The organism is Streptomyces sp. SP18CS02, assembly GCF_036322365.1.
Lineage (GTDB): Bacteria > Actinomycetota > Actinomycetes > Streptomycetales > Streptomycetaceae > Streptomyces.
Genome location: NZ_JAQYXC010000276.1, coordinates 168,469 through 224,451, shown reverse-complemented (window position 1 = coordinate 224,451; position 55,983 = coordinate 168,469). Strand labels below are relative to the sequence as shown.

The window sequence follows — 55,983 nt, the reverse complement described above, 5'->3', positions numbered from 1 at the left end:
GGCAGGCACCGGCGCTGGACGCCGCAGGACGTGGCGCTGCTGGAGCACATGTGCCGCCTCACCGCCGACGGCGTCCCCCCGGCCGACGCGGCCAGAGCGGCCCGCGACACGGTCATCGCCTCCACGGTGGCGGCCCGTACGCCGCCCCCGCCGCCGGAGACGTACCGCCCCGCCGCCCCGGCCGCCGCTCCCGCGAGGGACGTCGCCCCCACGCCCCCGGCCGCTCGCGTACCGGACGGTGACGACACCCGCCGTACCGTGCGCGGGCTCGGGCGGGCCGCCGAGCGGCTGGACGCCCCACGGGTGGAGAGGCTGCTCGCCCGCGCGCTCGCCGTCCATGGGCCCGCCACCGCCTGGGACAGCGTGATGACGCCCACGCTGCGGGCCATCGGCCGCCGCTGGGCCGCCTCGGGGGACACCGCCGCCGAACGCTACGTGGAGGCCGAGCACCTGCTCTCCTGGCATGTGTCCACCGCCCTGCGCCGGGCCTGCGCCACGACGGCGGACGGCGAGGGGCGGCCGGTCCTGCTGGCGTGCGCCCCCGGCGAGATGCACACCCTGGCGCTGGAGGCACTGGCGGCGGCCCTGGCCGGCCGGGGGGTGCCGGTGCGGATGTTCGGCGCCGCCGTGCCGCCCGGAGCGCTCACCGAGGCGGTCCGCAGATCGGGGCCGCGCGCGGTCGTCCTGTGGTCCCAGAGCCGGCACACCGCCGACCGCGCGGTCGCCGGCCTGGTCCGCACGGTGACCTGGGGCGTACGCGGCGCCCGGGTCAGCCCCGCGCTGCTGACCGCGGGCCCGGGCTGGGCGCGCGGCCCCCGGGTTCCCGGCGCCCGGCGCCCGGCCGGCCTGTGCGAGGCGCTGGCCCTGCTCGACGTCCTGCCCGGCCGGCCCGGCTGACCGCGCGGACGCCCGGCCGGGCCCGCGTCGCCCTCCGCCCCTCAGCGCGCCCCGCCCGAGGGCCGGGCCAGGCGGTAGGAGTGCCGACGCGCGGGGGACGGCACCGGGAACTCCGCGACCGGCTGTTCCGGCGCGCCGATCTGCGGGACCAGACCCGTCGCCGTACCGGTCGTGGCGGCGACCACCGCCGCCGGGGCCCCGCCGCGGCGCCGGACGGCACCCGGCACCAGCGGACGGCCCGAGGTGTGCAGGGCCACGGCCGTCATGGGGACCGCGATGAGGAGCAGGAGGCCGCCCAGCACCAGACCCATGCCCGGGTAGCCCGCCGCCTCCGACAGGACGCTGCCGGTGACCGGGCCGCACGCCACACCCAGCGAGGACGCCGAACCCACCAGGACCGCCCAGCGGCCGCGCGGGTCCAGCGAGGCGGCCAGGCCGATCAGATACGAGAGGACCACCGGGTAGCAGGCGTTCCACAGGATCTCGCCGCTCGCGAAGGACACCAGGTCGTCGGCGGCCGAACTCACCGCGATGCAGCCCGCGATCACCACCGTACCGACGCCGATCGGCACCGCGCGGCCCAGTCGGGCGCCCAGGGCCCCCGCCGCCGTGACGCCCAGCAGCCCGGCGCCCAGCGCCGCCGCGAAGACCGCGCCGACCGTGACCTCGCCCAGGCCCGCCTGGGTCAGGCCGATCCGGCCGCTGACCCCCCACAGCGCGTTCTGCGCCATGGACCAGCACAGGATCGTTCCCGCGAGGACCGCGCCGCTGCGGCGCCGGGGCAGCGGCGCTCCCGTTCCGCGGACCGATCCGGTGTCGTGGCCCGTCTCCAGCCGGGCGGTCGCGGGCCACACCACCGCCGCGACCAGCGCGAGCGACGCGAACGGCAGTGTGTGCCCGCCGCCCAGGTGCGGGATCGTCAGATACAGCGCGCCCGCCGTCGCCGAAACGCTCAGCAGGCCCAGCGTCGAGGCACGGTGGGGGTCGCGCCGGCCCGCGATGCCGGCCGCGGCGACCGCCGTGGCCGTGCCCGAGCCGAGGCCGCCGACCGAGGCGCCCGCCACGACGAGCGGCACGGACGTGGCGAGGGCGGCGAGGCCGTAGCCGCCCACGGCCAGCAGCAGGCCGGCCCGGGCCGTCCGCCGCTGCCCGTACCGCTCCACCCGCGAGGCGAGCGTGAAGCCCGCGGCGGCCGAGCACAGCAGCAGGGCCGAGCCCACCAGACCCGCCTGGGCGGGGGCGAGGCCGAGACCGGCGGAGAGACGTCCGACGACGGTCGGCAGGAGGTACGCGGCGAGGTACCCGGCCGTGAAGACGGCGACGAGCGGCCACGGGGCGCGCGGGCGCGAGGGCATGGGCGTTCCTGGGAACAGAAAGGGCGAAGGAGGGGTGGAGCGCCCGGTGTTGCACGGGAACGCGGGCCAATTTGTATCAAGCCGGCCGGGCGGGCGAGAAGGCGGGAAGGTGTGATCCGGGACACAATGTGTTTGCCGGTCTTCCGGGCGGGTAAGCAAGGCGACTTCCCACGCGCCGACGACCGTTGGGCGCGGCGGGAATCGGGCAGACTGTCCTGATCGGAACCGCGACCCGGGAGCCCGTCGTGATCACATCCAGAGGAGAACAGCAGCAGCGGCAACACACCGCGGGCGTCGACCCCTTGGGTGCGCTGCGGGCCCCGGGCGACCCGGAGTACGACGTCTTCCTCACCGGTCCGGTCTTCCTCGACATCATCTTCACCGGCCTCGACAACGCTCCCGTGCGCGGCACCGAGACCTGGGCGCGCGGCATGGGCTCCAGCCCCGGCGGCGTCGCCAACATGGCCACCGCCCTGGCCCGCCTCGGTCTGCGCACCTCGCTCGCCGCCGCCTTCGGGGACGACCACTACGGCGAGTACTGCTGGGACGCGCTGGAGCAGGGCGAGGGCGTCGACCTGTCCCGGTCGCGCACCGTGTCCGGCTGGCACTCCCCGGTCACCGTCTCCATGGCGTACGAGGGCGAACGGACCATGGTCTCGCACGGCCACGAGGCCCCGCCCCCGGACGGCGCGCTGCCCGGACCCCGGCCGCGCGCGCGGGCCGCCGTCGCCTCGCTCGTGCCCGGCCGCCCCGAGGAGTGGGTCGGTCAGGCGGCCGGACACGCCACCCGGATCTTCGCCGACGTCGGCTGGGACGAGAGCGGCCGCTGGGACCTGGCGGGCCTGCCGGACCTGGAGCACTGCGAGGCGTTCCTGCCGAACGCGGAGGAGGCGATGCGCTACACCCGTACCGACTGTCCGCGCCGGGCCGCCCGCGCGCTGGCCGAGAAGGTGCCCCTCGCCGTCGTCACGCTCGGCCCGCAGGGCGCGTACGCGGTGGACGCGGCGACCGGCGAGACCGCCGAGGTCCCCGCCATCGAGGTGGCCGCGCTGGACCCGACCGGTGCCGGTGACGTCTTCGTGGCCGGGTTCGTGACCGGCACCCTCGCCGGGTGGCCGCTGGCCGACCGGCTGGCCTTCGCCGGGCTGACCGCCGCGCTGTCGGTGCAGGAGTTCGGCGGGTCGCTGTCCGCCCCGGGATGGGTGGAGGTGGCCGCCTGGTGGCAGTCCGTCCAGGGCGCCGCCGGGCAGGACCCGGAGGCGCTCACCCGCTACGCCTTCCTGGAGTCCCTGCTGCCCGCCCCCGTCAGGCCCTGGCCGCTGCGCCGGGCCGTCCCCACGATCGGTTTCCGCCGTTCGGCGTAGGGCCGCGGCCGCGGGCTCCCGGCCGAAAAGCCTTCGGCCTTGTCCGTGGCACGTCGTACGCTGGACAGTCCAGAGGTTGTCGAGCAGCGAGAACCCTGCAACGGGAGGTATGTGCAGGCCTCAGAGCCGGCCCATGACTCACACAACCACAGCCCAGACACCGACCCCGCAGCCGCCCGTGCCGGGTCAGGCGCGAGCCCACTTCACCGTACCGGCCAAGCACCCGATGGTGACCGTGCTGGGCTCGGGCGACACCCTGCTGCGCGTGATCGAGAAGGCGTTCCCGGCCGCCGACATACATGTCCGGGGCAATCAGGTCAGCGCGATCGGCGACGCGGTGGAAGTCGCCCTGATCCAGCGCCTGTTCGACGAGATGATGCTGGTGCTCCGCACCGGGCAGCCGATGACGGAGGACGCAGTGGAACGCTCGATCGCCATGCTGAGGGCGAGCGGGAGCGGCTCGGCCGAGGCGGGCCAGGAGACCCCGGCCGAGGTGCTCACGCAGAACATCCTCTCCAGCCGCGGACGCACCATCCGTCCCAAGACCCTCAACCAGAAGCGGTACGTCGACGCGATCGACAAGCACACGATCGTCTTCGGCATCGGCCCCGCCGGAACGGGCAAGACGTACCTGGCCATGGCCAAGGCGGTCCAGGCCCTGCAGTCCAAGCAGGTCAACAGGATCATCCTGACCAGGCCGGCCGTCGAGGCGGGCGAGCGGCTGGGATTCCTGCCCGGCACGCTCTACGAGAAGATCGACCCCTATCTGCGGCCGCTCTACGACGCGCTGCACGACATGCTCGACCCCGACTCGATCCCACGGCTCATGGCGGCGGGCACCATCGAGGTCGCGCCGCTGGCGTACATGCGCGGCCGGACCCTCAACGACGCGTTCATCATCCTGGACGAGGCGCAGAACACCAGCGCCGAGCAGATGAAGATGTTCCTGACCCGGCTCGGCTTCGACTCGAAGATCGTCATCACCGGTGACGTCACCCAGGTCGACCTGCCGAACGGTACCAAGAGCGGTCTGCGCCAGGTCCAGGACATCCTGGAGGGCGTCGAGGACGTCCACTTCTCACGGCTCACCTCGCACGACGTCGTCCGGCACAAGCTCGTCGGCCGTATCGTCGACGCGTACGAGAAGTACGACAACACAAACGGGCTGTGACTTTTACCGAATGAGCGAGCAGAGCACCATGTCGATCGACGTCAACAACGAGTCCGGCATCGAGGTCGACGAGCAGGCGATCCTCGACGTCGCCCGCTACGCGCTGGCGCGTATGCGGATCCACCCGCTCTCCGAGCTCTCGGTGATCGTGGTGGACGAGGACGCGATGGAGCAGCTCCACATCCAGTGGATGGACCTGCCGGGTCCGACGGACGTCATGTCCTTCCCGATGGACGAGCTGCGCCCGCCGAGCCGGGACGACGACGCCGCGGAGCCCCCACAGGGACTCCTCGGTGACATCGTGCTCTGCCCCGAGGTCGCCACCAAGCAGGGCCAGGAGGCCCCGACGCGGCACTCCATGGACGAGGAGCTCCAGCTCCTCACCGTCCACGGGGTGCTGCACCTCCTCGGTTACGACCACGAGGAGCCCGACGAGAAGGCCGAGATGTTCGGCCTCCAGGCGGCGATCATCGACGGCTGGCGCGCGGAGAAGGGCATGACCGGCCCTTCCCCGGCGCCGACCGTCTCATGACCACCCAGCTGATCCTCGGCGCGGTCGCCCTCGTCGTCGTCGCGTGGCTGGCGGCGTGCGCGGAGGCGGGCCTCGCCCGGGTCTCCACCTTCCGGGCCGCCGAGGCGGTCCGCACCGGGCGCCGGGGCGCCGCCGGACTCGCCCAGGTCGCCTCCGACCCCACCCGCTACCTCAATGTGGCGCTGCTCGTGCGCGTCGCCTGCGAGATGGCCGCCGGGGTCCTCGTCACCTACGTCTGCCTGGAGGAGTTCGACGAGACCTGGTCGGCGCTGCTCGTCGCCATGGGGGTGATGGTGCTCGTCAGCTATGTCGCCGTCGGCGTCTCGCCCCGCACCATCGGCCGCCAGCACCCGCTGAACACCGCGACGGCCGCCGCCTATGTGCTGCTGCCGCTGGCCCGTGTGATGGGACCCGTGCCCCAGCTGCTGATCCTCATCGGCAACGCGCTCACACCCGGCAAGGGGTTCCGCAAGGGCCCGTTCGCCTCCGAGGCGGAGCTGCGCGCGATGGTCGACCTCGCCGAGCAGGAGTCCCTGATCGAGGACGACGAGCGCCGCATGGTGCACTCCGTCTTCGAGCTCGGGGACACCCTCGTGCGCGAGGTGATGGTCCCGCGCACCGACCTGGTCTCCATCGAGCGCTACAAGACGATCCGTCAGGCCCTGACCCTGGCGCTGCGCTCCGGCTTCTCCCGCATCCCGGTGACCGGCGAGAACGAGGACGACATCGTCGGCATCGTGTACCTGAAGGACCTCGTCAGGAAGACCCACATCAGCCGGGACGCGGAGAGCGACCTGGTCTCCACCGCGATGCGGGCCGCCGCCTTCGTCCCCGACACCAAGAACGCCGGCGATCTGCTGCGCGAGATGCAGCGCGAGCGCAACCACTGCGCCGTCGTCATCGACGAGTACGGCGGCACGGCGGGCATCGTCACCATCGAGGACATCCTGGAGGAGATCGTCGGCGAGATCACCGACGAGTACGACCGGGAGCTGCCGCCGGTGCAGGAGCTGGGCGAGGGCCGCTACCGCGTCACCGCCCGGCTGGACATCGGGGACCTCGGTGAGCTCCTCGGCCTCGACGAGTACGACGACGAGGACGTCGAGACGGTCGGCGGCCTGCTCGCCAAGGCGCTGGGCCGGGTGCCGATCGCGGGCGCCAGCGCGCTGGTCGACCTGCCCGACGGACGGGTGCTGCGGCTGACGGCCGAGTCCCCGGCCGGCCGGCGCAACAAGATCGTCACCGTGCTGGCGGAGCCGGCCACCGAACGGAAGGACGAGGTGGCATGACACCCGAGCGGCTGCGGGTCCTCTGCCTGGGGTTCAACGACGTCACGGAGGAGTTCCCCTTCGGTCCGGAGACGTCCGTCTTCAAGGTCGCGGGGAAGATGTTCGCCCTGTCCGCGCTGGAGGCCCGGCCGCTCACCGTCAACCTCAAGTGCGAGCCGGAGAACGCGGTCCGGCTGCGCGCCGAGCACCCGGCGATCGTTCCCGGCTGGCACATGAACAAGCGCCACTGGAACACGGTCACCGTCGGCGAGCTGCCGGACCGACTCGTCCGGGAGCTCATCGAGGACTCCTACGACCTGGTCGTCGCGGGCCTGCCGAAGGCGACCCGCCTGCGCCTCGACAGGCCCTAGTCACCGCCGCTGTGCGACAGCACCGTGATCTTTCCGTGTTCCCGCTGTGTGTATCCTCAGCGCGGCCGATCATGGCGGGGAGGGGGGAACCACAGCTCCCCAGGAACATTCACAGTCAGGGGAGAACACACCCTCATGCGTACTCGCATACGTCGCGGCGCTGCCGTCGCGCTCACCACCTCCGCGCTCGTCCTCACCGCCGCCTGCGGCGGCTCGTCCGAGACGGACGCCAAGCCCGAGAAGAGCGGTTCGTCCGCCAAGGCCGGCGACCCGGCCAAGGGCGAGGACGCGGCCAAGGACGGGCAGTCCGCCACGCCGCTGACCGCCGCTCAGATGAAGGCCGGTGTCCTGGCGGTCGCCGACCTGCCCAAGGGCTGGACGGCCAGCAAGAACCCGGCGGACGACAGCGCCTACAAGGCGGACAAGGCCGAGTGCCAGCCGATCGCGACGCTGCTGCAGAACAAGGTCGCCGGCGCCACCATCGGCGCGAACGAGGACTTCGCCGGCGGTGACGGGGCCAACCAGCTCTCCCACCAGATCATGACCTTCCCCGGCACGGGCGCCGCGGACTTCGTGACGTCCATCGGCACCGCTGCGGAGAAGTGCACCGGCTTCAAGACGACCATGGAGGGCGTCCCGGCCGAGCTCAAGGTGGAGAAGCTGAACCCGCCGAAGGCCGGCGAGGAGTCGCACGGCGTGCGCGTGAGCATGGACCTCGGCGGTGAGATGGAGTTCGCGCTCCACTTCGCCGTCGCCCGTCAGGGCACGGGCGTGTCCCGTGTCGTGCTCGTCCCCGGCACCCCGGCGTCCGCCAAGGACTTCGACGACCTGGCCAAGCGCGCGGGCGACAAGTTCGCCAAGGGCGTCCAGGGCTGACGAGGACCCTGAGGGCGGCCGGGGTGGTCCCCGGCCACCCGCCTATGCTCGGGGCATGACGCAGAGCAACGACCTCGGCCCCGAGGACCGCAAGATCATCACGCTGGCGCGCAGCGCCCGTGCCCGTAACGGCGTGCCCGAGGGCGCGGCGGTACGCGACGAGACCGGGCGTACGTACGTCGCCGGGACCGTCGCTCTGGAGTCGCTCAAGCTGAGCGCGCTCCAGACGGCGGTCGCGATGGCCGTGGCCAGCGGCGCGACATCGCTGGAGGCCGCGGCGGTCGTCAGCGACGCCGAGGCCGCGTCGGACGCCGACCGCGCGGCGGTGCGCGACCTGGGCGGCGCGGGGACCCCGGTCCTGCTCGCGGGCCCGGACGGCGAGCTGCGTGCCACGGTGTCGGCCGGCTGATGGCCGCCACGGGGGAGGGCAGGGCGCCGGGCCATGCCCGGCTCGTCCTCGGCGTCGGCGCGATCGGCTTCGTCATCAACGTCGTCGACTGGTTCGTCGACGGCCAGGTGCGCCCGCACGACGCCTTTCCGCTGATGCTGATGTTCTGGGGGGCGGCCGACCTGCTCGAAGTGCGGCGCCCGTCCGTCGCCCGGGCTCTGCGCCGGTCGGCCGGCACCCTGCTGGTCGCCGCCGGGCTCGCGGCCGGCGTCCCCGCCGCCGTGGCGCTCGCCCGGGGCGGGGACCCCGACTGGATCGACCTGCTCCTGGGGGTCTTCGCGGTCCTGTACCTGGCCGTGTCGCTCGCGGCCCTCATCGCACGGCTCCGGGGGCGCCGGGCCCTCTCGTCGTGAGGGGGAGGGTCTCTGGCCCGGCGGCCGGGCCCCTGGCCCGGACCAGCCCGCGGCCCGGCCGTGGCAGACCTCCCGGAGCCTCGCGGGGAGCCTTCCCCGCCCTGCCGGGACCGGCGCCCGCGCCGGTTCCGGAGGCGGTTCCGGAGGCGGGCGCGGGGGCTTTCCCGCGCCTGCGGTACGTGAGGCGTGCGGGGATCGGGGACAATGGCCCCCATGAGCGCTCGTAACCATGAAACCGAAACCGCCCACCGGGCCGGTTTCGCCTGCTTCGTCGGCCGCCCCAACGCGGGCAAGTCCACCCTTACGAACGCTCTGGTCGGTCAGAAGGTGGCCATCACCTCCAACCGGCCGCAGACCACCCGCCACACCGTGCGCGGCATCGTGCACCGGCCGGACGCGCAGCTGATCCTGGTCGACACCCCCGGCCTGCACAAGCCGCGCACGCTCCTGGGCGAGCGGCTCAACGACATCGTCCGTACCACCTGGGCCGAGGTCGACGTGATCGGCTTCTGCCTCCCCGCCGACCAGAAGCTGGGCCCCGGCGACCGGTTCATCGCCAAGGAACTGGCGGAGATCCGCAAGACCCCGAAGGTCGCCATCGTCACCAAGACGGACCTCGTCGACTCCAAGACCCTCGCCGAGCAGCTCATCGCCATCGACCAGCTGGGCAAGGAGCTCGGCTTCGAGTGGCAGCAGATCGTCCCGGTCTCCGCCGTCGGCGGCAGCCAGGTCCAGCTCGTCGCCGACCTGCTGATCCCGCTGCTCCCCGAGAGCCCGCCGCTCTACCCGGAGGGCGACCTCACGGACGAGCCGGAGCAGGTCATGGTGGCCGAGCTGATCCGCGAGGCGGCGCTGGAGGGCGTGCGCGACGAGCTGCCGCACTCGATCGCGGTCGTCGTCGAGGAGATGCTGCCCCGGGAGAACCGGCCGGCCGACAAGCCTCTGCTGGACATCCACGCCAACGTCTACATCGAGCGCCCGAGCCAGAAGGGCATCATCATCGGCCCCAAGGGCCAGCGCCTGAAGGAGGTCGGCACCAAGTCCCGCAAGCACATCGAGGCGCTGCTGGGCACGCCGGTCTTCCTCGACCTGCATGTGAAGGTCGCGAAGGACTGGCAGCGCGACCCCAAGCAGCTGCGGAAGCTGGGCTTCTGACCCTCCGCGGGGACTCCTGACCCACCGCGCGGGCGCGCACGGCCCGGTCCGGGCCGTGCGGGCGGCCCCGCGGGGACGGGCGCCCCGCGACAGCCCGTCGCCGCGCCGCTCAGGCGCCTTCCTTCAGCACCCGGGAGATCAGCTCCCGCTGGGCCGGGGTGAGCCGTGGGTCGGCGCAGCACACCGTGCGGCCGTCGACCGTGATCTCGTACGAGAACCCGTCCGGCACACCCGTCCTCGCGCCGGCCGGTGATGTGCCCAGGCCGTCGGCGAGCGCCGCCTCGGCCAGGGCGTGCCACTCCTCGGCGTCCGGCCGCCCCGAGGTGTCCAGCTCGGCGCGGCGTTCGATCCCGGCGAATCCGCCCGTGCGCCTGATCCGAATACGCATGGACCCTGTCTACTCCGCCGGCACCTTCACCGTCGACCACGCCTTGGACACCGCGTCGTGCTCCGGGCCCTCACCGAACCGCTCGCGCGCCGCCGCGACCGTCAGCCGGGCGAAGTCGGTGAAGTCCGCGTCCTCCGCCAGTTCGCCGCCGGTGAGCACGTCGAACCAGATCTGGCCGGCCCGTTCCCAGGCGTTGCCGCCGAGCTCCGCGGCGGCCAGGTAGAACGCGTGGTTGGGGATGCCGGAGTTGATGTGCACGCCGCCGTTGTCGCTGCCCGTGCGGACGTAGTCGTCCATCGTGGCGGGCTGCGGGTCCTTGCCGAGCACATCGTCGTCGTACGCCGTGCCGGGGGCCTTCATCGAGCGCAGGGCCACGCCCTGTACGTCCGGTGCCAGCAGGCCCGCGCCGATCAGCCAGTCGGCCTCGTCCGCGGTCTGGCCCAGCGCGTGCTGCTTGACCAGTGAGCCGAAGACGTCCGACATGGACTCGTTGAGCGCCCCCGGCTGGCCGAAGTACGCCAGGTTGGCGGTGTACTGGGTGACGCCGTGGGCCAGCTCGTGACCGATGACGTCCACCGGGAGGGTGAAGTCGAGGAAGATCTCCCCGTCACCGTCTCCGAACACCATCTGCTCGCCGTTCCAGAAGGCGTTGCCGTAGTCCCGGTCGTAGTGGACGGTCGCGTCGAGCGGGAGTCCGGAACCGTCGATCGAGTCACGGCCGTAGACGTCCAGGAAGAGGTCGAAGGTCGCTCCCAGCCCGGCGTACGCCCGGTTGACGGTCGCGTCCTTGGTGGGCTCGGCGCCCTCGCCGCGGACCTTCTTGCCGGGCAGCGTGGTCCGGTGCCCCGCGTCGTACACCGTGCGGTGCGGCTTCCCCGCGACCGCGCCGTCCGGCGCGGACACCGCGCGGGCGCCGACGACCGTGGTGAGGCGGCGGCCGGTGCGGTTGGCGGCGTCCGCCACGAGGGTGCGGCGCGCGGCGGCGGCGACCAGGGGGTCCGACGAGCGGGCCAGCCGGTCCAGGAGGTGCGGGGGGACGATCGTGCAGAACACGGGATGAGTCGTCGCAGTCATGTTCCGCAATGTGGCACTGGGTAGTGCGACTGTCACTAGCTGCGACCAGGATTGAGGAAAAGGAGTGACAGATCACCGTTTGACGGACAAGGGGCCCCGGTCCCGCATACTGGAACGGCGCCTCCGCTCGCGGTGTCACTCGGTTAGGCTGCTGTGCATCATGCGTTTCGGGCTGCTTCTCCTTAGCTGCCGCGGCGAGGGCCTGTAGTCGTAGGCCGACCCCCTCCCCGCGGAGTCTGGTGCTGCTTCGACACAGTCGGCCGTCCCCCTGGTTGGACACCTGAGGAGCCCTACGCCATGTCTCAGCCCGTTGGCCGCCCCACGCCCGTCACCAACGCGACGCACGCCCAGAAGCCGTCCGGGATGCCGATCCACAAGTACGGCCGGTACGAGGCCGTGGACATCCCCGACCGCACCTGGCCCGACCGGCGCATCACCAAGGCCCCCCGCTGGCTGTCCACGGACCTGCGCGACGGGAACCAGGCCCTGATCGACCCCATGTCGCCCGCCCGCAAGCGCGAGATGTTCGACCTGCTGGTACGCATGGGCTACAAGGAGATCGAGGTCGGCTTCCCGTCCTCCGGCGAGACCGACTTCGCCTTCGTGCGCTCCATCATCGAAGAGGGCGCCATCCCCGAGGACGTGACGATCTCGGTCCTGACCCAGGCCCGCGAGGAGCTGATCGAGCGGACCGTGGAGTCCCTGGTCGGTGCCCGCAGGGCCACCGTGCACCTGTACAACGCGACCGCCCCGACCTTCCGCCGCGTGGTCTTCCGCGGCTCGAAGGAGCAGGTCAAGCAGATCGCCGTGGACGGCACGCGGCTGGTCATGGAGTACGCCGACAAGCTGCTGGGCGACGAGACGGTCTTCGGCTACCAGTACAGCCCGGAGATCTTCACCGACACCGAGCTGGACTTCGCCCTGGAGGTCTGCGAGGCCGTCTGCGACGTCTGGCAGCCCGAGGAGGGCCGCGAGATCATCCTGAACCTGCCGGCCACCGTGGAGCGCTCGACGCCCTCCACCCACGCCGACCGGTTCGAGTGGATGGCGCGCAACCTGTCCCGCCGGGAGCACGTCTGCCTCTCCGTCCACCCGCACAACGACCGCGGTACGGCCGTGGCGGCGGCCGAGCTGGCGATCATGGCCGGCGCCGACCGCGTCGAGGGCTGCCTGTTCGGCCAGGGCGAGCGCACCGGCAACGTCGACCTGGTCACCCTGGGCATGAACCTGTTCTCGCAGGGCGTCGACCCGCAGATCGACTTCTCGCAGATCGACGACATCCGCCGTACCAGCGAGTACTGCAACCAGATGGAGATCCACCCGCGCCACCCCTACGCGGGCGACCTGGTCTACACCGCCTTCTCCGGCTCCCACCAGGACGCCATCAAGAAGGGCTTCGACGCGATGGAGGCCGACGCGGCCGCCGCCGGCAGGAGCGTCGACGAGATCGAGTGGGCCGTGCCGTACCTGCCCATCGACCCCAAGGACGTCGGCCGCTCCTACGAGGCGGTCATCCGGGTCAACTCGCAGTCCGGCAAGGGCGGCATCGCGTACGTCCTGAAGAACGACCACAAGCTGGACCTGCCGCGCCGGATGCAGATCGAGTTCTCGAAGATCATCCAGCAGAAGACCGACGCCGAGGGCGGCGAGGTCACGCCGAAGGCCATCTGGTCCGTCTTCCAGGACGAGTACCTGCCCAACCGGGACGACGAGGCCGCCCGCTGGGGACGCATCCAGCTGCGGTCCGGCCAGACCACCACCGACACGGACGGCACGGACACGCTGACCGTGGAGGCGGTCGTCGACGGCGCGGACACCGTGCTGACCGGCTCCGGCAACGGCCCGATCTCCGCGTTCTTCGCGGCGCTGCAGGACATCGGCATCGACGCGCGACTGCTGGACTACCAGGAGCACACGATGAGTGAGGGCGCCTCCGCCCAGGCCGCCTCGTACATCGAATGCGCCATCGACGGAAAGGTGCTGTGGGGCATCGGTATCGACGCCAACACCACCCGCGCCTCGCTGAAGGCGGTCATCTCGGCGGTCAACCGCGCCGCGCGCTGACTTCCGGACCGGACTCCGCCCGCCCCGCGCGGGCGGAGTCCGGCCATCTCCGTGGCGTTCTCATGACGGGGTGCTGACGCCACATCATCGATGTGGCTAACATCACGCCAACGCGGCAACGCGGCCGTGGGAGTGCCTCCCGTGCCCGAAGGGACACGGGGGAGTTACGGAGGTGCGACGTGCTGCCAGCGCGAGGGTCACGCGGCCCGAGACTGCGCATCTGCTCCATTTCCACCTCTTGGAACACCGTGGGCGACGGGGAGTTCTTCTGCCCCGCCTGCGGGGGCGACCGCAACTACCGCCGCCGTATCGGCCGCCGTCGTTTAACCCTTTTCGGTGTTCCACTGCTGCCCCGCGGCCTCGCCGGCCCGGTCGTCGAATGCGCGGCCTGCCACGGCCACTTCGGCACCGACGCCCTCGACCACCCGACCACCGCGCGCTTCTCGGGGATGCTCCGCGACGCCGTGCACACCGTCGCCCTCGCCGTCCTCGCGGCCGGCGGCGTCTCCTCGCCCACGGTCCTGCGCACCGCCGTCTCCACGGTCAGGGCGGCGGGGTACGAGGAGTGCACCGCGGAGAGCCTCATCGCGCTGATCGAGGCGCTCGCCGCCGACACGGGCAGATTCCTCACCGACGGCGAAGGGCCGTGCGGCGCCGCGCTCGCCATCGAACTGCACGAGGCGCTGGAGCCGCTCTCCCCGCACCTGGCCCCGGCGGGACGTGAGTCGATCCTCTTCCAGGGTGCCCGCATCGCCCTCGCGGACGGGGCCTACAGCCAGGCCGAGCGCGATGTCCTGACCACCGTCGGCAACGCGCTCCAGCTGTGCGCCGACGACACCACGCGACTGATGGAAGCGGCCCGCACGCCGTTCTAGGCCGTGTCGTCACGTCCCGCCCGGCCGCGGCGCCCCGCACGCGCGCTCGCCGATGCGCCGCCGCCCGGAAGGCGGCGGCGCGGGGCGTCGGACTCCCCGGGGGCGGACTCCCCCGGGTGTCGGACTCCGGGTGCCGGACGTCAGTCCTGTGCGGCGCTGGCCTTCAGCATCGCCTCACGCTCGACGATCTTCACGCGCTCACGGCCCTCGGCGGCCCCCAGGGCGCGCTCGGCGGCGTCCAGGCGGTACCAGCCCTCCCAGGTCGTGTACGCGACGCCCCGGCCCTCCAGGAAGCCGACGACGGCGTCCTCGGCGGGGGTGGCGGGGGTGAGCAGCCGGCCCGCGCGATGGTCGTCGAGCAGGTTCGCGACCGTCTCGTTCGCGTCGCCCTTGGTGTGACCGATGAGCCCGACGGGGCCGCGACGGATCCAGCCGGTGACGTACGTCGACGCCATGGGCGCGCCGCTCTCCTCGATCACGCGGCCGCCCTCGTCCGGGACGGTGCCGGAGACGGTGTCCCAGGGCAGCTTCGGCAGCTCGTCGGAGAGGTAGCCGACGGCACGGTAGACGGCCTGGACGTCCCAGTCGGTGGTCCGGCCGGTGCCCGTGACGTTGCCGGTGCCGTCCAGCTCGGTGCGCTCGGTGCGCAGACCGACGACCTTGCCGTCCGCGCCGAGGATCTCGACGGGTGACTCGAAGAAGTGCAGGAAGAGCTTGTGCGGACGGTCGCCGACATCGCGGATCGCCCAGTTCTCCAGGGTCTTGGCGACCATGTCGGTCTGCTTGTTCTTGCGCCGGTCGGCGATCGAGCCCTCGTCGTAGTCGATGTCCTCGGGGTTGACGATGACCTCGATGGTGGGGGAGTGGTCCAGCTCGCGCAGCTCCATCGGGCTGAACTTCGCCTGTGCGGGGCCCCGGCGGCCGAAGACGTGGATCTCCTTGGCCCTGTTCGCCCTGAGGCCGTCGTGGACGTTGGGCGGGATCTCGGTCGGGAGGAGCTCCTCCGCGGTCTTGGCGAGGATGCGCGCGATGTCGAGGGCCACGTTGCCCACGCCCAGGACGGCGACCTTCTCGGCCTCCAGCGGCCAGGTGCGCGGAACGTCCGGGTGGCCGTCGTACCAGGAGGCGAAGTCGGCGGCGCCGTAGGAGCCGTCCAGGTCGACGCCCGGGATCCTCAGCTCGCGGTCGGCCATCGCGCCGGTCGAGAAGACGACGGCGTCGTAGAAGGCGCGGAGGTCGTCCAGGTGTATGTCGGTGCCGTACTCGACGTTGCCGAAGAGCCGGACCTGCGGCTTGTCGAGCACCTGGTGGAGGGCCGTGATGATGCCCTTGATGCGGGGGTGGTCCGGAGCGACGCCGTACCGGATGAGCCCGAACGGCGCCGGCATGCGCTCGAAGAGGTCGATCGAGACTCCGGGGTCGGCGGCGGCCTCGGACTTCAGAAGCGCGTCGGCGGCGTAGATCCCGGCGGGGCCGGCACCGACGATCGCGACCCGCAGGGGGCGGGGCATGACAGTTCCCTTCGAGCGAGGAGTGAGCGGTGATATCAACTGCTCCACCGAACCCTAAGTAAGGCACGCCTCACTTGGGTACCCGCCCCCCACCTATGACCCCATAAGTGCCCTTTATGAGGCGGTCGGACGGCGGGGTCCGGGCGATGGTGCCCCTGCCGTGCCGTGCCGTGCCGTGCCGTGCCGTGCCGCGCACCGGGCTCCGCCTCCCCGGCCGCCCCTGATTCGCGCCCGCCGTCGCCGCGGGCCACTCTGGAGGCAGCTGTCCGAAAGGGGTCCGGCCGTCATGTTCGCCTCCGCCACCGACGCAGCACCGGGCGGGCGGATCGCCAGGATGCTGGAGAGCCCGGTCGTCGGTATGTCCCCGTGGATCGCCTTCTCGGTCCTCGCCGGCCCCGGCCGCTTCGAGATCGCCGTCGTCGTGTCCCTCGCCCTCGCCGTCGCTCTGCTCGTCGGGGGCCGGGCCGTCCGCCGGGGTTCCTCGGTGAAACTCCTGGAGGTCGCGGACGTCGTGTTCTTCGCCGCGATGGCCATCGTCGGAATCGTCGCTTCCGAGGGCACCTACCGTTGGCTGGAGACCTATGCGGGCGAGCTGTCCAACATCGCGCTCGTCCTGATCGCGTTCGGGTCGATGGCCGTACGGATGCCATTCACCCTCCCGTACGCACGCGAACGGGCGGATCGCAAGCACGGGAAATCGCCCGAGTTCCTCCGGGCCAACTACGTGATCACGGGAGCTTGGGGGGTCGCGTTTCTCGTGGCGGCGATAGCCGGCGGCTTCGGGGATCTGGTCCTGCGCAATTCGAACAATCTTTGGACCGGCTGGATCATCCAGATCGTGGCGATCATCGCCGCCCTGCGCTTCACGGAGTGGTATCCGCAGGTGGTGCGCGCCCGGCTGGCCGGGGAGCCGGAGCCACCGGTGCGCTCCCTGCTCATCCCGTTCGTGGGCCTGCTCATCCCCATCGGCGTGGTCGTCCTGGTCTTCGACGCGGCGGCCTCGTGGTTCGGTGTCGGCCTGATGATCCTCGGCGTCATCCTGGCGCGGGCCCTCAGGAGCGACGCGGCCATCACGCACCACCACAGGCGTCGGCTGAAGTAGCGTTTCCGCGACCGGTAAATCCTGCGGATCGGACGCATTCGAGGAATCCGTCCCGCCGCATCGATTCTGCGGATTCCGCTGCCCTGTCCGGGCTCCTCCGTCCCGCCGAACGATTATGGCGCGTACGCGGCTGCACATACTACGGGCAGGGCCCCACCCTGGGAGCGGTAACCGAGAAAGGGATTCAGAAAGGGCGACCGTGGTGAAGGAAGAAAACACGCGGTCGTCGACGATGGACGTCGGTGAGCGAAAGAACGAAGGAGGCCGAGGAGGCGATGGCGGAATTGTGTACGGCACACGAAAGGGCCGGTACCGCGGTGCGGACGGAGCGCGGGCCGGCCGGCCGTTCTCTCGGGGGAGTGCCTTTCGGGGAAGGCGGCCGCGGATGAGCCTGCCCGTGGGGTCGTACGTCGTGGAGCTGCGCACCGGCCGCGTCGGGCGCGTGATGGGGCACGAGGGCCCCTACCTCCAGCTGAGGCCGGTCGGCGGTGGACGCGAATGGGACTGCCCGCCGGACGGGGTCCGCGCGGCCACCGACGCGGAGCGGATCAGCGCCGCGACGGCGTACGCCAACGCCCGCAGCCGGGGCGAGGTGCCCTGAAACGGCGGCCCCCGCCCGCGGGGGCGTGAACACCCCGGCGGGCCCGCCGGCACGCACCCCGGGGGTCATCGGAGCCGGCCCGCTCCGATGAGGAGGATCCGGCGGCTCACGGTCGCCGCGCCGTGGAGCCCCGCCGCCACGCACACCTGGAAGAGCACCCTCGCCCGGAATCCGGCCGGATCGGCCGCCACCGGGCCCCACGCCGCCACCGCGGCCAGGGAGCCGTCGTAGCGGCCCTGGACGGCGGCGAGCGCCTCCGCCGCCCGGGCGAACCCCGGAGTCCCGCCGAGGCGGCACGTCCCTTCGCACAGCCCCCAGGAACATCTCCGGAACCAGGATCCGCGCGTGCGGGGCGTCGACGAGCGGAACCGAGGCGGTCGAGAGGGCCGGCGCGGGCCTCACGCCGCCGGTCGCCCCGGGTGCCGGGGCCGCCACCCCCCGGCGTACGGGAGAATGGGCCGCATGAGTCTGTTCCGCGACGACGGCATCGTGCTGCGCACCCAGAAGCTGGGTGAAGCGGACCGCATCATCACGATCCTCACCCGCGGCCACGGCCGGGTGCGCGCCGTCGCGCGCGGGGTGCGGCGGACCAAGTCCAAGTTCGGGGCCCGGCTGGAGCCCTTCTCCCACGTGGACGTGCAGTTCTTCGCCCGGGGCGGGGAGCTCGTCGGACGCGGCCTGCCGCTGTGCACGCAGAGCGAGACCATCGCCGCGTACGGCGGCGGGATCGTCACCGACTACGCCCGCTACACCGCCGGCACCGCGATGCTGGAGACCGCCGAGCGCTTCACCGACCACGAGGGCGAGCCGGCCGTCCAGCAGTACCTGCTGCTCGTCGGGGGCCTGCGCACCCTCGCCCGCGGCGAGCACGCGCCGCACCTGATCCTCGACGCGTTCCTGCTGCGCTCGCTGGCCGTCAACGGCTACGCGCCCTCCTTCGAGGACTGCGCCAAGTGCGGCATCCACGGGCCCAACCGGTTCTTCTCGGTCGCCGCGGGCGGTGTCATATGCGGCGACTGCCGGGTGCCCGGCAGCGTCGTACCCTCTGCGGAGGCCGTCGGGCTGCTCAGCGCGCTGCTGACCGGTGACTGGGAGACTGCGGACGCGTGCGAACCGCGTCACGTCCGGGAAGGCAGCGGGCTGGTGTCCGCCTATCTGCACTGGCATCTGGAGCGCGGACTGCGCTCGCTTCGGTACGTAGAGAAATAGGAGATGTGAGCCGCATGGCACGACGCGGAATCCTGGGGCGGTCCCGGCGCGAGTACAAGGTCCCCGAGCCGCACCCGTCCGGCGCGCGCCCCCCGAAGATCCCGGGCGAGCTGGTTCCGAACCACGTGGCGTGCGTCATGGACGGCAACGGCCGCTGGGCGAAGGAGCGCGGTCTGCCGCGCACCGAGGGCCACAAGGTCGGCGAGGGCGTCGTTCTCGACGTGCTCAAGGGCTGCATCGAGATGGGCGTCAAGAACCTCTCCCTGTACGCCTTCTCCACCGAGAACTGGAAGCGCTCGCCCGACGAGGTGCGCTTCCTGATGAACTTCAACCGGGACGTCATCCGCCGCCGCCGCGACGAGATGGACGAGCTCGGCATCCGCATCCGCTGGGTCGGCCGTATGCCCAAGATGTGGAAGTCGGTCGTCCAGGAGCTCCAGATCGCCCAGGAGCAGACCGTCGGCAACGACGCGATGACGCTGTACTTCTGCGTCAACTACGGCGGCCGCGCCGAGATCGCCGACGCCGCCCAGGCGATCGCCCGGGACGTGGCCGCGGGCCGGCTCGACCCCGCGAAGGTCAACGAGAAGACCTTCGCGAAGTACATGTACTACCCGGACATGCCGGACGTGGACCTCTTCCTGCGGCCCAGCGGCGAGCAGCGCACCTCCAACTACCTGATCTGGCAGAGCAGCTACGCGGAGATGGTCTTCCAGGACGTGCTGTGGCCCGACTTCGACCGCCGCGACCTGTGGCGGGCCTGCCTGGAGTACGCCTCCCGCGACCGCCGTTTCGGCGGGGCGATCCCCAACGAGGAGCTCGCCGCCCTGGAGAAGCGCGAGCTCCGCTGACGCGGCACGACCGTGGCCCGCGCCCCCGAGGGGACGCGGGCCACGGTCGTCACGCCTTCAGACGCCCTTGGACGCCGCGCACTCCGCGCAGGTGCCGAAGATCTCCACCGTGTGCGCCACGTTCACATAGCCGTGCTGCGCCGCGATGGTCTCGGCCCACTGCTCGACCGCGGGGCCCTCGACCTCCACCGCCTTGCCGCAGACGCGGCACACCAGGTGGTGGTGGTGCTCGCCCGTCGAGCAGCGGCGGTAGACCGCCTCGCCGTCGCTGGTGCGCAGCACGTCCACCTCGCCCGCTTCGGCGAGCGACTGCAGGGTGCGGTAGACGGTCGTCAGGCCCACGGAGTCGCCGCGGTGCTTGAGCATGTCGTGCAGCTCCTGCGCGCTGCGGAACTCGTCCACCTCGTTCAGCGCTGCCGACACGGCAGCACGCTGCCGGGTCGACCGGCCGCGTACGCCGGGGGGTCCAGCAGTCGCCACAGGTGCCTCCTTACGGGTGGCCCGATCAGAACGGTCCGTCGGACCATTCTGCCAGGCCGCTCCCGTCCCGCGGTCAGACCCTCACGTCGTCCGAGGGTCCGGGGGAGCTCGGTACGTCCATGTCGCACTCGTCCGCGGCCGGCCCGGCCGCCCGTGCGCGGCGCCTGGCCAGCGGCGCGGCGCACGCGGTCAGGGCGATGAACACCACGATGGCCAGCAGCACGATCGTGGCGCCGGGCGGGACGTCCTGGTAGTAGGAACCGACCGTGCCGGCCAGCGTCACGCCCGTACCGATCAGCACCGCGAGGACGAAGGTCGCGCGGAAGCTGCGCGCCAGTTGCTGCGCCGCCGCGACCGGCACCACCATCAGCGCGCTGACCAGCAGCAGGCCCACGACCCGCATGGCGACCGTGACGGTCACCGCGGCGGTGACCGCGATCAGCAGGTTCAGCGCCCGGACCGGCAGGCCGGTGACGCGGGCGAACTCCTCGTCCTGGCTGACCGCGAACAGCTGCCGTCGCAGTCCGAGAGTGACCAGCATCACGAACAGGGCCAGCAGGCAGATCGCCGTCACGTCCTCCTCGGAGACCGTCGAGAGCGATCCGAAGAGGTACGAGTTGAGGTTGGCGTTCGAGCCGGTCGGCGACAGGTTGATGAGCATGACACCGCCGGCCATGCCGCCGTAGAAGAGCAGCGCCAGCGCGATGTCGCCGCGGGTGCGGCCGTACGCCCGGATCAGCTCCATGGTGATCGCGCCGATGATCGCGATCAGGGTGGCCATCCACACCGGGCTGGTCGAGAGCAGGAAGCCGAGGCCGACACCGGTCATGGCGACATGGCCGATGCCGTCGCCCATCAGCGCCTGCCGTCGCTGCACCAGGAAGATGCCGACGGCGGGTGCGGTGATGCCGACCAGGACGGCCGCGAGCAGCGCGCGCTGCATGAAGGCGAGCTGGAGAATTTCCATGATCAGGTCAGCAGTCCCGTGCGGAGCGGCTCGTCGGCCGCGTGCGGATGTACGTGGTCGTGGCCCGGCAGCGCGTGCTGGCCGACGGCCTTCGGCGGCGGCCCGTCATGGACCACACAGCCGTCGCGCAGCACGACCGCGCGGTCGATCAGCGGCTCCAGCGGGCCCAGCTCGTGCAGGACGAGCAGGACCGTCGTCCCGTCCGCGACCTGCTCGCGCAGCGTCGAGGCGAGGATCTCCTGGCTGGCCAGGTCCACGCCCGCCATCGGCTCGTCCATGATCAGCAGGTCGGGGTCGGAGGCGAGTGCCCGGGCGATCAGAACGCGCTGGTGCTGGCCGCCGGAGAGGGCGCTCACGGAGTCCTTGGCGCGGTCGGCGAGCCCGACGAGCCCGATGGCCCGCTCCACGGCCGCCCGGTCGGCCCGCGACGGCCACCTCAGCTTCGTGCGCGACAGCCGGCCGGAGGCGACGACCTCGCGGATGGTGGCCGGCACGCCGCTGGCGGCGGTGGTGCGCTGCGGCACATAGCCGACGCGCGCCCAGTCGCGGAAGCGCCTCAGTTCCGTACCGAACAGCGAGATGGCTCCGCCCGTCAGCGGCACCTGGCCGATCACGGAGCGTACGGCCGTCGACTTGCCCGAGCCGTTGGCCCCCAGAAGGGCGACGACCTCGCCGCGGTGCACCGTGAGGTCGATGCCGCGCAGCACGGGGCGCGAGCCGAGTGCGGCGGTGGCCGAGCGGACGGATATGACGGGCTCGGTGGTCACGACGGTGCCTCCAGTGCGTGCGTCCCGGGAAGAAGTCACTTCGCGCCGAGGGCCTTCTGCAGCGCGGCGAGGTTGGACCGCATCACCTCGATGTAGTCAGCGCCCTTGGACTTGTCGGTGATTCCCTCCAGCGGGTCCAGGACGTCCGTCTTCAGTCCGGTGTCCCCGGCGAGGGTCTTGGCGGTCTTGTCGCTGGCGAGGGTCTCGAAGAAGACCGTGCCCACCTTGTCCTTCGCCGCGATGTCCTGGAGCTCCTTCATCCGGGCGGGGCTCGGCTCGGACTCGGGGTCGATGCCGGAGATGCCCTCCTGCTCCAGACCGTACCGCTCGGCGAGGTAGCCGAAGGCGGAGTGGGTGGTGATGAAGGTCCTGGTGGTGGTGTTCTTCAGGCCCCGCTCGAAGTCGGTGTCCAGGGCGCCGAGCTTCTTCACCAGCTCGTCGGTGTTCTTCCGGTAGTCGGCGGCGTGGTCCGGATCGGCCTTCTCCAGGGAGGCGCCGACGCCCTTGGCGACCTCGGCGTACTTCACCGGGTCCAGCCAGATGTGCGGGTCCGCGCCGGCCTCGCCCTCGTGCTCCTCGTCACCGTGATCCTCGCCCGCGTGGTCGTGGCCGACCTCGGTGCCGTGCTTCTCCAGCTCGGTGAGGGTGGCCGCGTCGACCGTGTTCGCGACGCCCGCCTGCTTGATGGCGTCGTCGACGGCGGGCTGGATGCCCTTGAGGTAGAGGATGTAGTCCGCTTCGCCGAGCTCGCCGATCTGGCGGGGCTTGAGCTCCAGGTCGTGCGGCTCGACGCCGGGCTTGGTGAGGGTGGTGACCGTGACGTGGTCGCCGCCGATGTGCTCGGCCAGGAACTGCATCGGGTAGAACGACGCGACCACGTCCAGCCTGCCGTCGCTCTTGTCCGCGCCGCCGGACGAACCGGAGCAGGCGGAGAGGGAGACCAGGCCGAGGGCCACGGCTCCGGCGAGGGCGGTGGAGGGTATGAGGCGTCGCACGTTCATGACACTCATTTTCAACAAAATTGGAAACGATTGTCAACAAAGTCGATGGGCGGGCGAAGGGGGCCACCGATTTGATCCAGGGGGTGCGCACGCCGGTAACCTGAATCATTCGCCGTTCGTCGTCGTCGTAATGAAGAGAGCACCGTGGCCGCCGACAAGATCGACACCATCGTCAACCTGAGCAAGCGCCGTGGCTTTGTCTACCCGTGCAGCGAGATCTACGGCGGCCAGAAGGCCGCCTGGGACTACGGGCCGCTGGGTGTCGAGCTCAAGGAGAACCTCAAGCGCCAGTGGTGGCGTTACATGGTCACCTCGCGCGAGGACGTCGTGGGTATCGACTCGTCGGTGATCCTTGCCCCCGAGGTCTGGGAGGCCTCCGGACACGTCGCCACCTTCACCGACCCGCTCACCGAGTGCACCTCCTGCCACAAGCGTTACCGGGCGGACCACCTGGAGGAGGCGTACGAGGAGAAGCACGGCAAGCTTCCCGAGCACGGCCTCACCGACCTGAACTGCCCCAACTGTGGCAACAAGGGCACCTTCACCGAGCCCAAGCAGTTCTCCGGCCTGCTCTCCACCCACCTCGGCCCGACCCAGGACTCCGGCTCCGTCGCCTACCTGCGCCCCGAGACCGCCCAGGGCATCTTCACCAACTTCGGCCAGGTGCATCAGACCGCGCGCAAGAAGCCGCCGTTCGGCATCGCGCAGATGGGCAAGTCCTTCCGGAACGAGATCACTCCGGGCAACTTCATCTTCCGCACGCGCGAGTTCGAGCAGATGGAGATGGAGTTCTTCGTCAAGCCGGGCGAGGACGAGCAGTGGCAGGAGTACTGGATGGAGCAGCGCTGGAACTGGTACCGCGACCTTGGTCTCCGTGAGGAGAACATGCGCTGGTTCGAGCACCCGAAGGAGAAGCTCTCCCACTACTCCAAGCGCACCGCCGACATCGAGTACCGCTTCCAGTTCGGCGGCAGCGAGTGGGGCGAGCTGGAGGGCGTCGCCAACCGCACCGACTACGACCTCACGGCGCACTCCAAGGCGTCCGGCACCGACCTGTCGTTCTTCGACCAGGAGGCCGGCGAGCGCTGGGTCCCGTACGTCATCGAGCCCGCCGCCGGTGTCGGCCGCGCGATGCTGGCCTTCCTCCTCGACGCCTACAACGAGGACGAGGCCCCCAACGCCAAGGGCGTCATGGAGAAGCGCACCGTGATGCGCCTCGACCCGCGCCTCGCGCCGGTCAAGGTCGCCGTGCTGCCGCTGTCCCGCAATGCGCAGCTGTCGCCGAAGGCCAAGGGCCTGGCGACCGACCTGCGCAAGAACTGGAACATCGAGTTCGACGACGCGGGCGCCATCGGCCGCCGCTACCGCCGTCAGGACGAGATCGGTACGCCGTTCTGCGTCACCGTCGACTTCGACACCCTCGACGACAACGCGGTCACCGTGCGCGAGCGCGACACCATGAAGCAGGAGCGCGTCTCCCTGGACCAGATCCAGGGCTACCTGGGCAGCCGCCTGCTCGGCTGCTGACCCGCCCGGCTCGCACAGCCCGAAGCCCCCGGTTCCACAAGGAGCCGGGGGCTTCGGCGTGCACGGGGCGCGCGGCTACGCGCGCAGGCCGCGCAGCAGCAGGTCCACCACCGCGTCGAACTCGGCGTCGATCGTGGCGCGCCGCCACTGCGGGGCGTACTCGGGGTCGTGGAACCTGGTCGTCGCGTCGAAGAGCGCGCGGGCCGTGGCGGCGGGGTCGGGGGCGGTGAACTCGCCTTCCCGGACGCCCTCCTCGACGATCGTGCGGACCTGGTCGATCAGGACGTCGATGTGGTGCTCGACCACGCCGCTGCTGTCCTCGATCAGCACCCCGAAGGTGGCGAACAGCTCGGGGTCGTCCCCCGCCTTGCGGCGCTTGGCGGTGAACAGCTCGGTGAACCAGGCGCGGAGCTTTTGCGCGGCGGGCTCGCCCGAGGCCGCGATCAGCTCCGCGAGGGCGACCTCGGCCTTCGAGAGCCAGCGCTCCGTGACCGCCTCGCGCAGGGCCGCCTTGGTGCGGAAGTGCCGGTACACGCTGCCGTGGCTGACGCCGAGGACCCGGGCCACGTCCACGACGGTCGCCTTCGCCGGGCCGTAGCGCCGAAGCACCTCCTCGGTGGCTTCGAGGATGCGCTCTGCGGTCAGCGTCTCGGTGGGCATGGGATGACAGTACCTGTCAGTCGAACGCGGGCGGGCGGCCGTGCCTCAGTGCTCGCTGTCCAGGTGCGCCATCTGCGCCGCGGGGTAGCGCTCGCCCGCCGCGGCACCGGCCGGGACGGCCTGCTCCACGGCCGCCAGGTCCTCGGCGTCGAGCGTCACGTCGAGGGCCCCCAGTGCCTCGGCCAGCCGGTCGCGGCGGCGGGCGCCGATCAGCGGGACGATGTCGGTGCCGTGGCGCGGGCCCTGCGCGAGCACCCAGGCGATCGCCGTCTGCGCGACCGTCACGCCCTTGGCCTCGGCGACGGCCCGCAGCCCGTCCACCAGGTCCAGGTTCCGGCGCAGGTTGTCGCCCTGGAAGCGCGGGCTCATGCCCCGGAAGTCGCCCGGGGCCAGCTCGCGGTCACGGGTGAAGTGGCCGCTGATCAGGCCCCGCGAGAGCACGCCGTACGCCGTGACGCCGATGCCCAGCTCGCGGGCGGCCGGCAGGATCTTCTCCTCTATGGAGCGGGAGAGCAGGGAGTACTCGATCTGGAGGTCGGCGATCGGCGCGACCGCCGCCGCCCGGCGCAGGGTGTCCGCGCCCACCTCGGACAGCCCGATGTGGCGGACGTGCCCGGCCTGGACCAGCTCGGCCAGGGCGCCGACGGTCTCCTCGATCGGGACGTCGGGGTCGACGCGCGCGATCCGGTAGATGTCGATGTGGTCGGTGCCCAGCCGCTGGAGCGAGTACGCCGCGAAGTTCTTCACCGCCTCAGGGCGGCCGTCATAGCCGGTGAACCCGCCCTCGACGGTGCGCAGCGCACCGAACTTCACGCTGATCAGGGCATGCTCGCGGGCGGCGCCCGGAGCCGTCCGCAGCGCCTCGTTGATCAGCAGCTCGTTGTGGCCCATGCCGTAGAAGTCGCCCGTGTCGAGCAGGGTCACGCCCGCGTCCAGGGCGGCGTGGATGGTGGCGAGGGACTCGGCGCGGTCGCTCTCGCCGTACAGCGCGGACATGCCCATGCAGCCGAGGCCGAGCACGGAGACCCGGGGGCCGGTGGTGCCGAGCGAGCGGGTGGGGAGGGTGGCGGTCATGAGGACTCCTCGGGGTGGATGAGGGGGCGCTCCACCAGCATGGCATGACGACTGACAGATATCAATAACTGTCAGTCGATCTGTCAGTCGATCCGTCGGTCGCTCGTGGCGGGGCGCTGCCGGGGGCCGCTCGGGCGCCGGGAAATCGGGTGTGGGGAGCCGCCGGCGCGCGGTAACGTCGCTCCATGACGTTTCTCCCGATCTACGAGTGAGAGCGCGGCGGGCCTGACCCCGCCCCCCACCAGAGACATCCCGGATCACCACTGACCAGCAAATGGGAGAACCCGTGGCCAAGAGCCGTAACAACCTTCTCGGCGTGGGCGGACAGCGCAAGAAGGTGTCCCGAGCGGACCAGCAGGGCTCCGCGCCCGCCCGCGCGGCGGACCGCAGGGCGGCCTCCGACCAGAAGCAGGAGCTGCTGCGCCGGATGCGCGAGCGCGCCCAGGGCGTGGCCCCCGGGACCGACGGCGACTCCGCCGAGCAGGTCCAGGACCAGGAGAGCGCGGAGCAGCGGGGCTGACGCTCCGCCCCGGCTCGTCGGGACGGGGTGTTCGGCACTCCGCCCCGGCTCGTCGGGACGGAGCGTTCGGCACTCCGCGCAGGCACCGTGGGCCCGGCCACCTCGTGTGGCCCGGGCCCATCGTCGTCTCCGGACGCTCGGGAGCCCGCGTTCGAGGTCCGGCGGGACCGGGCTTCCGTTCCGGGCGCTCCGCCGCCCCGCCGGCCGTCGCGCGCCCCCGGCCGGCGCGCCCCGACGAGCAGGACGTGCAGCCCGCACCCGGCGCCCCGACGGGCAGGACGTGCAGCCCGCACCCGGCGCCCGCCGCGGAAGGGGGCGACCCCTCGGCAGGGGAGGCGTCCTCGGTCGCCGACGGCCCGCATCACCGGTAAGGCCACGAGCGATGCGGGGTTCGGCGCCGGGAAGCACACCGGAGCCGCGGTGAGCGGGACGAGCCCCGCGATGAAGACCTTGCGGCGGCCGGGCCGGTCGCGGCGGCCCCGGCGAACAGGGCCAGGGCGGCGAGGGCCGAGGTGGTGAGGGCCGGGGCGGCGAGGACCCGGACGGCAAGGGCCGGGGCGGCGGTGTCGACGGTCCCTCGCGTGGCCCTGGCCGTGAGGTCGGACATATATGCGAAGAGCGCCTGACTGATGCTCCGAGCGGTAGGCGAGAATAGGGGGCATGACCGCGTTCAGCCCCCTCGCCATCGGCCCGCACACCGTGCAGCCCCCGGTGGTGCTCGCCCCGATGGCCGGCATCACCAACGCCCCGTTCCGCACCCTCTGCCGTGAGTTCGCCGAAGGCGTCCGGGGGTTCGGCGGCCTGCCGCCGAGGGAGCGGGCCGACGGCGGCAAGGGCCTGTTCGTGAGCGAGATGATCACCACGAGGGCGCTGGTCGAGCGCAACGAGAAGACCATGCAGCTCATCCACTTCGACGAGACCGAGACGCCGCGCTCGATCCAGTTGTACGGAGTGGACCCGGTGACGGTCGGCAAGGCCGTCCGCATGATCGTGGACGAGGACCTCGCCGACCACATCGACCTGAACTTCGGCTGCCCGGTCCCGAAGGTGACGCGCAAGGGCGGCGGGTCCGCCCTCCCGTACAAGCGGCCGCTGCTGCGGGCGATCCTGAACGAGGCGGTCTCCAACGCCGGCGATCTGCCGGTGACCATGAAGATGCGCAAGGGCATCGACGACGACCACATCACCTTCCTGGACGCCGGGCGCATCGCGGTCGAGGAGGGCGTGACGGCGATCGCGCTGCACGGGCGCACCGCCGCCCAGCACTACGGCGGCACGGCCGACTGGGACGCCATCGCGCGCCTCAAGGAGCACGTCCCGGAGATCCCGGTGCTCGGCAACGGCGACATCTGGTCGGCCGACGACGCCCTGCGGATGATGCGCGAGACCGGCTGCGACGGGGTGGTCGTGGGGCGCGGGTGCCTCGGGCGGCCCTGGCTCTTCGGCGACCTGGTGGCGGCGTTCGAGGGCGGGGGAGCACCGGCCACGCCGACCCTGCGCGAGGTCGCGGACGTGATGGTGCGCCATGCCCGGCTGCTCGGGGAGTGGATCGGTGACGAGACGCGGGGAGTCATCGACTTCCGTAAGCACGTGGCCTGGTACCTCAAGGGGTTCGCGGTCGGCTCGGAGATGCGCAAGCGGCTGGCCGTCACCTCGTCGCTGGACGAGCTCGGCGCTCAGTTGAGCGAGCTGGATCTGGAGCAGGCGTGGCCGGTGGGGGCCGACGGGCCGCGCGGTCGCACCTCCGGCAACAACCGGGTCGTCCTGCCGGACGGCTGGCTGAAGGACCCGTACGACTGCGCCGCCATCAGCGCCGACGCGGAACTGGACACGTCCGGCGGCTGACCGGCCGAGGCCGTGGAAAGGGTCCGGATACTGGAAACCCGGGCTCGTCGGGAGCGTGATTCTCGCCACCCCTGATCAGGGTGGCGCTCAGATGAGCGATTAAAGGGCGGATGCACTTCTCAAAGGGTGGCACTGAGTGCCACCCTTTGTGTGTTCACATATTGAACGCATCTGTCGTTGAAGGTGCTCGTTTGAGCGATCTCGCGTGTCCCTGAGGTAACTCCGCTTCAAGGCGTGAACTCGTGGCCTTTACTCGCCACTCCTCGGTGCACTTTCGATCTGCTGGCGGACGAGTGGTTAAGGCCGTATGACGGATAGGCGTACATACCCAGACGCCTTCGATCTGGGTATGTTCCTCGCCGTCAGGGCAGCCACCGAGTCCTCGAGGAGTCGAGACCCGTGTCGGAAAACAAAGATCAGAAGTTCGTGTACGACTTCACCGAGGGCAACAAGGACCTGAAGGACCTGCTCGGTGGCAAGGGTGCGAACCTCGCCGAGATGACCAACCTCGGGCTTCCGGTTCCTCCCGGCTTCACGATCACCACCGAGGCGTGCAAGGTCTACCTCGAGAGTGGTGACGAGCCGGCGGCGCTGCGCGACGAGGTCAGCGCGCACCTGGACGCCCTTGAGCGGAAGATGGGCAAGAAGCTCGGCCAGGCGGACGACCCGCTCCTGGTCTCCGTCCGCTCCGGGGCCAAGTTCTCCATGCCCGGCATGATGGACACCGTCCTCAACATCGGGCTCTCCGACGAGTCGGTGGTCGGCCTCGCGCAGCAGGCCGGCGACGAGCGGTTCGCGTGGGACTCCTACCGCCGCCTCATCCAGATGTTCGGCAAGACCGTCCTCGGCGTCGACGGCGAGCTCTTCGAGGAGGCCCTCGACGAGGCCAAGCAGGCCAAGAAGGTCACCGTCGACACCGATCTCGAAGCGGCCGACCTGAAGAAGGTCGTCAAGCACTTCAAGAAGATCGTCACCCGCGAGGCCGGCCGGGACTTCCCGCAGGACCCCCGCGAGCAGATGGACCTCGCCATCAAGGCCGTCTTCGACTCCTGGAACACCGACCGCGCGAAGCTCTACCGCCGCCAGGAGCGCATCCCCGGCGATCTGGGCACCGCGGTCAACGTCTGCTCCATGGTGTTCGGCAACCTCGGCCCCGACTCCGGCACCGGTGTCGCCTTCACCCGCGACCCCGCCTCCGGCCACCAGGGCGTGTACGGCGACTACCTGCAGAACGCGCAGGGCGAGGACGTCGTCGCGGGCATCCGCAACACCGTGCCGCTCGCCGAGCTGGAGTCGATCGACAAGAAGTCGTACGACCAGCTGATGCAGATCATGGAGACGCTGGAGACCCACTACAAGGATCTCTGCGACATCGAGTTCACCATCGAGCGCGGCCAGCTGTGGATGCTCCAGACCCGTGTCGGCAAGCGCACCGCCGGTGCCGCCTTCCGGATCGCCACCCAGCTCGTCGACCAGGGTCTGATCGACGAGGCCGAGGCGCTCCAGCGCGTCAACGGCGCCCAGCTCGCGCAGCTGATGTTCCCGCGCTTCGACGAGGACTCGACGGTGGAGAAGATCGGCCGCGGCATCGCCGCCTCGCCGGGCGCCGCCGTGGGCAAGGCCGTCTTCGACTCGTACACCGCCGTCAAGTGGTCCCGGTCCGGCGAGAAGGTCATCCTGATCCGCCGTGAGACCAACCCCGACGACCTCGACGGCATGATCGCCGCCGAGGGCATCCTGACCTCGCGCGGCGGCAAGACCTCGCACGCGGCCGTCGTCGCCCGCGGCATGGGCAAGACCTGTGTCTGCGGCGCCGAGGAGCTGGAGGTCGACACCAAGCGCCGCCGGATGACCGTGCCGGGCGGACATGTCGTCGAGGAGGGCGACGTCGTCTCCATCGACGGCTCCACCGGCAAGGTGTACCTCGGTGAGGTACCGGTCGTACCGTCCCCGGTCGTCGAGTACTTCGAGGGCCGCATGCACGCGGGCGCCGACGACGCCGACGAGCTCGTCGGGGCCGTGCACCGGATCATGGCGTACGCCGACCGGGTGCGCCGGCTGCGGGTGCGCGCCAACGCCGACAACGCCGAGGACGCGCTGCGCGCCCGCCGCTTCGGCGCCCAGGGCATCGGCCTGTGCCGTACCGAGCACATGTTCCTCGGTGAGCGCCGCGAGATGGTCGAGAAGCTGATCCTCGCCGACACGGACGAGGAGCGGCAGGAGGCCCTGGAGGCCCTTCTGCCGCAGCAGAAGCAGGACTTCATCGAGCTCTTCGAGGCCATGGACGGCCTGCCCGTCACGGTCCGGCTGCTCGACCCGCCGCTGCACGAGTTCCTGCCCGACATCACCGAGCTGTCGGTGCGCGTCGCCCTCGCGGAGTCCCGCAAGGACGCCAACGAGAACGACCTGCGCCTGCTCCAGGCCGTGCACCGGCTGCACGAGCAGAACCCGATGCTGGGTCTGCGCGGTGTCCGCCTCGGCCTGGTCATCCCCGGCCTGTTCGCCATGCAGGTCCGGGCGATCGCCGAGGCCGCCGCCGAGCGGATCGACGCCAAGGGCGACCCGCGCGCCGAGATCATGATCCCGCTCGTCGGCACCGTCCAGGAGCTGGAGATCGTCCGCGAGGAGGCCGAGGGCATCATCGCCGAGGTCCAGGCGCAGACCGGCGTCGAGCTGAAGCTGGCGCTCGGCACCATGATCGAGCTGCCGCGCGCCGCGCTGACCGCCGGGCAGATCGCCGAGGCCGCCGAGTTCTTCTCCTTCGGTACGAACGACCTCACCCAGACGGTATGGGGCTTCTCCCGGGACGACGTGGAGGCCAGCTTCTTCACCGCGTACCTGGAGAAGGGCATCTTCGGTGTCTCGCCGTTCGAGACCATCGACAAGGACGGCGTCGGATCCCTCGTACGCAGCGCGGTGGAGGCCGGCAAGGCCACCCGCCCGGACCTCAAGCTCGGCGTCTGCGGCGAGCACGGCGGTGACCCGGAGTCGGTGCACTTCTTCCACGAGGTCGGCCTCGACTACGTCTCCTGCTCGCCGTTCCGGATCCCGGTGGCGCGCTTGGAGGCGGGTCGCGCGGCGGCGCAGTCGAGCGGCAGCGACAGCCGCTGATCCGAGGCGGGTGCCCGGCGGCCGGTCCTCCGCCCGCCGTGGCACCCGGTGCCGGACCACCGGAGTCGTCGTCGGTCACCTTTCGACCCTCACCGGTCGACGGCGTCTCCGGGACGCAAAGAGACGGGGCGGACACCTTGTGCGGAGGTGTCCGCCCCGTCGTGTGCTGTCCGGGAAGAAGTGCAGATTCACGTTGAATTGCGGGCGGCTGAATTCCGCATCAAGGAATTCGTCGGAGTTGAACATCCGGTGAACTGTCCTCGCGGGTTGCCCGGGAGGCGGCGCGAAGCGCCGTCGGCCGCCGCCCCGGATGCGGGTTGAACCCACCGCTGGTTGAAGTCCGGACTTTTATGCGGCGCTGACATCGGGCGAATTTCCGCCATTCGCCCAGCAAAGAACGGGCGGAGCGCGGCCACCGGATCCCCACCCGCCGACCGCGCCCCATTACCCCTGCCGGACAAGAGAGCCGCAACCTTTCAGGGCCGCCGCCGGACGTGCGAAGCCCCCCACGGTCTCCAACACGTCACCTCGGTCCTGAAGGTTTCCTGCCCGACGTCGTACAGCTTTTCGGTTCGCACCCCACTTCCGCGACGCGTTTCAAGTGTGGCTGAAATGCCGTGGTGACGTGCTGTGATGGCATGCATACTCAGTGGCGGGGGGTGATTGCGGATGCAACAGGTGGGGGTTCAGTGCTGCGTATTCATTTCACCGGGGGCGATCTCGCCGGGGTTCGGATGGCCGCCCGGCCGGATGTGTTGTGGGAAACGATTCTCAGTTTTCACCGTTTGCGGGACCGGCGCGGTGCGCAGCTCTACGGGGAATGGCGTTCGGAAACCCGCGCACGATTGAACGGGGAGCCGCGCCTGCTCGGTGCCCTTGTCCCGGCCCGGGGCTATTTCCCGGACTTCCTCACTCCGCCGGAGGGCCTCGAAGGGATCGACGTGGCCCTGGAGGCCGTCCGGGCCACTCCGCCCGCCCGGCTCCACACCGAACTCGGCCTGCTGGCCGCCTCGCGGCCCGGAGCGGCATCCCTGCCCGGCTGGCTCGCAGCCCTCGCCGAGGGGCGCCCGGAGCCGTTCAGCCGGCTTCTGGGGGCGCTGCGCGGCTACCACCGGGCCGCCGTCGAGCCGTACTGGCGGCGCATCCAGGCCCGCGTGGAGGCGGACCGGGCCGTACGGGGCCGGGCCCTGCTCGACGGCGGCGCCGACGAACTGCTCGCCTCGCTGCCGCCGGTGCTCCGATGGCGCTCGCCCGTCCTGGAGGCCGACTATCCGGTCGACCGGGAACTGCGCCTGGACGGCCGGGGACTGCTGCTCCAGCCGTCGTACTTCTGCCGGGGGACCCCGGTGGTGTACCGCGACCCCGACCTGCCGCCGGTGCTGGTCTATCCCGTCACCCACACCGACGCCCCGGTCTCCGGGGAGGCCGGGGGCTCCTCGCTGGGCCGGCTCGTCGGCCACACCCGCTCCTCCGTCCTCAAGGCCATCGGCCACGGGGGCACGACCAGCGAACTCGCCCGCAGGGCCGGGGTGTCGCTCGCGTCGGCCAGCCAGCACGCGGGAGTCCTGCGCGAGGCCGGGCTGGTGGTCACCCTGCGCCGGGGCAGCTCCGTGCTGCACACCCTCACCCCGCTCGGCGCGGCCCTGCTGCGCGGAGGCGTGGCGGAGGGCCGGTCACCGCTCCGCCGCGTCTGAGCGCGACGGACGCGTGGGCGGACGCGTGGACGGACGCGTGGGCGGACATGTGGGCGGACATGTGGGCGGACGCGTGGACGGACATGTGGGCGGACGCGTGGACGCGGCCGGCGGCGCGGGCGGCACGGGAGGCGGCGGCGAAGGGGGCGGGCGGCACGGGAGGCGGCGGCGAAGGGGGCGGGCGGCACGGGTGGTGCGGGGGATGCGGGTGGTGCGGGTGGCGCGGGCGGGCCGCGAGGAGACGGGCGGCACGCCCGCGCCGGCGGGGTCGGCTCAGGTGCGGAACGGCCCCTTCACCTCGTAGGTGATGCCGCCGGACGAGCTGCCGCTCGTGCCCCGCTGGCTGGAGAAGTACAGCCGCGTGCCGTCGGGGGAGAAGGCCGGTCCGGTGATCTCCGACCCGGACTGGCCGTTGATCCGCAGGAAGGGCGCCACGACGTCGTCGGGGGTGATGACGCAGATCTCCATGCTGCCGCCGTCCTCGGCGACGAAGAGGTCCCCGGACGAGGAGCCGGTGACGTTGTCCACGCCGGTGAGCGGGGCGCCGCCGCCGCTGACCAGCGAGTCGTCGTAGGCCAGCTCGTAGGTGCTGTTCGCCAGGTTCACCTGCCACACGCGGTTGTCGCCCTTGGTGGTGAACCAGACCTTGTCGTCGGCGTAGTAACAGCCCTCGCCGCCGTTGAACCGCTTGGCGCCGGACACCTGGTCGCGGGTGACGGTCGGGGAGCCGTCCGGGTCCGGCACGTTCTGCCAGGTGAAGCTGCCGGAGGTGCCCGTGCCCGCCTTGAACACCTGAAGCGTGCCGGAGGAGAGGTCGCCCCAGGTGGTGGGGAGGAAACGGTAGAAGCAGCCGTTGGTCTCGTCCTCGGTCAGGTAGATCGCCCGGCGGACCGGATCGGCCGCGGCCGCCTCGTGCTTGAACTTGCCCATCGCGTCGCGGCGGACGGCCGCGTTCACGCCCCACGGGTCGCTCTCGTAGACGTAGCCGAGGCTGACCTCCTCGCACGACAGCCAGGTGTTCCAGGGGGTCTTGCCGCCCGCGCAGTTCTGCCGCGTTCCGGAGAGGATCCGGTACGCGCCGGTGATGGCGCCGGTCGAGGAGAACTTCACGGCGCTCGCGCCGCCGCTGGGGTTGATCTCCGAGTTGGAGACGTAGATCCAGCCGCTGCCGTCCGCGTAGCACGCGCCGCCGTCGGGGGCGTTGTGCCAGGTGTACGACGTGCCGCTGACCGTCTGCCCCGAGCGGGCGATCACCCGGCTGGTGAAGCCGCTCGGCAGCAGGATGCCGTTGGCGTCCGCCGCGCCGAGTGCCCCGTACGGGCCCGTGCCGGGCTGGGCGGGCGCCGCGTAGGCCGCTCCCCGCCACAGGGTGCCGCCCAGTGCCGCGGTGGACGTGCCGATGACCGCTCCGCGAAGGAAACTGCGTCGCTCCACGTGTCACTCCAGAGGAGATCGTGACCGTCCCGCCGGGCCGGTCGGCCGGCGGGGTCGCGCGCTTCGGGAACCTATGAGCCCCGAATTGACGGTGCTCCAACAAGCGATGAAGCGGAAGTGTCGGCCGTCCCCTGTTTGTGGACGGCACGTTGTGGACGGCACGCCGGAAGGGGGCACGGAGCCGGCGCGCGGCCGGAGGGCGGGGCCGGCGGGGCCGGTCGCCGCCCCGGACCACACGCCCGCCGGGGTCGCCGCAGCCCCGGACCACACCGTCCGGCGGGGCCGGAGCGCGCACCTCCGAGGCGCGGGCGGACATTTTTTTTCCGGACCGGCGATGAGTTCTCCGGCAGGGCCCGGTCCACCCCTTCGTAAGCGACACCCCACGACACCCCACGACCCGCCGAAGCGTCGCGACGCGACAGCCCGATGAGAGACGAGATGCCGACATGCCTCAGATGATCTTCGTGAACCTGCCGGTGAAGGACCTCGGGACGTCCAAGACGTTCTGGAACAAGCTCGGCTTCTCCTTCAACGAGCAGTTCTCCGACGAGAGGACCGCCTGCCTCGTCCTCAGCGACACCATCTTCGTGATGCTCCTCACCGAGCCGCGCTTCAAGGACTTCACCAAGAAGGACATCGCCGACGCGAAGAGCACCACCGAGGCGATCCTCGGGCTCAGCGCCGAGAGCCGGGAGAAGGTCGACGAACTGGTCGAGGCCGCGCTGGCGGCCGGCGGGGCACCGGCCAACGAGACCCAGGACTACGGCACGATGTACGGCCGCTCCTTCGAGGACCCCGACCACCACCTGTGGGAGGTCATGTGGATGGACCCGTCGGTCGTCCAGGGCTGACGCTTCTCAGCCCTTGAGGCTGTCGTACGTCACGCCGGTGAGCCGCTCCGAGGCGTCCCAGAGCCGCTCACCGGCGACGTCGTCCAGCGTCCAGCGGGCCCGCCACGACCGGGCGGGTGCGCCCCGCCAGCCCTGGAGGCGGGGTCCGGTGAACGAGTCGGGACGTACCCCGGGCGCGGTCGCCGCGTACAACGTCGGCAGTGCGCCGGCCTGTGCGCTCTGCGCGATGACGCGGTTGCCGACCCCGACGATCCGCTCGGCGAGCCTGCGCCCCTCCAGCTTCACGCCCGCGCTCTGCAGGTTGGTCGCCGCGTAGCCGGGGTGGGCCGCCGCCGCCACGGTCCCCGAGCCGGTCGCCTCCAGCCGCCTCGCCAGCTCGTGGACGAAGAGCAGATTGGCCGTCTTCGAGCGCCCGTAGGCCACCCAGCGCCGGTAACCGCGTTCGCTGTTGAGATCGGCCGGGTCGATGGTGGCCAGTGCGTGCAGTCCGCTGGAGACGCTCACCACGCGCGCGCCGGGCGTATCGAGCAGCCGGGGCAGCAACAGTCCGGTCAGTGCGAAGTGCCCGAGGTGGTTCACGCCGAACTGTGTCTCGAAGCCGTCGGCGGTCGTCGAGTACGGCAACGCCATGACACCCGCGTTGTTGATGAGCAGGTCCAGCCGCTCGTACGGCAGGGAGGCCGCGAACTCCCGCACGGAGGAGAGGTCGGCGAGGTCCAGCGGGCGGAACTCCGCCCGGGCTCCCGGCACTTCGCGGCGTACCAGCGCCTCGGCCTCCTCGCCGCGCGGCCGGCTTCGGCAGGCGAGCACCACATGGGCGCCGTGACGGGCCAGTTCCAGCGCCGTCACGAGCCCGATGCCGCTGTTGGCTCCGGTGACGACGGCGGTGCGGCCGCTCTGGTCGGGGATGTCGTTCGCGTTCCAGCCCGGCATGAGGCACTCCTCCATGGCGATGACTCCGTACGCCAGGGTACGGACCCGGGCACAGACGCCTCCGGGCTCAGGCGGAGACACCGCCGTCGATGACCAGATCGGCACCCACCGTCGAGGCGGCGTCGTCGGAGGCCAGGTGGAGCACCGCGGCGGCGACCTCGCGGGTCGAGGCCACCCGGCCCAGCGGGGACTCGCCCTTCATCCGTACCGCGCGCTCGGCCTCCGTCTCTCCCGGGCGCAGCGACATCGAGGTGTCCGAGGCGCCGGGGCTCACGGCGTTGATCCGCACCCCGTCCTGGATGTGGTCGAGTGCGGCGGCGCGGGTCAGGGCGGCGACCGCCGCCTTGGAGACGGCGTAGCCGGCCGTGCCGGGACGGCGGGTGTGCGCGCCCAGGTTGGAGGCGATGTTGACGATCGCGCCGCCGCCGTGGGCGCGCATATGGGCGATCTCGGCCTGGAGGGCGAGCAGGACGCCGGTCACGTTGATGTCGATGAGCGTGTGCCAGTCCTGCTCGGGCAGGTCCGCGAGGGGCGCGCCGCCCCGGAAGACGCCGGCGTTGTTGACGGCGACGTCGAGCCGGCCGAAGCGCTCCACGGTCCGCCGGACGAGCCCGGCGACCTCCCCGGAGCGGCTGACGTCGGCGGTGAAGGCGGCGGCGGTGCCGCCCTGGGCCTCGATGAGGGCGACGGTCTCGTCGAGCGGGGCCGCGGTGCGCCCGGCCACGACGACCGAGGCGCCCTCGGCCGCGAAGGCGAGGGCGATGGCGCGACCGAGGCCGGAGCCGGCGCCGGTGACGAGGACGGACTGGCCCTGGAAACGAGCGGACATGGTTCACAACTCCGTGGGTGTCGGGACTGCTTGGGCGGTCGGCCGGCCGGCCGTGCGGGTCGGCCGGCCGGGCCGGTCGGGTCGGTGGTGCGGGTCGGCCTGCGGATCTTTTCTTGACCGAGCGTTCCAGTATCGAGTCATGAGAAGAAGCCCCCGCGGGGGCTTGCTCCACGCGCCACGGGCCGGTGCCGTCCGGCCGGTGTGCCGGTGTGCCGGTGTGCCGGTCCGGCGGTCCCGGCGGGGGGGTCTCAGTTCAGCAGGGTGAGCGCCTGTTCCGTCGCGTCCCGGACCCGGGTCGGGTCGGCGGACGCCTTGCCCACCACCCGGATGCCCTGGAGCAGGACCAGCAGCATCCGGCCCAGGGCGTGCGGGTCGCGGTCCTCGGCGAGCTCGCCCTGGGCCTGGGCCCGGACGAGCGCCGAGCGCAACGGGGTCTCGATGTGCTCCCAGCTCAGCTCCACCCGCCGGGCCATCGCGCCGTCGTGCGGGGCGAGCTCGGTCGCCGTGTTGGTGACGAAGCAGCCCCGCAGGCGCTTGCCCTCGTCGGTGGCCTCCGCGGCGAACCGCCGCACCAGGGCCCGTACGGCGGGCAGCGCGGGCCCCGGCTGGGACAGCTCGGTCAGCAAGGCCCCGTCGCGCCCGTGGCTGTACCGGTCCAGCGCCTTCAGGTACAGCTCGTGCTTGTTGCCGAAGGTCGCGTAGATGCTGGCGCGGCCGATGCCGAGGTGCTCGACGAGGTCCGCCATGGACGTCGCCTCGTAGCCGCGCCGCCAGAACAGCTCAAGGGCCGACTGGAGCGCGGCGTCCGGATCGAATTCCCTGGTCCTTGCCACGACCGGAACCCTAGATCGTTCTGGAACGATCGGTCAAGCAATGTCAGGCGGTACGGACGGGGAAGACCGTCACCGACACGTCCTCGTCGTCCAGGCAGCGGCCCGTCTCCAGGTCGAAGCGCTGCTTGAGCAGCGGCGAGGCCACGAACGGCCGGCCCGCCGCCGAACCGATGAGGCCGCGCGAGAGCACCTGGGCCCCGGTGAACGGATCGCGGTTGTCGATCGCGTACCACCGCCCCGCCCGGTCCTGGAAGAGCGCTGCCTGCCTGCCGTCCGGCAACAGGGCCGCCATGCCGCGGCCGGGCGTCAGCGCCGATGCCTCGCAGATCGCCAGCCAGGCGCTGTCGTGGGAGAGTTCGAGCATCATCGGGCGGTAACCCCTTCCAGAGTGAGGAACGTCAGGTCCGGCTTGATCTGGCCGCGCTCCGCGACGAACCGCACCGACGGGTCCGGCGCGTCGGGCGCGTTGACGAAGGAGACGAAACGGCTCAGCCGCTCGGGGTCTTCGAGGGTCTCGGCCCACTCGTCCCGGTAGCTCGCCACATGGGCGGCCATCAGCGACTCCAGCTCGTCGCAGAGTCCCAGCGAGTCGTGCACGACCACGTCGCGCAGGTGGTCCAGCCCGCCCTCCAGGCGCTCCAGCCACGCCGCCGTGCGCTCCAGCCGGTCGGCCGTGCGGATGTAGAACATCAGGAACCGGTCGATCAGGCGGATCAGCTCCGCGTCCGACAGGTCCTGGGCGAGCAGGTCCGCGTGGCGCGGGGTCGCGCCGCCGTTGCCGCCGACGTACAGGTTCCACCCGTTGGCCGTGGCGATCACGCCGAAGTCCTTGGACTGGGCCTCCGCGCACTCACGCGCACAGCCCGAGACGGCCGACTTGAGCTTGTGCGGGGCGCGCAGTCCCCGGTAGCGCAGCTCCAGGTCGATGGCCATCCTCACCGAGTCCTGCACGCCGTAGCGGCACCAGGTCTGGCCCACGCAGGACTTCACCGTGCGCAGCGACTTGCCGTACGCGTGGCCCGACTCGAACCCCGCGTCCACCAGCCGTGCCCAGATCGCCGGGAGCTGGTCCACCCGGGCGCCGAACAGGTCGATCCGCTGACCACCCGTGATCTTGGTGTAGAGGTTGAAGTCGCGGGCGACCTCACCGATCACGATCAGCTTGTCCGGGGTGATCTCCCCGCCGGGGATGCGCGGCACGATCGAGTACGAACCGTTGCGCTGCATGTTCGCCAGGAAGTGGTCGTTGGTGTCCTGGAGCGCGGCCCGCTCGCCGTCGAGGATGTAGTCGTTGTGGAGGCTGGCGAGGATCGACGCCACGGTCGGCTTGCAGACCTCGCAGCCCTCACCGCCCCGCGCCTCCTCGCGGCCGTGCGAGTCGAGCAGCTCGGCGTACGACGTGAAGCGCATCGTGCGGACGATCTCGTACAGCTCGCTGCGGGTGTACGTGAAGCAGCCGCACAGACCGCTCTCGGCGGGCGCCGGGAGCAGCTGGGTGATCAGCTTCACACAGCTGCCGCAGCCCGTGCCGGCCTTGGTGCACTTCTTGACCTCGGGCAGCGACGAACAGGCGCAGATCGCGCCCTTGGTGACGTTGTGGCAGCTGCAGATGATCGCGTCGTCGGGCAGGGCCGACGGGCCCAGCGACACCGGGGCGCCCGCTCCCGCCGGAAGCACCAGCTGCTCGGGGGAGACCGGCGGGACCGTCCCCGTCAGCGGCCGCAGCAGGCCGTACGATTCGGCGTCACCGACCAGGACGCCGCCCAGCAGCACCCCGTCGCCGTCGACGACCAGCTTCTTGTAGACGCCGGAGCGCGAGTCCGAGTAGACGACGTCCAGGCAGCCCTCCGCGGTGCCGTGCGCGTCACCGAAGGACGCCACGTCGACACCGAGCAGCTTCAGCTTGGTCGAGGTGTCCGCGCCCGTGAAGGTCGCGTCGGCGGCCTCCTCGTCGGCGATCGTCGCGGCCGCCGTCAGCGCCATCTCGTAGCCGGGCGCGACCAGGCCGTACACCCGGCCGTCCGAGGCGAGCGCGCACTCGCCGATCGCGTACACGGCCGGATCGGAGGTGCGGCACCGCTCGTCCACCGCGATGCCGCCGCGCTCGCCGACGGTCAGGCCGCAGTCACGGGCCAGCTGGTCCCGCGGCCGGACACCGGCGGAGAAGACCACCAGGTCGGTCGCCACCGTCGAACCGTCCGACAGCGCCATGCCGGTCACCGAGCCGTCGGTGGTGAGGACCTCCTGCGTACCGGTGCCCGTGTGCACCTCCAGGCCCATGGACTCGATCGTCCGCAGCAGCGCCGCGCCACCGCCCTCGTCGACCTGCACCGGCATCAGCCGGGGGGCGAACTCCACGATGTGCGTCCGCAGACCGAGCCCCTTGAGCGCCCCCGCCGCTTCCAGGCCCAGCAGCCCGCCGCCGACCACCGCACCGGTGGTCGCCGTCTTCGCGTACTCCTCGATCGCCAGGAGGTCCTCGATCGTGCGGTAGACGAAGCAGCCCCGCGCGTCCTTGCCCGGCACCGGCGGCACGAACGGGTACGAGCCGGTCGCCAGCACCAGCGTGTCGTAGGCGATCGTCATCCCGGAGCGCGAGGTGACCGTCCTCGCCTCGCGGTCGACCGTCTCCGCCGGGTCGTCCAGGTACAGCTCGATGCCGTGCCGGTCCATGAAGCCGCTCTCGACCATGGAGAGCTCGTCCGGGGTGCGGCCGTCGAAGTACGAGGTGAGCCGGACCCGGTCGTAGGCCGCCCGGGGCTCCTCGCACAGCACGACGACCCGCGCCCGCTCCGTGACCCCGCGCTCCGCGAGGGCTTCCAGGAACCGCTGGCCGACCATGCCGTGGCCGACGAGAACGATGGTGGGCATATCAGAAGCCTCCGTCATGGGTGAGCAGGTGGAGCAGGGGAGCGGGCGGAAGGTCCTCGTCGACCTCCCAGGCCCGGGCGAGGGCATCGACCGCGCCCAGATCGCCGAGGAGGACGCCGCCGACGAGCCGGTCGCCGCGGACGACGACCTTGCGGTACGCGCTGCGCGTCGCGTCGGCCAGCTGCACGGTGTCGTCGCCCGGCAGGGGAGTGGTCTCGCCGAACGCCGCGAGTTCCAGGGCCTCCAGGCTGAGCCTGGTCAGCGCCCGGGTCCCGCGGTAGGCCGCGTCGCCCCCGCCGAGGACGTCCGCGAGCACATCGGCCTGCTCCAGGGCGGCGCCCGCCAGGCCGTAGAGCCGGCCCTCGTGCTCGGCGCAGTCGCCGACGGCGTGGATGTACGGATCGGAGGTGCGCAGCTGGTCGTCGACGACGATCCCGCGCCGCACGTCCAGTCCCGCCTCCAGCGCCAGGCCCGTACGCGGCCGCACCCCGCAGGCGATGACGACGATGTCCGCGTCGAGCACGAACCCGTCGGCGAGCTCCACGGCCCGCACCGCGCCGGCGGCGCAGCGCAGGCCCCGCACCCGGCACTCGGTGTGGACCTCGACGCCCCGCGCCTCCAGGTGTCCGCGCAGCAGCTCCGCGGCGTTCGCGTCCAGCTGGCGCTCCATCAGGTGCTCGCCCTGCTGGGCCAGCACCACCTCGGCGCCCCGGGAGGCCAGCGCGCGGGCCGCCGACACCCCGAGCAGTCCGCCGCCGATGACCACCGCCCGCACCGCGCCGGAAGCCCCGGCGGGTTCCCCCGGGCCCTGCGCCCGGGCGGCCCGGAGCAGCGCGTCCAGGGCCAGGCAGTCGTCCAGCGTACGGAAGGCGTGGACCCCGGACGGGAGCGCGCCGCCCACCAGACCGCGCAGCGGCGGCAGCACCGGGTTCGAGCCGGTGGCCAGGACCAGCCGGTCGTATGCGACCGCCTCGCCGTCGGCGCAGTGCACCACGCGGGCCGCCCGGTCGATGCCGGTCACCCGCGCACCGCGCCGGACCGGCTCGCCCCGCGGTGAGGGCAGGGCGATCACCTCGGGCCCGTACCGGCCGGCCAGGACGTCCGCCAGCAGCACCCGGTTGTACGGGGCGTGCGGCTCCTCGCCGAGCACGGTGACGGGCAGCCGCTCGGCGAGGCGCGCCCCCGCCGTACCACCGCCGACCACCACGATCCGTGAACTCATACCCAGCAGCGTGCGTCGGCGGTGTTACCCGGCGGCATCCCGATTGTTTCCCGGACGGAAAGCTGACCTCAGCGGCTGCCGGCCGGTGCTGTGAGGGTCCCGGGAGGGGGGGAGGGGCGGCCGGTCCGAGCCGCGGCGGTGCGCGGGCCACGGCCGAGTGGCGGTGTGCGGGCCACGGCCGAGGTGGCGGTGTGCGGGGCGGCCGGTCCGAGCCCCGGCGGTGCGCGGGGAACCTCAGGGGCACCTCAACTCTTCCCCGATCCGTGGACGGCACACGCATCGCGTCCATAGGGTCGCGGGTATGCCCGACATATCGCTGACCACCCTCGTCCTGCTCTGCGCCGCCGCGCTGGTGGCGGGCTGGATCGATGCCGTGGTGGGCGGCGGCGGTCTGCTGCTCCTGCCCGCGCTGTTGCTCGGTCTGCCGCACGTTCCGGCCGCTTATGTCCTCGGCACCAACAAGGCGGTGGCCATCGTCGGCACGACGGGCGCCGCCGTGACCTATGTACGCAAGGCGCCGGTGCGGGTGGGGACGGCGGTACGGATCGGGCTCGCGGCCCTCGCCGGATCCATGACGGGCGCGTTCTTCGCCGCCGGGATCAGCAGCGAGGTGCTGCGGCCGGTGATCATGGTGGTGCTGCTGGCGGTCGCGGCGTTCGTGATGCTGCGCCCCTCCTTCGGTACCGGCCAGGAGAAGGGGCCCGTCACCCGGGCCCGCGTGGTCACCGCGATCGTGCTGGTCGGCGGCGGGATCGGGTTCTACGACGGGCTGTTCGGGCCCGGCACCGGAACCTTCCTGGTGCTGGCGCTCACCGCCGTGCTCCACCTCGACCTGGTGACCGCGTCCGCCACCGCGAAGATCGTCAATGTCTGCACCAACGCCGGGGCGCTCTCGATGTTCGCCTACCAGGGCACCGTGCTGTGGCAGCTGGCCGCCCTGATGGCCGTCTTCAACCTGGCGGGCGGCATGTTCGGCGCGCGGATGGCGCTGCGCAAGGGCGCCGAGTTCGTCCGGGGGGTGCTGCTCGTGGTGGTCTTCTCGCTCGTCGCGAAGCTCGGCTTCGACCAATGGTCCGCCTAGGACACCGGCCAAGCCCTCCGGCCGGTCCGGGCTGGTCCGGCTGGGGGCGCGGGCCGGTCCCTCCGGGGCGCGGTCCCTCCGGGGTGCGGTCCCGGCGCGGGGGCGTCCTGAGCGACAAGGCGTCCCCTAGGACGGCTCACGGACGCCGATGAGATGGGCGTACGCCACGACGTTCCCCTGGTAGCCGGTCCTCCGGTCGAAGCCGCCGCCGCAGGTGATCACCCGCAGTTCGGCACGGTCGGCCTGTCCGTACACCTTCCGGTCCGGAAAGGCGTCGTTGTCGTACACCTCGATGGCGTCCACCGTGAAGACGGCCGTCCGGCCGTCCGTCCTGACCACCTCGACGCGGTGGCCCTTCCTCAGGGCCCCGAGCGCGTAGAAGACGGCCGGCCCCTGGGCGTTGTCGACGTGGCCCGCCATGATCGCCGTGCCCCTGGCGCCGGGCGGGGTGCCGTCCTTGTACCAGCCGGCGATGTTCCGGTCGCCGGTGGGCGGTACGTCCAGGCTGCCGTCCGCGCCCAGTCCCAGCGGCATGACCGGGGTGTCGACGTCGATCTCGGGGATGCGCAGGCGCACCGGCACGGACGGCGGCAGAGGGGCGGCCGCGGCGCCGGTGTGCTCATGGGGTCCGGCCGCGAACGCCTCGGCCGCCGTCGGCACCGGCGGAGTGACGTCCGCCGAGCCGTTCTGGACCAGCCACAGGCCCACGCACGCGGCCGCGGCTATGCCCCAGCCCTTCCCCTTGGTGTTCACCGGGCTGCTCATCGGCACCGCTCCTGAGGGCCTGACTGCGGGTGGGGGCCTTCCCGTCGGGGGCCCACCGGGAGGTGGTCTCCCCACCCCCGCCGCGGTCTCGGGGACCAACGCGGCGGGGGCGGGGAGGTACGGCGGGTGACAGGGACGGACCCCGTCAGCTGTCCTGCGCGCCGCTCGCCCGGCGGCGCAGGAGCCAGGCCCCGCCGACGGCGGTCGCGGCCAGCACCGCCGCGCCCGCCGTGATCTGGGTGGTGTCCGGGCCGACGCTGCCGCCCACACCGGTCCTGACGTGGCCGCTCGGGCCTCCGCCACTCGTGGCCACCGTGATGGTCCCGGCGGCCGTCTTGCCGTTGTCGCAGGTCACGTCGGTGCGATAGTGCCCCGGCCGGGCGTGCTCGGGCACCCGGAACCGGCCGACCGCCACGTCCTCGTGGGCGCCCTTCGACAACGTGTACTCCTGCACCCCGAGGTCCCGCGCGTCTCCGACGCCCCTGCCCTCGCGGCCGCAGGCCGTGGTGTTCACCGTGACGGTCGCGCCGGGGCCGGCGGAGGAGGGGTACACCTCCAGTGCCTCGGAGCGCCCCTTGGCGTGCGTGCCGGAACCCGTGCCGGAGCGGGCGCCGGAGTCCGTGCCGGACTGCGTCCCCGCGGATGAGTCGCCATACGCCTCCGCGTCCATGTCCGCGTCCGCGTCCATGTCCATGTCCGCGTCCATGTCCGCGTCCATGTCCGCGTCCGCATGCGCGTCCGTGTCCGTCTCCGACCGCGTGTCCGCGTCCGGCAGTGCGTCCGCAGGCGTCTTGGAGCGCGCCTCGGCGCCCGTCCCGGTCCCTGTCCCTGTCCCGGTCTCCGTCCCGACCCGCGTTGCGGCCGGGGGATCGGACAGCGGGTCGGGCTCGGCGGCGTGCGCGGCCGCCGGGCCGAGGAGGCCGAGCGACACGAGCGCCAGCGCGGTAGCGGTGAGCAGGCGGGCGGTCGTGCGCATGGGGTCCTCCGGGGCGCGCTTCGGGCGGTTGCCGTGACGTCGGGTGTCCTTGTCTCCGAGGTAAGGCCCGCGCTGCCCCCGCCGCATGCTGATGAGCCATCAGATGGCCCGGCATCCCATGGCGTGTCGTCCTGGCGGGTGGGCTTCCGCGCAGGTCAGCCCTGGTATGCGGGATCACAGGGCACGCCGTGCCCGAACGGGTGACGTGGGTGACGCGAAGCGCCCCCGGACGGCCTGCCCCGACCGGCGACCGGCGACCGGCGACCGGCGACCCGCCCCCGCCCGACGACTGCCCGGCCCCCGCCGGGCGGCCCGCCCGGATGACGGCCGGCCCCCGCCCGGCGGCCCGCCCCTACCTGATCGCGGCCCGGCCCCCGCCCCGTCGGGCGTTCAGTCCTCGATCAGACGGCGAGGGCCGGGCCCGTGCGTGGCGAGTTCATCGGCAGGGTTGGACAGGACGCAGCGGTCGAGCGAGAGGCAGCCGCAGCCGATGCAGTCGGTCAGGTTGTCGCGCAGCCGTTGCAGGGTGCGGATGCGCCGGCCCAGGTCCTCGCGCCAGCACTCGGAGATGCGCGCCCAGTCCTCGGGGGTCGGCGTGCGGTCCTCCGGGAGCAGTCCGAGGACCTCCCGGATGGTGGCGAGCGGGATGCCGAGCCGTTGCGAGGTGCGGATGAACGCCACCCGCCGCAGGGTGTCGCGGCTGTAACGGCGCTGATTGCCCGTGGTGCGCCGGCTGCTGATCAGTCCCTCGCGTTCGTAGAACCGCAGCGCGGACGGGGCGACGCCGCTCCGTTCGGCCAATTCGCCGACGGTGGCTTCCTTGGCGTTCCAGGCGAGATGCGTCATGCGCTCCAGCGTAGCTTGACCTGAACCTTGGTTTAAGTACGAGGCTCTTGTCCATGGACCTCACCGCACCCGGGGCGACCTACCCCGGCACGCCCCCGTTCCCCCCGGCGCCCCTGAAGCTCGCCGTCATCCTGGCCAGCAACCGGCACGGCCGCTTCGCGCCCGTCATCGCCGAATGGTTCCTCCCCAAGGCCGAGAAGCACGCCGAGTTCACCGTCGACGTGATCGATCTCGCCGACGCCGACCTGCCCACCGCCCTCTCCCACGAGCCCGCTCCCGAGGTGCGGGCCGAGCTCGCGAAGGTCTCCTCCCGGCTCGCCGACGCCGACGCCTTCGTCGTCCTCACCCCCGAGTACAACCACTCCTTCCCCGCCGGCATCAAGAACCTCATCGATTGGCACTACACCCCGTGGCGCGCCAAGCCCGTGGGCTTCGTCTCCTACGGCGGGATCTCCGGGGGCCTGCGCGCCGTCGAGCAACTGCGCCAGGTCTTCGCCGAACTGCACGCCGTCACCGTCCGGGACACCGTCGCCTTCGCCAACGCGGGCGCCCTCTTCGACGAAACGGGCCGCCACAAGGACCCCGACGCGGCCGACGCCGCCGCCACGACGATGCTCGACCAGATCGCCTGGTGGGGGTATGCCCTGCGGGACGCCAAGGCCGCCCGCCCCTACACGGCCTGAGGCGCCGCCGTGCTCGCACGGCCGCCGGCCGCCCGGCGGGGCCGCCCGCGAGACCCTGTGACGCGGGCGGGCCGCGTCGTCGGGCGGGGACGTACGAGGAGCCGCCGAGGGCGGGAGGGCGTACGCCCTTCCGCGCGCCGCCCCGTTCGCGGCCGTGGCCCGAGCGGGGCGCGCGAACGGGGGCGGGGACGGTACGCGGTACGGCATGGTGGGACCGGGGGCAGGGAACCCGCGGAACGCGGCGCCGGGCTCCCGGAAGCCCCCCGAGCCCTACGGGCCCCCGACCACGAGGGAGACGAGCGTGACCCTGGCCCTGACCGTACTGACCACGACCGACAGCGCCGAGAAGGCGGAGGAGCTGGCCCGGGGCGCGGTGGAGGCACGGCTCGCCGCCTGCGCGCAGATCTCCGGTCCCGTCACCTCGGTCTACCACTGGCAGAACGCGATCGAGACGAGCGAGGAGTGGCAGGTGTTCTTCAAGACGACGGAAGCCTGCTACGAGACGCTGGAGGCCCACATCGTCGAGGCGCACGACTACGACACGCCCGAGATCATCGCCCTTCCGGTGGTGCGGGGGAGCGCGGCCTGTCTGGCGTGGATGGCGGGGGAGACCTCGGCGCGGAGCGCCGGGTGAGCGGGCTGCTCTTCTCCGCGTAAGGGACGCCGCGGCCCGGCGACCACCACCGCCTGCTCCTGTGCCCGTACCGCCGGCCTCGCCGCCCCGCACGGCATGAGCGCGAGCACGGGGGCCGGCTCAGTCGGCCGCGTCGAGGGGTGCCGCCCGATCGGGCACCGTTTCGCCCGCCGCGGCCTCGGCCGGAACCGCTTCGAGACGCACCGCGCACACCTTGAACTCCGGCATGCGCGACGTGGGGTCCAGCGCCGGGTTGGTGAGGGTGTTCGCGCGCCCCTCGCCCGGCCAGTGGAACGGCATGAACACGGTGTCGGGCCGGATCCCGGTCGTGAGCCGGGCGGGCGCGACCGCCCTGCCGCGCCGTGACACGACGGCGACCGGCCGGCCCTCGGCGATGCCCAGCCGTTCGGCGAGCCGGGGGTGCAGCTCCACGAACGGCCCCGGCGCGGCGGCGTTCAGCTCGGCGACCCGCCGGGTCTGGGCCCCCGACTGGTACTGCGACACGACCCGTCCGGTGGTCAGGACGACCGGGTACTCCTCGTCCGTCTCCTCGGCCGCGGGCCGGTGGGTGACGGGGACGAACCTGGCCCGCCCGTCCGGTGTGGCGAACCGGTCGAGGAAGAGACGCGGAGTTCCGGGGTGGCCGGGCTCCGGGCACGGCCAGAAGACCCCGTCCTCCTGTGCGATGCGCCGGTAGGTGATGCCGGCGTAGTCGGCGGGGCCGCCGGCCGAGGCGCGGCGCAGCTCGTCGAAGACCTCCTCCGGGTCGTCCGGGAAGCCCTTCTCCCAGCCGAGCAGCGCGGCGAGGGCGTTCAGCACCTGGAGGTCGCTGCGGACCCCGTCGGGCGGGGAGAGCGCCCGGCGGCGCAGCAGGACCCGGCCCTCCAGGTTGGTGGTGGTCCCGGTCTCCTCCGCCCACTGCGTCACGGGCAGCACCACATCGGCGAGTTCGGCCGTCTCCGACAGCACCACGTCCGCGACCGCCAGGAAGTCGAGCGATGCGATCCGCTTCTCGATGTGGGCGGCGCGCGGGGCGGAGACGACCGGGTTGGACCCCATCAGCAGCAGGGCCTTGATGTCACCGCCGAGCGCGTCGAGCAGTTCGTAGGCGCTGCGGCCGGGCCCCGGCAGGGTGTCGGGGTGGACCCCCCAGACCCCGGCGACATGGGCGCGGGCCGCCGGGTCGTCGAGCTTGCGGTAGCCGGGCAGCTGGTCGGCCTTCTGGCCGTGCTCGCGGCCGCCCTGCCCGTTGCCCTGGCCGGTCAGGCAGCCGTAACCGGACAGCGGCCGGCCGGCCCGCCCGGTCGCCAGGCACAGGTTGATCCACGCGCCGACCGTGTCGGTGCCCTTGGACTGCTGCTCGGGTCCCCGGGCGGTCAGCACCATCGAGTCGGGCGCGTCGCAGAACATCCGTACCGCCTCGCGCAGCTGTGGCACCGGAACGCCCGTGATGCGCTCGACCAGCGCCGGCCAGTGGGACATGGCGGCGGCCCGGGCGTCGGCGAAGCCGGTCGTGCGGTCGCGGATGAACGCCTCGTCGGTGCGGCCCTCCGCCACGACCAGGTGCAGCAGCCCGAGGGCGAGGGCCAGATCGGTGCCGGGCCGGGGTGCCAGGTGCAGATCGGCCTGCTCGGCGGTGCGGGTGCGGCGCGGGTCGACGACGATGAGCCGCCCCCCGTTCTCCTTGAGCTCGGTGAGGTAGCGCAGGGCGGGCGGCATGGTCTCGGCGAGGTTGGAGCCGACGAGGATCACGCACCCGGTGCGCGGGATGTCCTCCAGCGGGAACGGCAGGCCCCGGTCGAGCCCGAAGGCCCGCTGGTGGGCGGCGGCCGCCGACGACATGCAGAACCGGCCGTTGTAGTCGATCTGGGAGGTGCCGAGGACCAGCCGGGCGAACTTCCCGAGCGCGTACGCCTTCTCGTTGGTCAGCCCGCCGCCGCCGAACACGCCGACGGCGTCCTGCCCGTGGCTCTCGCGTGTACGCCGCAGCCCGTCGGCGACGGCACGCAGAGCCTCCTCCCAGGTGGCCGGTTCGAGCCTGCCTGTGGCGGGGCGTCGGATGAGCGGCCCGGCCAGCCTGACCTGGGAGGAGAGAACCTGGGGTGCGGTGCGTCCCTTGCCGCACAGGGCGCCCCGGTTCACCGGGAAGTCCGTGCGTTCCACCACCTCGACGCCCACGTCGCCGCCCGGACCGGTGGGCCGGAGGTTCATTCCGCACTGCAGGGCGCAGTAGGGGCAGTGGGTGGAAGTGGTGGCTGGGAGCATGCCATCGAGCGTGCGCCGGTCGTGTTACGAGGACGGGCACGGCTGATTACGTACCCGGTACGTCCGGCTCCGTCGGGGCCCCGTCCCGCGGTGAGGCGACCGCGCCCGCGGCGGGCGTCCTCCGGTCCCCCGGGTACCGGCGCGGGCCCGCCCACCGGCGCGGGAACGTGTACGGACCCGGGCCGGAACACGGGCGGGGAGCGGGGCTCACCGCCCCTGTTCCGGCCGGCCGGTCCCCATGGAGGCCAGCGCCTCGGCGATACCGGTCTCCTGGCGGCCCAGGAACGTCGGGTCCGGTTCGAACGCCACGTCCAGGGCCGCCTTGCCCGCCGCGAACAGCTCCCGGGTCCCGCCGTAGTACCAGACCGAGTCGTGCGGCTCCTCGACGCCGACCCCGTACGAGTCGATGCCCGCCGCCCGGCAGAGGGCGACCGCGCGGCGGATGTGGAAGCCCTGCGTCACCAGCACCGCGCGCTCCACACCGAAGATCCTCTTCGCGCGGGCGCACGAGTCCCAGGTGTCGAACCCCGCGTGGTCGCTGACGATGCGCCCGTCGGGCACGCCGCGGGCGGTGAGGTACGTGCGCATGGCGTCGGGCTCGTCGTACTCGACGCGGCTGTTGTCCCCGGTCACCAGCACGACCTTGACCTTGCCGTCCCGGTACAGCGCGGCCGCGGTGTCGAGCCGGTGTGCCAGGTACGGCGTCGGGCGCCCCTTCCACAGCCCCGCCCCGAAGACCACGGCGACCTCGTGCGCGGGCACGTCCGCCGTGGTGCGGAGTCTGCTGTCGGCGGCGGCGTGCAGCCAGGTCGCGGGGGCGAGCGCCAGCACGCAGCCCAGCGCGATCCCCTGCACCGCCCGCCGCTGCCCCCGCCGTTCGCGGGGCAGCAGCCGTGAGAGCCGGGGCAGCCTGCGTCGCATGTACGAACCTCCAGTGGGTGTTCCCGTCCTGTCCTCTCCGACGCGGTCCGGGGCCTTCCGGTTCGCCTCGTCCGCTGTGACCGTCATCCGCTGTGACCGTCATCCGCCGGGGCCCGCCGTCCGGGGCGCGGCCGGTGGCCGCCCGCCGTACAGGAGCGCCGCCAGGGCCGCGCCGAGGAGCCCGCCGAGCAGCTGGGCGGCGATGAAGCCCGGGAGGGAGGCGGGGGCGATGCCGGTGAAGGAGTCGGTGAGGGAGCGGCCCACGGTCGCCGCCGGATTGGCGAAGGAGCCCGAGGAGGTGAACCAGATCGCGGCGCCGATGTACGCGGCGACCGCGAGCGGGGCCAGCCTGGCCCGGCCGATCCGCTCCAGCCCCTGGATCAGGACGACCAGTCCGGCCGTGGCGACCGTCTCGCCGAGCAGCAGGTGCCCGGCCGAGCGCACCTGGGTGGACCACGTGCCGGGCACCCGCCCGAACATGGCCTCGGCGAGGAGGGCGCCGGCGACGGCGCCCGCCGTCTGCGCGGCGATGTAGAGCGCCACACCGGGACCGGCCGGGCCGCCTCGGGTGCGGCGCCCGCTCCACCAGGCGCACAGGGTGACGACCGGGTTGAGGTGGGCGCCGGAGACGGGACCGAGCAGGGCGATGAGCAGGCCGAGTCCGACCGCCGAGGAGAGGGAGTTGGCCAGCAGCCGGACGCCGGTGTCGGGGCTGAGCCCGCTCGCCCGGATGCCGGAGCCGACGATGACCGCCACCAGAGCGGCGGTGCCGACGAACTCCGCGACGGCACGGCGCGGCAATGCCCTGTTCGTATCCATATGGCCCCCGGATCGCGCTGTTGTGCCCGTGCAGTGGAAAATATATTCCGCTCAACGGAATTGATGGAAGGGGGATCTCGGCCCGGCCGGGCTGATGGCAGGATGCGCCGTATGGATCACCCAGCAGCGGCCGCCCGCAACAACGCCGAGTGGTGCCGGACCATGTGCCGCGCCCACGGTCACACCACCGGCGCCTTCGGGCCGCGTGCCTGGACCCACCCCGTGCGCACGCCGCCCTACTACCCGGACGCCGTGACCCTGCGCCCCGACGCCTCCGTCCGGGACGTGCTGCCCGGCATCGACCGCGCCGCCCCCGGCTGCTCGGTCAAGGACAGCTTCGCCGGCCTGGACCTGACGGCCGACGGCTTCGAGGTGCTCTTCGAGGCCCGGTGGATCCACCGCCCGGCCGACCTGCCCGTGCCCCGCCCGGCCTCCCCCTGGCAGCCGGTCGCGACCCCCGCGGAACTGACCGCCTGGGAGGACGCCTGGAGCGGCGGCGACGACCCCATGGACCTCTTCCCGCCCGCGCTCCTCGCCGACCCGGCGACCACCGTCCTCGCCGGACGCGGCCAGGACGGCCGGATCGTCGCCGGGGCCGTACTCAGCCACAGCGACGACGTGGTGGGCGTCTCCAACCTGTTCGGCCCGGACGAGGAGGCATGGCCCGGCTGCCTCGCCGCCGTGGCCGCCCTCCGCCCCGGCACCCCGGTCGTCGGATACGAGCACGGTGACGACCTGACCACCGCCCTGCGCCACGGCTTCACGGCCACCGGCCCGCTCCGCGTCTGGCTCGCCACCGGCTGACAGCGCGCCCCGCCCCCGCGTGAGCCGGCGGAAAACACCCGTCACCCCCACGCAACGCGGGCGCAACCTGCGCCCGCGACCATCGGTCCATGACGGAGCCGGCGCACCTTCGTGAGTCCCAGGCCCTCCGGAGTGCCGACGAGAGCACTCTCGACAGCACCGCCCAGCTGCTCACCCGCATCACCGCGCAGCTCGGCACGCAGCTGAGTCATCTCCACCTCAACGGAACGCGAAGGCCCATGAGCACCCCCGACCGTCCCACCCTCGTCGCCGTCGCCCACGGCAGCCGCGACGCCCGGGCCCTGCCCGCCGTGACCGCGCTGCTCGACCGGGTCCGCGCCCTGCGGCCCGGACTGCGGGTCCGGCTCGGCCACATCGAGCTCAACGCCCCGCTGCTCACCGACACCCTGGCCGCCCTCGGCGACAGCGAGGCCGTCCTCGTACCGCTGCTCTTCGGCCGCGGTTACCACGTCAAGCACGACCTGCCCGGCGCCGCCTGCGCCGCCCCCGGCCCCCGGACCCTGGTCGCCCCGCCGCTCGGCCCCCACCCCCTGGTCGTCGAAGCCCTCCACGCCCGGCTCGTCGAGGCCGGCTGGCGCCCCGAGCACTCCACCGGCCGCGGCACCGGGGTCGTCCTCGCCGCCGCCGGCTCCCGCGACCCCGAATCGGCCGCCGACACCCGACGGCTCGCCCGCCTGCTGAGCGAGCGTCTCGGCGGGGTGCCCGTCGTCCCCGCGTACGCCTCCGCCGCCTCGCCCACCGTCCCCGAGGCGATACGCGCGCTGGCCGCCCGCGGCCGTCACCAGGTCGCCGTCGCCTCCTGCTTCACCGCCCCCGGCCTGTTCGCCACGCGCTGCGCCGCCGCCGCGCCCTGGATCGCCTCCGCCCCGCTGGGCCCGCACCCGGCCCTCGCCCGGCTCGTCCTGCGCCGCTACGAACAGGCCCTCGCCACCCGCCCCGCCCCCCACCCGCTGGAACTCGCCTCCGTCTGACCGCTTGACCGCCCCTGCCCGCGGTTACCTTCAGTGCATGGACGGCATGCACGGTACGGAAGGCACCATCGAACCGACCCCCTACGACGGGGCCGCGACCGAACGCTGGGCCGCCGAGCCGGACAAACGTCCCGGCCGCACCGCGTTCCAGCGGGACCGCGCACGCGTCCTGCACTCGTCGGCGCTGCGCCGCCTGGCCGGCAAGACCCAGGTGGTCACCCCCGGATCCCGCAGCCACGCCTGGGACGCCAGCCCCCGCACCCGGCTGACCCACTCCCTGGAGTGCGCCCAGGTCGGCCGCGAGCTGGGCGCCGCGCTCGGCTGCGACCCCGACCTCGTCGAGGCCGCCTGCCTCTCCCACGACATGGGCCACCCGCCCTTCGGGCACAACGGCGAACAGGCGCTCAACGACTTCGCCAAGGACTGCGGCGGCTTCGAGGGCAACGCCCAGTCGCTGCGCCTGCTCACCCGCATCGAACCCAAGCGCTTCACCCACGACCCCGCGACCGGCGAACCGGTCAGCGTCGGCCTCAACCTCACCCGCGCCGCGCTCGACGCCGCGACCAAGTACCCCTGGCCGCGCGGCGCCCACCCCACCGACCCCGACTCGCCCAAGTTCGGCGTGTACGAGGACGACGTGCCGGTCTTCGACTGGATCCGGCAGGGCGCCCCCGAGAACCGCAAGTGCTTCGAGGCCCAGGTCATGGACTGGTCCGACGACGTGGCGTACTCGGTGCACGACTTCGAGGACGGACTGCACGCCGGCCACCTCGACCCCAACCTGCTCCTCGCCGAACCCGAGCGCGCCGACATCTGGCGGGTGGCCATCGGCCGGTACGTCCCGCACGACACCGACCCGCAGGAACTCGCCGACGCCCTGGACCGGCTCGTCGCCCAGGACTGGTGGCCGCACGGCTACGACGGGACGGCCGTCGCCCAGGCCCGCCTCAAGGACGCCACCAGCCAGCTCATCGGCCGCTTCTGCCTGGCCGCCGAGAGCGCCACCCGCCTGGCCCACGGCCCGGGCCGCCTCACCCGGTACGGCGCCGAGCTGGTCGTCCCCCGCGAGGCCCGCAACGAGTGCGCGGTGCTCAAGGCGGTCGCCGACCGCTATGTGATGCAGCGCGCCGAGCAGGAGGTGCTCCGGGCCGAGCAGCGGATCGTCCTCGCCGAGCTCGCCGAGGCCCTCACCGCCCGCGCCCCCGAAGGGCTGGACCCGCAGTTCCGTGCCCTCTTCGACGGCGCGGCGGACGACCGGGCCCGCAAACGGGTGATCGTCGACCAGATCTCCTCGCTCACCGACGCCTCGGCCCTGACCCTGCACGCCCGCCTGACCGCCCACCGCTGACAGGTCCTCTTTCCGCCATCACGCACCGTGCGGGAGGCTGCCACCTCACGGCGGCGTAGCGTGAACGCAGACGTGCGATGTCCTTCCGGGGGCACAGAACCTGTAAGCGGCCGCGCCGCGGGCCGGTACCTGGCGGGAACGAGGAGGCAGACAAGTGGTCGACGCAGATCAGACCTTCGTCATCGTGGGCGGGGGCCTGGCCGGGGCCAAGGCGGCGGAAACCCTCCGCGCCGAAGGGTTCAACGGCCGGGTCATCCTCATCGGGGACGAACGCGACCACCCCTACGAACGCCCGCCCCTCTCCAAGGGGTACCTGTCCGGCAAGGAGGAGCGCGAGGGCGTCTTCGTCCACGAGACCGCCTGGTACGCGCGGGCCGACATCGAACTGCACCTCGGGCAGCCCGTCACCGCCATCGACCGCGAGCACCGGACGGTCCGCCTCGGCGACGGCACCACCATCCGCTACGACAAGCTGCTCCTCGCCACCGGCTCCGAGCCGCGCCGCCTGGACATCCCCGGCACCGGCCTGGCGGGCGTCCACCACCTGCGCCGCCTCGCCCACGCCGACCGGCTCCAGGGCGTCCTGGCCGCCCTCGGCCGCGACAACGGCCACCTGGTCATCGCGGGCGCGGGCTGGATCGGCCTGGAGGTCGCCGCCGCCGCCCGCGGCTACGGTGCCGAGGTCACCGTCGTCGAGCCGGAGCCCACCCCGCTCCACCAGGTGATCGGCCCCGAGCTCGGCCAGTTCTTCACCGACCTGCACGCGGAGCACGGCGTCCGCTTCCACTTCGGCGCCCGGCTCACCGAGATCACCGGCCAGGACGGCATGGTGCTGGCCGCCCGCACCGACGACGGCGAGGAGCACCCCGCCCACGACGTGCTCGCCGCGATCGGCGCCGCCCCGCGCACCGCGCTCGCCGAGACCGCCGGGCTCGCCCTGGTGGACCGCGCCCATGGAGGAGGCGTCGCGGTCGACGCGTCCCTGCGCACCTCCGACCCCGACATCTACGCCGCCGGGGACGTGGCCGCCGCCCACCACCCCCTCCTGGGCACCCGGCTGCGGATCGAGCACTGGGCCAACGCCCTCAACGGCGGCCCGGCCGCCGCCCGCGCCATGCTCGGCCAGGACGTCTCGTACGACCGCGTCCCGTACTTCTTCTCCGACCAGTACGACCTGGGTCTGGAGTACTCGGGATGGGCGCCCCCCGGCTCGTACGACCAGGTCGTCCTGCGCGGCGACGCGGGCAAGCGGCAGTTCATCGCCTTCTGGCTGAAGGAACGCCGGGTGCTCGCCGGAATGAACGTGAATGTGTGGGACGTCACAGAGGCCATCCAAGACCTCATCCGATCCGGGGCCCCCGTGGACACCGAGGCCCTCGCCGACCCCACGACACCCCTCACCTCCGTCCTGCCGCAGCCGTAGGCCGCATTTCCCGGGACCGGTCGGGCGGGCCCCGGCCGTAAGCTTTACGCGTGGCAGGCAGGATCAACGATGACGACGTGAAGGCGGTACGGGACGCGGTCCCGATCGATGCCGTCGTGTCCGAGTACCTCCAGCTGCGCAACGCCGGCGGCGGCAACCTCAAGGGGCTGTGCCCCTTCCACGACGAGAAGTCCCCCTCCTTCCAGGTCAGCCCCAGCAAGGGTCTCTTCCACTGCTTCGGCTGCCAGGAGGGCGGGGACACCATCGCCTTCGTGATGAAGATCGACCACCTCTCCTTCTCGGAGACGGTCGAGCGGCTCGCCGCCAAGGCGGGCATCACCC

Annotated in this window: 54 protein-coding genes (2 of these 54 cut by a window edge); 30 read left to right on the top strand and 24 right to left on the bottom strand. The window is 72.3% G+C overall.

What is annotated here, in order from left to right; genetic code table 11:
* On the top strand, positions 1 to 897 hold the 3' portion of the coding sequence (locus PUR26_RS13370; RefSeq protein WP_329872380.1) for a MerR family transcriptional regulator. The gene continues 120 nt to the left of window position 1, outside the view; 897 of the gene's 1,017 nt are visible here — the last part of the coding sequence; the start codon falls outside the window, past its left edge; its stop codon occupies positions 895 to 897.
* 41 nt (positions 898 to 938) lie between these two features.
* On the opposite strand, the gene PUR26_RS13365 is transcribed toward PUR26_RS13370, so the two are convergent.
* The gene (locus tag PUR26_RS13365) at positions 939 to 2,252 is read right to left on the bottom strand and encodes an MFS transporter (RefSeq protein ID WP_329872378.1); all 1,314 of its coding nucleotides are present in this window, start codon (positions 2,250 to 2,252) and stop codon (positions 939 to 941) included.
* A 245-nt stretch (positions 2,253 to 2,497) separates the two neighbouring features.
* Here PUR26_RS13365 and PUR26_RS13360 point away from each other — a divergent pair, with 245 nt between their 5' ends.
* The 9 genes from PUR26_RS13360 (at position 2,498) to era (ending at position 9,790) form a co-directional block, all read left to right on the top strand.
* Entirely contained in the window at positions 2,498 to 3,616 is a 1,119-nt protein-coding gene (locus PUR26_RS13360) for a carbohydrate kinase family protein (RefSeq protein WP_329872376.1), read from the top strand.
* A 133-nt stretch (positions 3,617 to 3,749) separates the two neighbouring features.
* Complete coding sequence (locus tag PUR26_RS13355) at positions 3,750 to 4,787, top strand: PhoH family protein (RefSeq protein ID WP_329872374.1); 1,038 nt, start codon at positions 3,750 to 3,752, stop codon at positions 4,785 to 4,787.
* 28 nt (positions 4,788 to 4,815) lie between these two features.
* Entirely contained in the window at positions 4,816 to 5,319 is a 504-nt protein-coding gene (ybeY, locus tag PUR26_RS13350; RefSeq protein ID WP_329872480.1) for an rRNA maturation RNase YbeY, read from the top strand.
* The gene (locus PUR26_RS13345; protein ID WP_329872373.1) at positions 5,316 to 6,608 is read left to right on the top strand and encodes a hemolysin family protein; all 1,293 of its coding nucleotides are present in this window, start codon (positions 5,316 to 5,318) and stop codon (positions 6,606 to 6,608) included. The genes ybeY and PUR26_RS13345 overlap by 4 nt, the downstream gene beginning before the upstream one ends.
* Positions 6,605 to 6,958: an MmcQ/YjbR family DNA-binding protein gene (locus tag PUR26_RS13340; RefSeq protein ID WP_329872371.1), complete on the top strand. Its 354-nt coding sequence runs from the start codon at positions 6,605 to 6,607 to the stop codon at positions 6,956 to 6,958. Before PUR26_RS13345 ends, PUR26_RS13340 begins: the two co-directional genes overlap by 4 nt.
* A gap of 135 nt (positions 6,959 to 7,093) precedes the next feature.
* Positions 7,094 to 7,834, top strand: coding sequence for a hypothetical protein (locus PUR26_RS13335; RefSeq protein WP_329872369.1), 741 nt, complete (start codon positions 7,094 to 7,096; stop codon positions 7,832 to 7,834).
* Between the two features lie 55 nt (positions 7,835 to 7,889).
* Positions 7,890 to 8,243 (top strand): cytidine deaminase, encoded by a 354-nt coding sequence (locus PUR26_RS13330; protein WP_329872368.1) that lies wholly within the window; start codon positions 7,890 to 7,892, stop codon positions 8,241 to 8,243.
* Complete coding sequence (locus tag PUR26_RS13325) at positions 8,243 to 8,635, top strand: hypothetical protein (protein WP_329872366.1); 393 nt, start codon at positions 8,243 to 8,245, stop codon at positions 8,633 to 8,635. The genes PUR26_RS13330 and PUR26_RS13325 overlap by 1 nt, the downstream gene beginning before the upstream one ends.
* A 204-nt stretch (positions 8,636 to 8,839) precedes the next feature.
* A complete protein-coding gene (gene era / locus PUR26_RS13320) occupies positions 8,840 to 9,790 on the top strand; it encodes a GTPase Era (protein WP_329872364.1) in 951 nt (316 codons plus the stop codon).
* Positions 9,791 to 9,899: 109 nt separating this feature from the next.
* On the opposite strand, the gene PUR26_RS13315 is transcribed toward era, so the two are convergent.
* On the bottom strand, positions 9,900 to 10,178 hold the full coding sequence (locus PUR26_RS13315) for a protealysin inhibitor emfourin (RefSeq protein WP_329872362.1): 279 nt from the start codon (positions 10,176 to 10,178) through the stop codon (positions 9,900 to 9,902).
* A gap of 9 nt (positions 10,179 to 10,187) precedes the next feature.
* Positions 10,188 to 11,252, bottom strand: coding sequence for a M4 family metallopeptidase (locus PUR26_RS13310; protein WP_329872360.1), 1,065 nt, complete (start codon positions 11,250 to 11,252; stop codon positions 10,188 to 10,190).
* A gap of 297 nt (positions 11,253 to 11,549) precedes the next feature.
* On the opposite strand from PUR26_RS13310, the gene leuA reads away from it, so the two are divergent.
* Together leuA and PUR26_RS13300 are read left to right on the top strand one after the other, a co-directional pair.
* Positions 11,550 to 13,316 (top strand): 2-isopropylmalate synthase, encoded by a 1,767-nt coding sequence (gene leuA / locus PUR26_RS13305; protein ID WP_329872358.1) that lies wholly within the window; start codon positions 11,550 to 11,552, stop codon positions 13,314 to 13,316.
* Between the two features lie 179 nt (positions 13,317 to 13,495).
* Positions 13,496 to 14,191, top strand: coding sequence for a TerB family tellurite resistance protein (locus PUR26_RS13300; RefSeq protein WP_329872356.1), 696 nt, complete (start codon positions 13,496 to 13,498; stop codon positions 14,189 to 14,191).
* 140 nt (positions 14,192 to 14,331) lie between these two features.
* On the opposite strand, the gene PUR26_RS13295 is transcribed toward PUR26_RS13300, so the two are convergent.
* Positions 14,332 to 15,702, bottom strand: a complete 1,371-nt coding sequence (locus PUR26_RS13295) for an FAD-dependent oxidoreductase (protein WP_329872354.1) — start codon at positions 15,700 to 15,702, stop codon at positions 14,332 to 14,334.
* Between the two features lie 286 nt (positions 15,703 to 15,988).
* On the opposite strand from PUR26_RS13295, the gene PUR26_RS13290 reads away from it, so the two are divergent.
* Together PUR26_RS13290 and PUR26_RS13285 are read left to right on the top strand one after the other, a co-directional pair.
* On the top strand, positions 15,989 to 16,804 hold the full coding sequence (locus PUR26_RS13290) for a hypothetical protein (protein WP_329872352.1): 816 nt from the start codon (positions 15,989 to 15,991) through the stop codon (positions 16,802 to 16,804).
* A gap of 385 nt (positions 16,805 to 17,189) precedes the next feature.
* The gene (locus tag PUR26_RS13285) at positions 17,190 to 17,405 is read left to right on the top strand and encodes a hypothetical protein (protein WP_329872350.1); all 216 of its coding nucleotides are present in this window, start codon (positions 17,190 to 17,192) and stop codon (positions 17,403 to 17,405) included.
* A 65-nt stretch (positions 17,406 to 17,470) separates the two neighbouring features.
* Here PUR26_RS13285 and PUR26_RS34680 read toward each other — a convergent pair whose 3' ends face one another.
* Positions 17,471 to 17,716, bottom strand: a complete 246-nt coding sequence (locus PUR26_RS34680) for a DUF1304 family protein (protein ID WP_443077067.1) — start codon at positions 17,714 to 17,716, stop codon at positions 17,471 to 17,473.
* A gap of 151 nt (positions 17,717 to 17,867) precedes the next feature.
* Between PUR26_RS34680 and recO the strand changes: the two genes are divergently transcribed.
* Entirely contained in the window at positions 17,868 to 18,614 is a 747-nt protein-coding gene (gene recO / locus PUR26_RS13275) for a DNA repair protein RecO (protein ID WP_329872348.1), read from the top strand.
* 14 nt (positions 18,615 to 18,628) lie between these two features.
* On the top strand, positions 18,629 to 19,465 hold the full coding sequence (locus tag PUR26_RS13270) for an isoprenyl transferase (RefSeq protein ID WP_329872346.1): 837 nt from the start codon (positions 18,629 to 18,631) through the stop codon (positions 19,463 to 19,465).
* Between the two features lie 57 nt (positions 19,466 to 19,522).
* On the opposite strand, the gene PUR26_RS13265 is transcribed toward PUR26_RS13270, so the two are convergent.
* From PUR26_RS13265 to PUR26_RS13250, 4 genes are all read right to left on the bottom strand, one after another.
* On the bottom strand, positions 19,523 to 19,945 hold the full coding sequence (locus PUR26_RS13265; RefSeq protein ID WP_329872344.1) for a Fur family transcriptional regulator: 423 nt from the start codon (positions 19,943 to 19,945) through the stop codon (positions 19,523 to 19,525).
* 73 nt (positions 19,946 to 20,018) lie between these two features.
* A complete protein-coding gene (locus tag PUR26_RS13260; protein WP_329872342.1) occupies positions 20,019 to 20,912 on the bottom strand; it encodes a metal ABC transporter permease in 894 nt (297 codons plus the stop codon).
* 2 nt (positions 20,913 to 20,914) lie between these two features.
* Positions 20,915 to 21,679 carry a metal ABC transporter ATP-binding protein gene (locus tag PUR26_RS13255; protein ID WP_329872340.1) on the bottom strand — a complete coding sequence of 255 codons (765 nt, stop codon included), beginning with the start codon at positions 21,677 to 21,679 and terminating at the stop codon, positions 20,915 to 20,917.
* Between the two features lie 35 nt (positions 21,680 to 21,714).
* A complete protein-coding gene (locus PUR26_RS13250; RefSeq protein WP_329872338.1) occupies positions 21,715 to 22,680 on the bottom strand; it encodes a metal ABC transporter substrate-binding protein in 966 nt (321 codons plus the stop codon).
* 144 nt (positions 22,681 to 22,824) lie between these two features.
* Between PUR26_RS13250 and PUR26_RS13245 the strand changes: the two genes are divergently transcribed.
* On the top strand, positions 22,825 to 24,207 hold the full coding sequence (locus PUR26_RS13245) for a glycine--tRNA ligase (RefSeq protein WP_329872337.1): 1,383 nt from the start codon (positions 22,825 to 22,827) through the stop codon (positions 24,205 to 24,207).
* Positions 24,208 to 24,282: 75 nt separating this feature from the next.
* Here PUR26_RS13245 and PUR26_RS13240 read toward each other — a convergent pair whose 3' ends face one another.
* Positions 24,283 to 24,867 (bottom strand): TetR family transcriptional regulator, encoded by a 585-nt coding sequence (locus PUR26_RS13240; RefSeq protein WP_329872336.1) that lies wholly within the window; start codon positions 24,865 to 24,867, stop codon positions 24,283 to 24,285.
* 45 nt (positions 24,868 to 24,912) lie between these two features.
* Entirely contained in the window at positions 24,913 to 25,941 is a 1,029-nt protein-coding gene (locus PUR26_RS13235) for an aldo/keto reductase (RefSeq protein ID WP_329872334.1), read from the bottom strand.
* Between the two features lie 286 nt (positions 25,942 to 26,227).
* Here PUR26_RS13235 and PUR26_RS13230 point away from each other — a divergent pair, with 286 nt between their 5' ends.
* From PUR26_RS13230 to PUR26_RS13215, 4 genes are all read left to right on the top strand, one after another.
* Positions 26,228 to 26,461, top strand: coding sequence for a DUF6243 family protein (locus PUR26_RS13230; RefSeq protein WP_329872332.1), 234 nt, complete (start codon positions 26,228 to 26,230; stop codon positions 26,459 to 26,461).
* A gap of 660 nt (positions 26,462 to 27,121) precedes the next feature.
* The gene (gene dusB / locus PUR26_RS13225) at positions 27,122 to 28,306 is read left to right on the top strand and encodes a tRNA dihydrouridine synthase DusB (RefSeq protein WP_329872330.1); all 1,185 of its coding nucleotides are present in this window, start codon (positions 27,122 to 27,124) and stop codon (positions 28,304 to 28,306) included.
* Between the two features lie 399 nt (positions 28,307 to 28,705).
* A complete protein-coding gene (ppdK, locus tag PUR26_RS13220; protein WP_329872329.1) occupies positions 28,706 to 31,417 on the top strand; it encodes a pyruvate, phosphate dikinase in 2,712 nt (903 codons plus the stop codon).
* Between the two features lie 689 nt (positions 31,418 to 32,106).
* On the top strand, positions 32,107 to 33,111 hold the full coding sequence (locus tag PUR26_RS13215; protein WP_329872328.1) for an ArsR/SmtB family transcription factor: 1,005 nt from the start codon (positions 32,107 to 32,109) through the stop codon (positions 33,109 to 33,111).
* A 273-nt stretch (positions 33,112 to 33,384) separates the two neighbouring features.
* On the opposite strand, the gene PUR26_RS13210 is transcribed toward PUR26_RS13215, so the two are convergent.
* Positions 33,385 to 34,545: an alkaline phosphatase PhoX gene (locus tag PUR26_RS13210; RefSeq protein WP_329872326.1), complete on the bottom strand. Its 1,161-nt coding sequence runs from the start codon at positions 34,543 to 34,545 to the stop codon at positions 33,385 to 33,387.
* A 446-nt stretch (positions 34,546 to 34,991) separates the two neighbouring features.
* On the opposite strand from PUR26_RS13210, the gene PUR26_RS13205 reads away from it, so the two are divergent.
* Positions 34,992 to 35,396, top strand: coding sequence for a VOC family protein (locus PUR26_RS13205; RefSeq protein ID WP_329872325.1), 405 nt, complete (start codon positions 34,992 to 34,994; stop codon positions 35,394 to 35,396).
* A gap of 6 nt (positions 35,397 to 35,402) precedes the next feature.
* On the opposite strand, the gene PUR26_RS13200 is transcribed toward PUR26_RS13205, so the two are convergent.
* From PUR26_RS13200 to PUR26_RS13175, 6 genes are all read right to left on the bottom strand, one after another.
* The gene (locus PUR26_RS13200; protein ID WP_329872323.1) at positions 35,403 to 36,329 is read right to left on the bottom strand and encodes an oxidoreductase; all 927 of its coding nucleotides are present in this window, start codon (positions 36,327 to 36,329) and stop codon (positions 35,403 to 35,405) included.
* A 67-nt stretch (positions 36,330 to 36,396) separates the two neighbouring features.
* Positions 36,397 to 37,158 carry an SDR family NAD(P)-dependent oxidoreductase gene (locus PUR26_RS13195; RefSeq protein WP_329872322.1) on the bottom strand — a complete coding sequence of 254 codons (762 nt, stop codon included), beginning with the start codon at positions 37,156 to 37,158 and terminating at the stop codon, positions 36,397 to 36,399.
* 248 nt (positions 37,159 to 37,406) lie between these two features.
* Positions 37,407 to 37,991, bottom strand: coding sequence for a TetR/AcrR family transcriptional regulator (locus PUR26_RS13190; protein ID WP_329872321.1), 585 nt, complete (start codon positions 37,989 to 37,991; stop codon positions 37,407 to 37,409).
* A 43-nt stretch (positions 37,992 to 38,034) separates the two neighbouring features.
* Positions 38,035 to 38,358, bottom strand: coding sequence for a nitrite reductase small subunit NirD (nirD, locus tag PUR26_RS13185; protein ID WP_329872319.1), 324 nt, complete (start codon positions 38,356 to 38,358; stop codon positions 38,035 to 38,037).
* The gene (nirB, locus tag PUR26_RS13180; RefSeq protein ID WP_329872317.1) at positions 38,355 to 40,862 is read right to left on the bottom strand and encodes a nitrite reductase large subunit NirB; all 2,508 of its coding nucleotides are present in this window, start codon (positions 40,860 to 40,862) and stop codon (positions 38,355 to 38,357) included. The genes nirD and nirB overlap by 4 nt, the downstream gene beginning before the upstream one ends.
* 1 nt (position 40,863) lies before the next feature.
* Positions 40,864 to 42,084: an NAD(P)/FAD-dependent oxidoreductase gene (locus PUR26_RS13175; RefSeq protein WP_329872316.1), complete on the bottom strand. Its 1,221-nt coding sequence runs from the start codon at positions 42,082 to 42,084 to the stop codon at positions 40,864 to 40,866.
* A gap of 301 nt (positions 42,085 to 42,385) precedes the next feature.
* Between PUR26_RS13175 and PUR26_RS13170 the strand changes: the two genes are divergently transcribed.
* Positions 42,386 to 43,165 carry a sulfite exporter TauE/SafE family protein gene (locus PUR26_RS13170; protein WP_329872315.1) on the top strand — a complete coding sequence of 260 codons (780 nt, stop codon included), beginning with the start codon at positions 42,386 to 42,388 and terminating at the stop codon, positions 43,163 to 43,165.
* A 126-nt stretch (positions 43,166 to 43,291) separates the two neighbouring features.
* Here the strand turns inward: PUR26_RS13170 and PUR26_RS13165 are convergent, their stop codons facing one another.
* The 3 genes from PUR26_RS13165 to soxR form a co-directional block, all read right to left on the bottom strand.
* Complete coding sequence (locus PUR26_RS13165) at positions 43,292 to 43,930, bottom strand: class F sortase (RefSeq protein WP_329872313.1); 639 nt, start codon at positions 43,928 to 43,930, stop codon at positions 43,292 to 43,294.
* Between the two features lie 145 nt (positions 43,931 to 44,075).
* A complete protein-coding gene (locus tag PUR26_RS13160) occupies positions 44,076 to 44,906 on the bottom strand; it encodes a hypothetical protein (RefSeq protein WP_329872311.1) in 831 nt (276 codons plus the stop codon).
* Between the two features lie 390 nt (positions 44,907 to 45,296).
* On the bottom strand, positions 45,297 to 45,752 hold the full coding sequence (gene soxR, locus PUR26_RS13155; protein WP_329872310.1) for a redox-sensitive transcriptional activator SoxR: 456 nt from the start codon (positions 45,750 to 45,752) through the stop codon (positions 45,297 to 45,299).
* A gap of 53 nt (positions 45,753 to 45,805) precedes the next feature.
* Here soxR and PUR26_RS13150 point away from each other — a divergent pair, with 53 nt between their 5' ends.
* Positions 45,806 to 46,435, top strand: coding sequence for an NADPH-dependent FMN reductase (locus tag PUR26_RS13150; protein WP_329872308.1), 630 nt, complete (start codon positions 45,806 to 45,808; stop codon positions 46,433 to 46,435).
* Between the two features lie 301 nt (positions 46,436 to 46,736).
* On the top strand, positions 46,737 to 47,069 hold the full coding sequence (gene cutA, locus PUR26_RS13145; protein WP_329872306.1) for a divalent-cation tolerance protein CutA: 333 nt from the start codon (positions 46,737 to 46,739) through the stop codon (positions 47,067 to 47,069).
* Between the two features lie 120 nt (positions 47,070 to 47,189).
* Here cutA and PUR26_RS13140 read toward each other — a convergent pair whose 3' ends face one another.
* From PUR26_RS13140 to PUR26_RS13130, 3 genes are all read right to left on the bottom strand, one after another.
* Positions 47,190 to 49,334: a molybdopterin oxidoreductase family protein gene (locus PUR26_RS13140; protein WP_329872304.1), complete on the bottom strand. Its 2,145-nt coding sequence runs from the start codon at positions 49,332 to 49,334 to the stop codon at positions 47,190 to 47,192.
* A gap of 207 nt (positions 49,335 to 49,541) precedes the next feature.
* On the bottom strand, positions 49,542 to 50,255 hold the full coding sequence (locus PUR26_RS13135) for a SanA/YdcF family protein (protein ID WP_329872302.1): 714 nt from the start codon (positions 50,253 to 50,255) through the stop codon (positions 49,542 to 49,544).
* A 99-nt stretch (positions 50,256 to 50,354) separates the two neighbouring features.
* On the bottom strand, positions 50,355 to 51,074 hold the full coding sequence (locus tag PUR26_RS13130) for an aquaporin (protein ID WP_329872300.1): 720 nt from the start codon (positions 51,072 to 51,074) through the stop codon (positions 50,355 to 50,357).
* Between the two features lie 102 nt (positions 51,075 to 51,176).
* Here PUR26_RS13130 and PUR26_RS13125 point away from each other — a divergent pair, with 102 nt between their 5' ends.
* From PUR26_RS13125 to dnaG, 5 genes are all read left to right on the top strand, one after another.
* A complete protein-coding gene (locus PUR26_RS13125) occupies positions 51,177 to 51,878 on the top strand; it encodes a hypothetical protein (protein WP_443077062.1) in 702 nt (233 codons plus the stop codon).
* A gap of 89 nt (positions 51,879 to 51,967) precedes the next feature.
* Entirely contained in the window at positions 51,968 to 52,870 is a 903-nt protein-coding gene (locus tag PUR26_RS13120) for a sirohydrochlorin chelatase (protein WP_329872295.1), read from the top strand.
* A 37-nt stretch (positions 52,871 to 52,907) separates the two neighbouring features.
* On the top strand, positions 52,908 to 54,218 hold the full coding sequence (locus PUR26_RS13115; RefSeq protein WP_329872293.1) for a deoxyguanosinetriphosphate triphosphohydrolase: 1,311 nt from the start codon (positions 52,908 to 52,910) through the stop codon (positions 54,216 to 54,218).
* A gap of 154 nt (positions 54,219 to 54,372) precedes the next feature.
* Entirely contained in the window at positions 54,373 to 55,641 is a 1,269-nt protein-coding gene (locus PUR26_RS13110; protein ID WP_329872292.1) for an NAD(P)/FAD-dependent oxidoreductase, read from the top strand.
* Between the two features lie 50 nt (positions 55,642 to 55,691).
* Positions 55,692 to 55,983, top strand: the 5' portion of a protein-coding gene (gene dnaG / locus PUR26_RS13105) for a DNA primase (RefSeq protein WP_329872291.1). It continues 1,607 nt past the right edge of the window; only the first 292 of its 1,899 coding nucleotides appear in the window; its start codon is at positions 55,692 to 55,694; its stop codon lies beyond the right edge, outside the window.

Bases quoted from the DNA above. Each gene is read 5' to 3' on its own strand.
- PUR26_RS13175 (WP_329872316.1), bottom strand. From the start codon at position 42,084: ATGAGTTCACGGATCGTGGTGGTCGGCGGTGGTACGGCGGGGGCGCGC.
- PUR26_RS13200 (WP_329872323.1), bottom strand. From the start codon at position 36,329: ATGCCGGGCTGGAACGCGAACGACATCCCCGACCAGAGCGGCCGCACC.
- PUR26_RS13270 (WP_329872346.1), top strand. From the start codon at position 18,629: ATGGCACGACGCGGAATCCTGGGGCGGTCCCGGCGCGAGTACAAGGTC.
- PUR26_RS13205 (WP_329872325.1), top strand. From the start codon at position 34,992: ATGCCTCAGATGATCTTCGTGAACCTGCCGGTGAAGGACCTCGGGACG.
- PUR26_RS13250 (WP_329872338.1), bottom strand. From the start codon at position 22,680: ATGAACGTGCGACGCCTCATACCCTCCACCGCCCTCGCCGGAGCCGTG.
- recO (WP_329872348.1), top strand. From the start codon at position 17,868: ATGAGTCTGTTCCGCGACGACGGCATCGTGCTGCGCACCCAGAAGCTG.
- PUR26_RS13290 (WP_329872352.1), top strand. From the start codon at position 15,989: ATGTTCGCCTCCGCCACCGACGCAGCACCGGGCGGGCGGATCGCCAGG.
- PUR26_RS13345 (WP_329872373.1), top strand. From the start codon at position 5,316: ATGACCACCCAGCTGATCCTCGGCGCGGTCGCCCTCGTCGTCGTCGCG.
- PUR26_RS13335 (WP_329872369.1), top strand. From the start codon at position 7,094: ATGCGTACTCGCATACGTCGCGGCGCTGCCGTCGCGCTCACCACCTCC.
- PUR26_RS13135 (WP_329872302.1), bottom strand. From the start codon at position 50,255: ATGCGACGCAGGCTGCCCCGGCTCTCACGGCTGCTGCCCCGCGAACGG.
- PUR26_RS13130 (WP_329872300.1), bottom strand. From the start codon at position 51,074: ATGGATACGAACAGGGCATTGCCGCGCCGTGCCGTCGCGGAGTTCGTC.
- era (WP_329872364.1), top strand. From the start codon at position 8,840: ATGGCCCCCATGAGCGCTCGTAACCATGAAACCGAAACCGCCCACCGG.
- PUR26_RS13285 (WP_329872350.1), top strand. From the start codon at position 17,190: ATGAGCCTGCCCGTGGGGTCGTACGTCGTGGAGCTGCGCACCGGCCGC.
- PUR26_RS13140 (WP_329872304.1), bottom strand. From the start codon at position 49,334: ATGCTCCCAGCCACCACTTCCACCCACTGCCCCTACTGCGCCCTGCAG.
- PUR26_RS13240 (WP_329872336.1), bottom strand. From the start codon at position 24,867: ATGCCCACCGAGACGCTGACCGCAGAGCGCATCCTCGAAGCCACCGAG.
- PUR26_RS13150 (WP_329872308.1), top strand. From the start codon at position 45,806: ATGGACCTCACCGCACCCGGGGCGACCTACCCCGGCACGCCCCCGTTC.
- PUR26_RS13365 (WP_329872378.1), bottom strand. From the start codon at position 2,252: ATGCCCTCGCGCCCGCGCGCCCCGTGGCCGCTCGTCGCCGTCTTCACG.
- nirD (WP_329872319.1), bottom strand. From the start codon at position 38,358: ATGATGCTCGAACTCTCCCACGACAGCGCCTGGCTGGCGATCTGCGAG.
- PUR26_RS13195 (WP_329872322.1), bottom strand. From the start codon at position 37,158: ATGTCCGCTCGTTTCCAGGGCCAGTCCGTCCTCGTCACCGGCGCCGGC.
- PUR26_RS13315 (WP_329872362.1), bottom strand. From the start codon at position 10,178: ATGCGTATTCGGATCAGGCGCACGGGCGGATTCGCCGGGATCGAACGC.
- ybeY (WP_329872480.1), top strand. From the start codon at position 4,816: ATGTCGATCGACGTCAACAACGAGTCCGGCATCGAGGTCGACGAGCAG.
- dusB (WP_329872330.1), top strand. From the start codon at position 27,122: ATGACCGCGTTCAGCCCCCTCGCCATCGGCCCGCACACCGTGCAGCCC.
- PUR26_RS13355 (WP_329872374.1), top strand. From the start codon at position 3,750: ATGACTCACACAACCACAGCCCAGACACCGACCCCGCAGCCGCCCGTG.
- PUR26_RS13125 (WP_443077062.1), top strand. From the start codon at position 51,177: ATGCGCCGTATGGATCACCCAGCAGCGGCCGCCCGCAACAACGCCGAG.
- nirB (WP_329872317.1), bottom strand. From the start codon at position 40,862: ATGCCCACCATCGTTCTCGTCGGCCACGGCATGGTCGGCCAGCGGTTC.
- PUR26_RS13340 (WP_329872371.1), top strand. From the start codon at position 6,605: ATGACACCCGAGCGGCTGCGGGTCCTCTGCCTGGGGTTCAACGACGTC.
- PUR26_RS13260 (WP_329872342.1), bottom strand. From the start codon at position 20,912: ATGGAAATTCTCCAGCTCGCCTTCATGCAGCGCGCGCTGCTCGCGGCC.
- soxR (WP_329872310.1), bottom strand. From the start codon at position 45,752: ATGACGCATCTCGCCTGGAACGCCAAGGAAGCCACCGTCGGCGAATTG.
- PUR26_RS13120 (WP_329872295.1), top strand. From the start codon at position 51,968: ATGACGGAGCCGGCGCACCTTCGTGAGTCCCAGGCCCTCCGGAGTGCC.
- PUR26_RS13235 (WP_329872334.1), bottom strand. From the start codon at position 25,941: ATGACCGCCACCCTCCCCACCCGCTCGCTCGGCACCACCGGCCCCCGG.
- PUR26_RS13295 (WP_329872354.1), bottom strand. From the start codon at position 15,702: ATGCCCCGCCCCCTGCGGGTCGCGATCGTCGGTGCCGGCCCCGCCGGG.
- PUR26_RS13330 (WP_329872368.1), top strand. From the start codon at position 7,890: ATGACGCAGAGCAACGACCTCGGCCCCGAGGACCGCAAGATCATCACG.
- PUR26_RS13165 (WP_329872313.1), bottom strand. From the start codon at position 43,930: ATGAGCAGCCCGGTGAACACCAAGGGGAAGGGCTGGGGCATAGCCGCG.
- leuA (WP_329872358.1), top strand. From the start codon at position 11,550: ATGTCTCAGCCCGTTGGCCGCCCCACGCCCGTCACCAACGCGACGCAC.
- PUR26_RS13325 (WP_329872366.1), top strand. From the start codon at position 8,243: ATGGCCGCCACGGGGGAGGGCAGGGCGCCGGGCCATGCCCGGCTCGTC.
- PUR26_RS13170 (WP_329872315.1), top strand. From the start codon at position 42,386: ATGCCCGACATATCGCTGACCACCCTCGTCCTGCTCTGCGCCGCCGCG.
- PUR26_RS13310 (WP_329872360.1), bottom strand. From the start codon at position 11,252: ATGACTGCGACGACTCATCCCGTGTTCTGCACGATCGTCCCCCCGCAC.
- PUR26_RS13115 (WP_329872293.1), top strand. From the start codon at position 52,908: ATGGACGGCATGCACGGTACGGAAGGCACCATCGAACCGACCCCCTAC.
- PUR26_RS13160 (WP_329872311.1), bottom strand. From the start codon at position 44,906: ATGCGCACGACCGCCCGCCTGCTCACCGCTACCGCGCTGGCGCTCGTG.